Below are 57,671 nucleotides of genomic sequence, written 5' to 3'. Positions count from 1 at the left end.
TTATCTTACAGCTAAAACGATAACACGGACAACGGCAGAGGAGGCATTCACAAGGATGCGTTCCGGCGGGCTTTGCTTGAAGAGTCTGACCATTACGGCAAAGGACAAGGTATGCTTTAAGGATGAAACGATTTGCCAAAAGGATTTTTGCGAGTATGCAAATGGTTATTATGACCGAATCAATGGAGCTATTCTTGATATACTCGAGCATGAAGACGGGATCACTCGTGAAGTCCTTGAAGCCTATGCGCACAAGCATAAGGTCTGTCCGTTTGAATTCTCCATTGATCTCGCCTATGTGGTGGATGCGGTGATCTGCGATTACAATTATATTTTTGATCCTCGGGTCTCGTTAAAGCGACTGATTGAGGATCAAAAGAAGTCTACGGGTGTACTAATCGATGAAGCGCACAATCTGGTTGACCGCGGCCGGGAAATGTTTTCCGCTTCCATACAGAAAAGGACCTTTCTTCAGCTAAAAAAAGACTATAAAGGAACAGGGATTTATGAATCTGTTTCAAATGTGAATGCCTGGTTCATCGCATTGAAAAAGGCAAAAGCAGAGCGGAAGGAGTTTATATTGGAGGAGCTGGACAGCGATTTACAGCTGCTGCTCGTGCAATTCTTAGAAACAGCCGAAGAGGTCTTGAAAAGGGAATCCTCGCCAAATCTCTTGGAGGCTTACTTTGGAGTGAAAAATTTCCTGAAAATTGTTGAGCTTCTTGATGATTCATATATCATATACTGTGAAAAAGAGAAAAATGATCTGCACCTTAAGCTCTTTTGTATGAATCCGGCGAATTCACTTCAAAAAATGGGAAAAGGATATCGAAGCAAAATCTTTTTCTCAGCAACGCTTTCGCCACTTCCCTATTACCAAGATATCCTTGGCGGGAAAGAGGAAGATTATTTCCTTACACTTCCGTCACCCTTTTCAAGCGAGCAGGTGGATGTTTTTATCAAGCCATTATCCACCCGATACAGGGACAGGGAGCGAACAAAGGATGAGATTGTTGCGAACCTAAAGGCATTGCATTCAAGCCGTCCTGGAAATTATTTAATCTTTTTCCCATCCTATCAGTACCTATTCACTGTGTATGAGCAATTCAAACAAGAGGATAATGAGACAAAAACATTGATTCAAACAACAGGAATGACAGAAGAAGAAAGAGAAGCTTTCCTAGAGGCTTTTAAGCCGAATCAAAGCGATACCTTACTAGGATTTGCGGTTCTCGGGGGAATTTTTTCGGAGGGAATTGATTTAATCGGCGACCGTTTAAACGGCGTGGTGGTTGTCGGTGTTGGACTGCCGCAGCTTTGTTTTGAACGTGACTTGATTAAGGACTATTTTAACAAGCAAGGAAAAAATGGCTATAACTATGCCTATGTATACCCAGGCATGAACAAAGTACTCCAGGCAGGCGGACGGTTGATTCGATCGGAAAAGGACCACGGAACCATCGTTCTGATCGATGACCGGTTCCTACAACAACAGTATCAGCAGCTCCTCCCATCAGACTGGAAGCATTCTGCTTCAACGTAAAGTAGGGATTTTGAATAATTATTGAATTGGAGTTAATATCAAGGTAATGATACGATCTGAAGATGAGGTGTAGCCATGAAAAAAGTATGGGTCCTCTTGATTCTGGTTTTTTTGCTTGTTGGGTGTGGGAAAGCAAACAGTAATGATACCAATAATGATGGGAGTGGGATCGTGGCTGGTGAGATAAGAGCTCTTCTAGAGGAAACAAGTCCCTTGGTTTTTCAATATGAAGTGAATAATCAAACAGAAAAGGAAGGTAAACTGGAATTTTCCAGTTCTCAGAGATTTGATTATTCAGTAGAAACAAATAAAGGAGAACAAATCTATCTATTTTCAAGTGTGACCATGTTTTTAGCGGTACTAGGAGAGGAGATCATAAGGCCGGGTGAGGCATTACGCTACGAAATTGATCTTCATGACTTGGATCTAAAACCGGGTAACTATCTTCTTACCGCCTGGCTGACACCAAAGGATGGAAAAGCCTATTCTATAACAAAGCAATTTACGGTAAAATAGCATGAAAAAAATAGACATTTTTTTATTTGAAAGGACATCCTGGGGAGCAGGATGTCCTTTGTCAAGTTTGTAAAATCGTTTTAGTAAACAATTGGTGGAATGAAAAGTGAAAAAAGGATAATGGAAGTCAGGGGATCATTTTTCTCCTGGTTTTTTTTGTAGATGAAGTATGTGTTCGTCCATCAAAAAAATAATGCTGACATTATTCTGATATCTCGTGAATTTTATGAACAAAATGGCAGCAAAGTTTTTAATGCGGTTTAAATGTAGAATCTATGAAAAATCTGAATTTTTTGTAAAATAAAGAAAACGTTTACAGAGCGTTAACAAAGGGGGAAGAGAAATGTTTTCAATGAAAAAAATTTCGGCAGTGGTATGTGCTGGTGCATTGGCATTGAGTTTAGGGGCATGCAGCAGTAAAGAAACTGCCAATACCGGCAAAAAAGAGGAAGGGACAGGCTACCCAACCAAAGCAATTACCGTTGTTGCACCATCAGGCGCAGGTGGCGGTTGGGATTTAACAGCACGATCGTTTTCAAAGGTACTCGCTGAAACGGACCTTGTCAGTCAGCCTTTAACGGTTGAAAATAAACCGGGTGGCGGAGGTGCCGTATTTATGGCAGAGTACGCCACACAGCAAGCAGCAAATAACGATATGCTTTTCGTCAACTCACCGCCGATTATTATTAACAATCTGAAAAAAGAAGGAAACAGCCCGTACGGCTACAAAAATACAACACCATTAGCACAACTGACAAAGGATTTTGGTGCGATTGTGGTAAAGGCAGATTCACCATTTAAAGATTTAAAATCTGTTTTAGAAGAAGTGAAGAAAGATCCGAGCAAGCTTACCTTTGCGGGTGGTTCAGCACCAGGATCTATGGACCATTTGATTTCGATTCTTCCGGCTTATAAATACGGCGTCGATCCAACCAAGATAAAATATGTTTCCTACGATGGCGGTGGAGAAGCCATCACTGCATTACTTGGCGGAAATGCGGATGTCATTGGTACAGATGCCTCCAGTGTAAAAGAATTTTTAAAAGCCGGTAAGGTACGTGTATTGGCCATTACAGCTGAAGAGCGTTTAACCGGTGATTTTAAGGATGTTCCAACTGCAATAGAACAAGGGATTGATGCAGAATTTACCATCTGGCGCGGAGTATTTGGACCTGAAAAAATGTCTGAGGAAGCAAAAAACTATTGGGATAAAACCATTAATCAGCTAGTTCAATCACCAGAATGGAAAAAGGAAGTCGAAACACAAGGTTGGGAACTAGAATACAAAAACAGCGAAGAATTCAAAAAGTTTTTAGGCGAGCAAGAAAAACAAGTCCAACAATTATTAACTGCATTGGGCATGCAGAAGTAATAAAGGAAGGAAGGAGTTACTTTCTCCTTCCCTTTATTTTTCTAAGGGGGAAAGTGAATGGACATTAAATTTGATCGTTTTGCATCGGTATTGTTTTTAGCAATGGGTGTGCTGTTCATGATCGGCAGCCGGCATATTGCAAGTTCTTCTTACGGAAGTGTCGTTGGTCCGGATATCTTTCCCTTTATTTTGGGAATCATTTTGGTATTGTTAAGCGTTCGTTTATTTTGGGAGACGTTTTTAACCCGAGGATCAAATGCGAAGAAGGAAAAATTGGAGTATAAACCATTTTTAATCATCTTTGCGACGACATTCATTTATATTTTGACATTAGAAACAATCGGATACGTTATTACCACATTTTTGTTTCTTTTTGTTTGCTATCAGACAATGGAACGCGCTAATCTACTGAAATCAATCATCATTTCCGCCCTATTTTCAGCGGGGGTTTTTTACTTATATGTTGAAGTGTTAAAAGGTACACTTCCAGGCTGGCCAATTTGGTTTTAAATAAGTCTGATAGAAAGAAGGAAGAAATATGACTACACTAGACTATTTATTAAATGGTTTTGGGACTGCACTTATTTGGTATAATATCATCTTTGCATTTGTCGGGGTCTTAATTGGTACTGCTGTCGGGGTTCTTCCGGGGATTGGACCAATGAGCGGTGTTGCCCTGCTTATTCCCGTGACGGCATCGATAACAGGGAGTCTACCTCCGGAGCAAGCCGCCACCAGTGCGATTATCTTGCTGGCCGGCGTCTATTATGGAGCGATGTACGGCGGTTCAACTACCTCCATTCTATTAAATACACCGGGGGAGTCCTCATCCGTTGTGACGACATTAGACGGCTATCAGATGGCCAAAAAAGGCAGAGCAGGAAGCGCACTATCCATTGCAGCAATTGGCTCGTTTGTAGCCGGTATTATTACAATACTTGCCTTAATCGTATTAGCCAAGCCCTTATCAAATGTGGCCCTTAAATTTGGTCCTGCAGAATATTTCTCCCTTATGCTGTTAGGCCTAGGTGCTGTTAGTGGTTTAGCAGGAAAATCAGTAACCAAAGCATTGATTATGACCGTTTGCGGTTTATTGCTAGGAACGATCGGGATTGATAGTGTTTCCGGTATCGCCAGATTTACCTTTAATGTTCCTTGGCTTTTTCAAGGATTGGAGTTTCTGACAATTGCCGTTGGTTTATTTGCCCTTGGAGAAGTTTTCAAAACCATTTTGGAAAAAGAAGAAGAAGATACTGACGTGGCGAGAATTAATAATTTACTGCCATCAAAGGAAGAGTTTAAAGAATCGGCAGGACCAATTGCCCGTGGCTCCATTCTCGGCTTCTTTGTCGGGATTTTGCCTGGTGCCGGGGCTACTCTTGCATCCTTCTTTTCGTATATTCTTGAAAAAAAGATCTCGAAAAATCCGTCAAAATTTGGAACGGGAACTATTGCCGGGGTAGCCGCGCCGGAATCAGCAAACAATGCAGCTTCCGGCGGTGCCATGATTCCGCTATTAACATTAGGGATACCGGGTTCTGGGACAACGGCAATCCTTATGGGAGCCTTGATGATGTATAATGTGCAGCCGGGGCCATTATTATTTGAGGATCATCCCCAGGTGGCATGGGGACTAATTGCCAGTATGTTTATCGGCAACATCATGCTGTTAGTTCTCAACCTGCCGCTCGTTAAAGTTTTTGCGAAAATTATTCAAACACCAAAGCAATTCCTTATTCCTACGATTATTGCTATTTCTATTTTTGGCGTGTACGCGGTTCAGGTTTCGATGTACGATCTTTTGCTTTTACTTGCATGTGGTGTGATTGGATACTTTTTAAGCAAAAACGATTATCCGATTGCTCCTCTTGTACTAGGACTTGTTTTAGGGCCGATGGTCGAGAATAATCTACGCCGAGCCCTTACGATTTCCAATGGCGATTATAGTGTATTTGTTACTCGTCCGATTTCACTGGTATTTCTTCTTATCACCCTTCTATGGTTAATTGTTCCATTGTTATTGAAGAAAAAAGGAAAACAAGTCATTATCAATGTTGAAGGCTGAAAATTTTTAATTTTTAAAATACCCCTTTTTATAAGGGGTATTTTTTACTATTATAGTAGTAGAGGTGACTACATGCGTATACATACAAAATTAATGCTCGGGATTTTTATCCTCATCATTTTGATTGGAGCTTTTTTTGAATTAACCTTTAAAAATATTATTGAATCAAACCTTAAACATGAAATAGGTACGAAGGCCTTATCTGTTGCCCAGACGATTACAAATATGCCCACCATTCAAGATGCTTTCCTAGAGGAGGATCCTGCGTCGATCATTCAGCCAATCGCAGAAAGAATTCGTAAACAGGTGGGAGCAGAGTTTATTGTAGTTGGTAATAGAAGTGAAATTCGTTATTCCCATCCTAATCCTGAGCGCTTAGGTCAGCAAATGGTTGGCGGCGATAATGGAAGGGTTTTCAAAGGTGAAGCAGTTATCTCTGAGTCTACTGGTACACTTGGTCCTTCTCTAAGAGGGAAAGCGCCAATCTTTACTAACGATGGAAAGGTTATTGGTGTTGTCTCTGTTGGTTATCTACAGACAGATATTGAAAAAGAAGTTTCAAGAGTTAGGCGAAAAATCTTTATCATTACTTTCATTGTGTTAGTAGGTGGATTGCTTTCTGCACTATTAATCTCTTTGAATATTAAAAGGGCGATGTTCGGGCTTGAACCCAAGGAGATTGCCTGGATGTACCAAGAAAAACATGCCATTCTTGAGTCAATCCATGAAGGAATTATTGCAATTGATACTGCCGGACGTATGACGGTGGTCAATGATACAGCCCATAAAATTCTTCAAGTTCCAAATGAGATTCTGCTTCGTGGGAAAAGAATTGATGACTTCATTGAAAATACGCAACTTCTTGAGGTAGTTAGAACCGGACAAGCCGAGTATGACCGTGAATGGATGATTTTAGGTGATCTGTATCTGGCGAATCGAATTCCTATTTTTAATAATAAAAAAGAAGTAATTGGGGCAGTAGTGAGTTTCCGAAATAAATCAGAGCTAGCCGACCTACTCCAGGAATTGTCGCATATCAAAGCCTATGCGGAAGGACTGCGTGCGCAAACGCATGAATATTCCAATCGTCTTTATACACTCTTGGGATTGATTCAGTTAGGATCCTATAAGGATGCAATCGATTTTATATCAAAGGAAGTCGATTTTACTCAGGGGTTCATTGAATTTTTAATGAAAGAGATACCTGACCCGATCATTGCGGGATTTATTTTAGGTAAGGTTAGCTTGGCAAGTGAGTTGAAAATTAATTTTACCATTGATAGAGAGAGTAGCTTCAGGGATATCCCTCCAGGAATTAGCAGAGATTCGCTCGTTACGATTATTGGAAATATTATCAATAATGCCTTCGAGGCTGTTAGGGAAAATGAAAAAGAAGAAAAAATCGTAACTTTATTTTTAACTGACCTTGGAAAAGAATTAATTATTGAGATAGAGGATAATGGAAAGGGAATCAAACCTGCTGTAAGCGAAGAGATTTTTAAGGCAGGTTTTTCAACGAAGAACCATAATACAAATGCGGGAATTGGTTTGAACCTTGTAAAAAAATCACTAAGCGACTTAAATGGGTCGATTACATTTTCATCTAATCCGGGTGAAGGGACGATATTTACGGTAGCCATACCGAAATCAGGGAGGATGCTGCATGAAGGTGAATCAAGATATCGAAGTGTTAATCATTGAGGATGATTTAAGAATTGCGGAAATACAAAAACGGTATATTGAACAAATTGAAGGTTTTCAGACGGTTGGAATTGCCGCAAGTTATCGGGAGGCTAAGACTTATATCGAATTATTGCAACCAGATCTTCTCTTGTTGGATGTGTATTTTCCAGATATGAATGGTTTGGAATTATTGAAGGAAGCAAAACAGCAGGCAAAGCAAATGGATGTCATCATGATTACAGCGGCAAAGGAGATTCAAAGTGTTCAAGAAGCGATTAGTATTGGGGTATTTGATTATATTATTAAGCCCGTCGTTTTTGAACGGTTCAAGCAATCACTCCAAAGATATCAAGAGTTCCATATTAGATTAGTAGAATTCAGTAAAGAAAATATTTATGTTACACAGCAGCAGGTGGACAAACTTTTACGAAAAGAAGTTGATAGTGGCGGGACGAATAAATCTTACCTCCCGAAAGGAATCGACCCGTTAACACTTGATAAAGTGATGGATGTCCTAAAGGATGCAGTACCGGAATTAACTGCTGAAATGGTGGCCAAAGAAATTGGTATCAGCAGGACCACAGCAAGACGATATCTGGAGCACCTTGTTTCCGAGGAAAAGATAGATGCAGACCTATCATATGGAACAGTGGGCCGCCCGGAGCGGGTTTACATTGTGAGAACCTAAAATGAAACTATTTTTGAAATAAAAATAAAAGGATACAAAATCGGAAACATCCTAGTTATGTTTCCGATTTAATTACAGGCAGATAGTTCAAAAACAAAAAGTGGAAAAAAATCTTGTTTAACTAACGAACGTTAGTTAAAATGAAGCATATAATAAAACATAAGCTTAATTGAACTAAAAGAGAATATTAGACAAAACTCAACTAAATCAAAAACACACAAGGAGGATTAGGGATGGATCGTTTATCTGCCGAAGGAACGAAAAAGAAGATTCTTGAAGCGTCGATTGAATTATTCTCAAGAAAGGGATACTCCGCCGTGTCGGTACGGGAACTAACCAAGGCCGTTGGGATAAAGGAAAGCTCCCTGTATAATCACTTCCGTTCAAAGGAAGAGATTCTTGAATCCATTTACCAATTATTTAAAGCGGAACACGAACTTGCGCTTCCAAGTATTGACGTCCTGCCTGTAATTGCCAAAAGCACTACAATTGAAAATTTCCTGCTAGATGGGATGGAGAGCTTCAAAAGGTCTGTAGCGGATGAGCTGCATGAAAAAATGTGGCGTATATTAAATATTGAACAGTTTAGGGATCAACGAGCAAGGGATATTATTTTAAATCAAGTGTACAAAGGAACGATTGATTTTCTAGAACACGCGTTTCTAGCTTTTATGGAAGAAAATAAGGTGACACATGGGAATGCCAGATTCCTTGCCATTCAGTATCAATATCCCATTTTTGCGATGATGACGGAATATTTACTATTAAAATATGATGAAAAGGATACCTCTGAGGTCGATACTAAAATGCAGGAGCATCTTCAGTTCTTTCTTCATAACCTTCACATATATTAAATGATGAAGGTTTAGATGTTTTGTTTTTTTAGTGAAAGAGGGATAGGTTATTAATGTCATTCTAACTAACGAACGTTAGTTAATGAGTGGCTAAACTAGTTAAGGATGTAGTCAATTTTACTAATGAAAGGAAATGAGAGATGAATAAAACATTAATTAAACTGGAGGGCTTCATTGTATTGGCATCTGCTTTATATTTTTATTTTTCACAGGGCTACCACTGGGGCATGTTTCTCTTGTTGCTGCTAGTTCCAGATGTGTTCATGATCGGTTATGCTGTGAACAACAAAATAGGTGCCTATCTGTATAACTTTGCCCATACCTATACGACTCCATTGCTGATTTTATTAGCAGGAAATTTCATGTCCGTAAACAGCTTGATAATGATTAGCATGATTTGGATTGCCCATATTGGTATGGATCGCATGCTGGGGTATGGATTGAAATATCCATCTGGTTTTAAAAATACACATATACAAAAAATGTAAAATGCTCTTTAGGAATTCACAAATCATATAAATGGGGGAATAGGAATGCTACACGAAGTTTCGGTTAACACACCTTTTAGTTCAAAAAGGTTGGTCCACAAAGTCTATTTTTCATTGGTACTGAGAACCGTTTTATTTTTAATTGCCGGCTTGCTATTTGTAGGTGTTTTAACTTTAAAGGGGAGTGACACCCCCTTTCAAGAAGCGGAAAAATGGTGGCCGTTTCAGGTAATCCTGGCTAATCTAGTTACTTACTTCATTATGAAAGCACTTTTAAAAAAAGAAGGACGCTCCTACAAAAGCTTGTTTCTGGCACCTGTTGATAAGAATCGAAAAACAGTCAGGGAATATGTGGTGCTTTTTCTAGCTGCAGTAGTTGGAGGGGCTGTTCCATTATATTTGTTTTCATACCTGCTGTTAGGTGCCATCCCACCTCCAGATACGCACTTTCAGGCACTTCCAGTTGTTTTAGCTGCGATTGCGCTTATTCTTTTTCCATTGTCAAATGCTATGGTGGAAACGCCAACTTATATTGGGTATGCATTGCCAAGATTACAGCAGGCTACAGGAAGAATTTATATACCTATCCTGATTGCAGGCTTTTTCCTGGCGCTGCAACACATCTTTCTCCCAATCGTGCTAGATGCTGATTATATGCTGTGGCGTCTGGTTTCGTTTATCCCCTTGGCTGTTATTTTAGGGGTATTTTTTACAAAAACAAAGAGGTTAATGCCGATCGTGGTTATTCATTTTCTCATCGATCTTCAGCTTGTTTCGCAGATGTTTGTCAATTCTATTAAATAAGTCAGGGAAGTTTAATTACGATATAGGTTAATTTGACTCTACTAGAATGGCAAGATTGGTAGTAGATTTGCTGGCTGACAATCTAACGTACTCTTTAATTTACCGCAAGTAACAAAGCATTATGAATTTGTTGACTTTGGTTATAGTAAGATGTATTTTAAAATTGAAGTTAATTAATTGCAGCCATGGATCGGTATCCTTTATAGGTAGGACTAATCTGAATGGCAAACCATAAGTATTACATGTTTGGCTTAGCTATTAAAAAGACAGTGGACACAATACTCCAGGGGACATCATATTACCTATTGTCCTATGGAGTTTTTTTTTATAAATCAAAGTGAAGACTGGGGAAATGATTATGGAACAGACAAATTATAAACAGGTACAGACTGTATTGTTTGTGATTCTAATAGCCAACTTGGTTGTAGCTGTCATGAAAATGATAGTCGGTTCAATCATTAATAGTGCAAGTATGACAGCTGACGGTTTTCATTCTCTATCTGACGGATCGTCCAATATCATTGGGCTTGTTGGCATTAAGCTTGCTGCCAAACCAGTGGATGAGGATCATCCGTACGGTCACAAAAAATTTGAAACACTGGCGAGTTTATTTATTTGCGTGATGTTGTTTGCTGTGGCTGGAAAGGTTATTATCGATGCCATAGATAAAATGAGGAATCCCGTTCTATCAGAGATAACTTTTTCAAGTCTTCTTGTGATGATTCTCACATTGTTGATTAACTTACTTGTCACTACCATTGAATATAAAAGAGGAAAAAAACTGCAAAGTCAAATTCTTATTTCCGATTCCATGCATACGAGAAGCGACATCTATGTTTCTGTCGGTGTTCTAGGGACACTTTTGGGGGTTAAATTGGGATTGCCACCAATCCTTGATCCGATTGTATCATTGGTTGTATCCGGATTCATTATTCATGCAGGATATGAAATTTTTAAAGAAAGCAGAAATATTTTAGTAGACCGTTCGGTAGTCGATGTAGAAAAAGTGACCAATTTGATAATGGAATTTAACCAAGTGAAGGGTGTTCATAAGATCAGGAGCAGGGGCACTCAGAATCATGTTCATATTGATCTGCATCTATTAGTTGACCCTACTATGACGGTGGCGGAATCCCACGATTTGGAGCATCAAATTGAAAATGCAGTCAGGGAATCGATTTATCCTAATGCTGAGGTTATCGCTCATATTGAACCTTATAGAATGAAAGATTATGATCTTATGTAAATAGACACCTAGTATACTGAAAAAACGGTAAGTTTTAGTATTTTAAAATAATCAGATAAGGGAGTATAATGGGGGATGAATTTAACTTAGGAGAAAAAATACATTGGAAAAACAAAATAGTTCGTACAGATGGGTTGTATTTACTTCAGTATTACTCGCTTATTTTCTGATTGTGAGTCAAAGAACTGCGCCGGGAATAATTACCGATCAGATTATGAAGGATTTTCAAATTTCGGCGACGTTTGTTGGGTTAATCACAAGCATACAATTTGTTGCTTATTCTGGTTTGCAAATTCCTGTTGGTCTTTTGTCTGACCGTTTTGGACCTAACTATCTTCTGATTATCGGTACACTGTTAAACGGGCTGGGTACGGTTCTATACAGCGCCGCTTTGAATGAGTATGTTTTATTATTTTCCAGATTATTGGTCGGAGTCGGCGATGCAACGATTTGGGTCAATTTAGTACTGATCCTAAGTCGTTGGTTTAAGGCAGGGGAATTCACTAGATTACTAGGATTAGCGGGAGTGGCTGGAAGTCTAGGCTCGCTTTTATCAACCGTTCCATTTTCCTATATGATTGCCATAACAGGCTGGAGACCTATCTTTTTAACAACAGGTATTATACTATGCCTCATTTCAATCCTTCTTTATTTTGTTCTAGAAAAAAGAGCAAAACAAGTAATGAAACAGACTGTATCTCCGGAAAAACGTCCAATTCAGCTTCATGAAAAGACCTGGACAATCCTCAAACGAATGCTGTCAAGCCGGCAGGCATGGGCTACATTCTTCTGTCACTTTGGTGTTGTTGGTACGTATGTCGGATTTATCGGCTCTTGGGGTGTCCCATATGGAATGCACGTGCTTGAAATCAGCCGGGCAGATGCCAGTCAGCTGATGATGTATGGTTTGATTGGTGCCATTGCAGGTTCTTTTTTAATTAGCTGGTTTACGAGTCGACGGACATCGATCAAGCAGCCGTATTTGTTGATCCAATTTATGATTTTTAGCAGCTGGCTCGTTTTATTTATTGTTGAGAAGCCCCCTTTTATTCTGGTCGTTCTATTATTATTTTTGATCGGGTTTGGACATGGAGGTGGCCCATTAACGTTTGCCATTGTTCGAAAGTCCTTTTCTCTGAAGGAAGTGGGTGTGATAACGGGATTTGCCAACACAGGAGGATTTATCAGTGCTGTTTTGCTGCCATTTCTTTTTGGTAAAATGCTGGACCACTTTCATCTCGCTCCAATCGAAGTGGGCTATCACTACGGATTATTAGTTCCTGTTCTGTTTGCGTTCATCGGACTACTTGGTTGTATGATGATCAAAGAACAACAAAAAGATCAGCACGAAGTAAAAAAGGCAACGGAGATCATATAATCGTGCCAGGGGGACGGGTTCATTGGTTCTGAATCATCATGATTTGGACCAGGGACCCTCATGACCCAGCAGCTGACCCTTAATAATTGACATTCCGGAAGATACCTTTTATCATTTATCTTGAAATCAAGATATTTTTTTATGAGTATAGGTGTAATTTGTCGGAGAAAATAAATGTGAAAATGAGGAGTGAAGGAATGGAAAAGAAGAAAATAGTACAAGTACAGCAGTTGGGTTTTCAATGGCAGGCTGAGAGTCCGTTCCTTGTCACCATGCATCATAGGGATGCCTATCCACCGGGAAACGAGGAGCAAGGACCGAATGTTTCACTTGCAGGAAGAAATCTAGGCGAAGATTTTACGTTAAAAGACGGTTTCAGGATGTATCATGGAGAAAAGGTACCAGGTTTTCCCTATCATCCACATAGAGGATTTGAAACTGTTACCGTCGTTTTAGAAGGGTATGTGGATCACTTTGATTCCACGGGTGCTTCAGGCCGCTACGGTAATGGTGATGTTCAATGGATGACAGCAGGGAAAGGCTGTCTGCACACAGAGATGTTCCCGCTTGTCCATCAGAATCAGGACAATCCGCTTGAGCTGTTTCAAATTTGGTTAAATCTCCCGGCAAAAAATAAATTTGCTGAACCGGAATATAAGATGCTTTGGGCAGAGGACATTCCAGAGGTTGAGTCTGTTTCAGAAAATGGAAAAAAAGCAACGGTCAGGCTGATTGCAGGGAGTATGTTTGGGAAGGAAAGTCCACAGCCAAGTAACGCTTCCTGGGCAAAGGAAAAGAATAATCATGTAGGGATTTATCTCATTAAAATGGAGCCAGAAGCAACCATTACGCTGCCAGCGGTTTCTGAAACCTTGAATCGGAATCTCTATTATTATGAAGGAAACGAAATCAAAATCGAAGAAACAACAATTCCAAGTATGAATCGCGTGAAGCTTATTGGTGATGAGGAAATCACCATCACCAATGGTACGAAAGAGAGTTATCTGTTAGTACTTCAAGGGGAACCGATTCAAGAACCGATTGCACAATATGGTCCATTTGTTATGAACACGCAAGAGGAAATTCGAGAAGCGTTTAGGGACTATCAAAGAACACAATTTGGCGGCTGGCCATGGGGTCGTCCGGATCCTGTGAACGAACGAAACGCCGGAAGATTTGCCCGCTATTCTGATGGGACCATTGAAAAAAGATAAAAAAATGCCAGGTACCATCCATTTTTCGGGTGGTGCCTGGCACTTTTTTTATTATGGTATAATTCTTCCTATAATGAATAGAGCAAATTTCACTACTAGAGGTTAGTAAATGAAGGTATATACACTTAAAAAGCGGTTTTATGGATACAAAAAAGGAACAGAATTTTTTTTGGTTGCCGAATCGGAATTCATTGGTGTGAAGGAGTTTGTTTTGCGAACAAAGGACTTAGCGGATAGGATATCCATCAATGAAACGGAACTTCTTCAGCATTTTAGATTTAAAAAAGAAGTCTTTTAACTCATAGAATCCCCAACATGATGGATGAATAGACATCATAAAATCCATTTTCTTTGGAAAAATAACTAGAACGAAACCATCAGATAAAGGGGTAACTATGGAAAAACAAAACATCTTATTTAATCTCGATGATACGCTGGCCTATTGTAACAGATATTTCAATCAGGTTATCGGCAATTATACGGACATCATGACAGGCTGGTTTCCTTCCTTAACAAAAAAGGAAATCAGGCAGAAGCAGCTGGAGCTGGATATTGAAGCAATCAGCGTTCACGGCTTAGATTCGGAACGCTTTCCTGAGTCCTTTGTTCGTGCGTATCGCTATTTTTGCGATCAGACGGGTAAAGAAAAGAAGCAGGATGAAATGGATTATGTAAAGGAATTAGGCTTCAAGGTATTTGAAATTCCTGTCGAACCGATTCCTTATATGAATGAAACCCTCCAGGAATTAAAGGATGCCGGACATGAATTGTATTTACATACAGGCGGGGATGAAGCGAATCAGCGCCGGAAAATCTCCCAATTGGAGCTGACGATCTTCTTTGAAAATCGTGTCTTCATTACTGAACACAAGGATACAACCGCTTTATCAGACATCTTAAAAACGATTCATGCAGATCCTGATGTTACGTGGATGGTTGGAAATTCGATCAGAACGGATATTGTACCCGCGTTGGAGCTGAATATTAATGCGATTCACATTCCAGCTGAAATAGAATGGAAATATAACGAGGTCGACATCAACGTGGAGCCGAAAAGTGCATTCTATCAAATCGATTCCTTACAGGAAGTACCGGATATCATTAATCAGCATATTCAGTAAAAAAAGGATACGAGCATACAGTTTTCAACTACTCTATCACAAAAAAACTGTCCCAATCGGGTGTCAGGCACTTTGAAAATTGTGCCTGACACCGAAAGGGACAGCTTAACTAAAGGATTGATCAAAGTGCTGCACTGTAAGTTTGATCCATCTCTTCAGCCTGTTTGTTTTGTTTTTTTAATAGGATAGCAAAATAACTAATGGTTAAGGCGATAAAGGCAATCATATAGGTTAAGAGAATCATATTGTTGTGCCACATATATGAAAGGTCACCGCTCGAAATGACTGCTTTAAAGGATTGGACGGAATACGTCATTGGTAACAATAGGTTGACTGATTGCAAAGCATTTGGAATTAACTCAAGCGGGAATGTACCGGCACTTGTTGTTAATTGTAGGATTAGAATCACAATGGCAATAAAACGGCCAGGGTCTCCCAGCGTTGTCACAAGCAATTGAATCAAGCTTAAAAACACAAAGCTTGTAATGAGCGATGTGACAAAGAATAATGGAATACTTGCCACTTCAATTTTTAAAAAGGATAATAGAATGAAGTCAACTAATAGTGCCTGAACGACTCCTACAATTGCTAATACCCCAAATTTGCTCAAGAACCACTTGAATGCATTTTTTGGCTGAACAACAGGTTCCTTTAGCTTAAAGACAATCGAGATCAAAAGCGCTCCGACAAATAAGCCAAGGGAAATAAAGTATGGTGCAAAACCGGTACCATAGTTTGGAACCTTGTTCATTTCTTCCTTTTTCACGGTAACAGGTTCGCCCATCATGTCGTATGTGTCATCGGTTGCTTCAACTGAATTTGCCTGCTCGGCACCTTCAGCGAGTTTAGTAGAAAGCTCCGTTGACCCATCCTCTAGCTTAGCCGTACCTTCCTCTAATTCCTTTGAGCCTTGTGCAAGCTGGCCGGCACCATTTTGTAATTGCGCTGACCCATCTGTTAATTGATTCATGCCCGTACTTAAGTCATGTGCACCCGTATTTAGTTCAACGGAACCATTATATAATTGGCTGATACCCTGCTGTAAAGCAAGCTGTCCACCATTTATTTGTTGAACGCCAGCTACTAATTGGTCAAAAGAGGGACTTGTTTGTGACTTTAATTGACCCTCTAGACCTGCTGTGGAAGATAGTAATTGGTCATGCAGACCTGTTTTAAATTGGGTAAAGCCTTGATCCAGACCATTTGCAATCCCAGCAGAAAGGCTAGGCTGTAATTGCTCTGCCAATTGCTGCTCGAATTGCTGTTGAACCTGATCCTTTGTTGGCTTGCCTTGGGCCATTTGAGCAATAAAGGCAGAAGCCTGCGACTCATCCATAATTTGTCCGTTCACAAGCGCAGCCTTTAATTGAGCCATTTGCTCGGTTTGCGATGCTGTTAATTGGTTGGCAAGCTGCTCTGATAAGCTTTTGGCGATCCCTGATGTTAGTTGAGTGGAAAGGCCTGTGTTAAGCTTTGACTCAAGCTCGTCAATGCCCTTATCAACTTGGGCGATACTTCCATTAAGCTGGCTTGAGACTCCAGCTGCAATTTGCTTTGGCAGCTCTTCCTTCATCGTTTGTAAACCGTCCTGGACTTGTGTGGTACCGGAAACCAAGGCTGGCATTTTTTCGTTGATCTCTTGAAGCCCAGCCTCTACTTGATCTGTACCAGCTGCAAGGTCACTTGATCCAGATGAAGCCTTTTCAACCCCATTTGTGAAATCAATTGATTTGGATGCTAATATCTCTAAATTTTCCCGTAGAGTTTTCGATCCATCATTTAATTGTGTAGCCCCATTCGCCAGCTGGTCTGAGCCATCACTGGCTTGAGAGAGCCCATTGGCTAATTCATCCACTTTCCCAAACATGGTTTCGGCATAGGTTGCAGTCACATTCTTAGAAATTTCAGCTTTGATTTCTTTTACCGCTGTTTCTCCAATTTGGGAAGATAAGAAGTTTGTACTTTCGTTCGGTACATAAATTAATTCTAATTTTTGCGGGCTGCTATCTAATAGGGTAGTAGCATTCGCGGAAAAATCCTCCGGAATTTCCACTAACAAATAATAGTCCCTATTTTCCAGCCCCTTATAGCCGTTTTCCTTTGACACAATATGAAAATCAAATTGGTCATTGGCCCCCAGCTTATCAGTCAGCTGTTTACCAAGCTCCAAATGCTCTCCTTCAAAATCAGCGCCCTTATCCTCACTGACAATCGCTACGGGTAAATCCTCCATATGGTCATATGGATCCCAGAAGGCCCACAGAAACAGTCCGGCATAAAGTACAGGTACAAATGCTACTGCTATGATAGGGATAAGGATTTTTCGATTGGAGAGAATCGCTTTGAGCTCAGCTAAAAAAGATGAATTTCTCACAAAATAACCTCCTGTTAACAATTGACTATTTTATTCATTCAGTCATTTTTGGCCAAATAAGCAGGGTACTCTTTCATGACGAGGACCCATGTTGGTTGAGGTTATTTTTCTAATCCTTTAAAAAAATATAATTGAAAGAGATCCGCAATCTCTTCCTTGTTAAGCGGCTCGTGATATTGTTCCCAATCAAAGATTAAGGAAACATAAAGCTTTAACATGACGAATGCTGTAATTTCTGGATTGCATGGCAGGATTTCACCACGGTCAATCGCTTCTTGAATGATGTCCTTCATATAATGGATGATGGCCTGTTCCATTCGCTGCACAACATCCACAACCGCCTTTGTCCCAATATCCCTTTCCTCCTGAAAAAGCTTGATGGTTAATTGGTGGGATTTTCGAAACTCCAGCAGGCGAAATAATACCCGATTTGCGTTTTCAAAAAAGGTGAGGTTACGATCCATGGCTTCTTCAGCTACAGTCTTCATATCTCGAATCAAGGTGCTGATAATTTCGTCAAATAATTCCTCTTTATTTTTAAAAAAGGTATAAATTGTACCCTTTCCCACATTCGCAAGCTTGGCAACCTGATCCATGGTAGTAGCCTTGTAGCCGAACAGTGAAAAGGAATTGGTAGCAGCCTCAATAATTAATTGTCTTCTATCAATCGCCACGTAAGAGTCACCCCATTTAAATCTGACCGAATGAATAATTTAGTCACTTATTTAGCGTAAAGAAATATAACACAGGATTTTACGGTTTGCAAGTATTTTAAACCATTATAGTAAGTCTATCATTTGTGGGATTTTAAACTATTGGGTTATCTTTCCATATGATATCCACTTGGGCTGGAAACATGTTTTTCAGTCACATGATGTATTCAGGGAGGTAGCCTTATAGTTCCTTTCTTTCTTCACTCTTAATTTAACTGGTAAAAGGTCGTAAGTCCAATTATGATGATAATTATAAGAAGATAGTAGAGGGTGTAACGTGTGAGTGTGAGCTTGCATCCTTTTTTCTCTATACATCCCTGTAAAAAAGGACGGGTAAAAAGCGATGATTTATTTTATTTTACTAGTATTGGCAGGCTGTGATGCCCTTTTCATGTTTTTATATATGCATCCAGCGTTTGGAGGGAATCCAAGTAAAGCAGAAAAGGAGGCTTATCAAGGGTTAGCTAACTTTCGAAATGGGAAGTTTATCAATCCTACGGCAACAAAAATAAGCATGAGTCCTTCTGACTTCTTTTCGATGATAAAGGAATCTTTATCACGGGCAAAAGAAACCAACCCGGCAGACCCAATTCCTGTATCCAAGATTGATTGGAGCTTCATTAACAGTAAAGAGGATAGTTTCACCTGGTTTGGTCATTCTGCTTTTCTTTTAAGCATGGACAATAAAAAGATTCTGATTGACCCCATGCTAGGACCCGTTGCTTCCCCGGTTTCTTTTGTAGGAAGCAAACGCTATAGTCATGATCTGTTGCCCCTTATTGATTCGATGCCGCCGATTGATGCGGTCTTTCTTACACACGATCATTATGATCATTTAGATTATCCATCCATCCGAAGGTTAAAGAATAAGGTGGAGCATTTCTTTGTTCCAAATGGGGTAGGTGTTCACTTAATTCGGTGGGGGGTTCCAAAAGAGAAAATTTCAGAACTCAATTGGTGGGATGAAACGAAGTATAAGGGGTTAACCGTTGCGTTGACTCCGTCCCAACACTTCTCTGGCCGGGGACCGTTTAATCGAGACACGACACTTTGGGGAGGCTGGGTGATTCTCGGTCAGCAAACACGTTTATATACAAGTGGAGATGGCGGGTATGGTGATCATTTTAAAGAGATTGGGAAAAAATATGGCCCCTTTGACCTTACCTTAATCGAAGGCGGTCAATATGACAGAAGGTGGGAATCGGTACATATGATTCCGGAACAAGCTGTCCAAGCGAATCAAGATGTCTTGGGGAAGACTATGATGCTTATGCACTGGGGAGCGTTTACTCTTGCGTATCACAGCTGGACAGATCCGATCGAGCGGGCAATCCAAGCGGCAGAAAAAGAAGGGGTACAGCTGATTGCACCTAAAATCGGCGATACCGTTCGATTAAACGGCGAATTACCAATGCCTCATATCCCGTGGTGGAAGGAACGAAAATGATTGCGTAAAAGTGATGAAACCAAAAAGTAACGATAATCCTACTTGGATTATCGTTACTTTTTGGTGAGGTAATTAGAGCTAGATATATCTAGAGTAATCCTATTTAGTAAATGATAGAATATATCCTTTTCCTCTAATATTTTCAATTTGTACAATATCCTGTGTTTTTTTACGAATCCGGTAAATCAATGCGTTTACTTCGTCTGAGCTGACATCTGGCAGGTCGCTCTCTGTTTGTGCCCGCTCATTCCAAACACATTTCTTCAATTCTTCAATCGGTACGATAGTATTAACCATTGATAAAAGGAGTTCAATACATTTATATTCCTTGTCAGAGAATAGATACGTATTTCCTTGGATAGACAATTCTTGCCTCAATGGATCTAAAGCCAGGTCATTCACCCATTTACACATTTGAACAGTTGGAACCATATCGGCTGTCTGCTCGATTCTTGATAAGGAAAAGCTTAGTTTAATGAGATGATTGGCAATCGAAATTTCTGCATTATCCTTAAGAATCCGTTCCTCATTGGGAGTTAATCGCTGATTATTTACGAATGTCCCATGTTTACTATTTAAGTCCTTAATGAGGTACATGCCGTTTTCTAACGTAATCGAAAAATGTTTCCTTGATACATAGATGTTATTAAATGCGATATCAGGCTCCCAATTACTCCCACTTCTCCCAATGATCATTTGTGAACGATTCAAAGGAATAAAGTCGCCTTTTTCAAAAGGGGAGCCACTTTCCACAATGATATATGCTAATGCCTTCATACGTTTCTCCTAAATATCATCATTCATATTCTATTTAATTAGTAAATTATCATAGATTTATCATTATCTATCCATTGTGTGAATAGCAGCCGATTGATTATAGTGTACATGCTGACATAATCAAAACCTCTCTCATCTTATAATGAATAAGGAGATTTGAAAAGTGAAAAATAATAAAGTAATAAAACGAATAGCCCTTATTTTTATCCTGTTTGTTTTATTTATTTTTTTCAATAATAGTAGTCTATTTACGAAGGAACGTAGTGAATATCCTGTTCTTCTAGCCCATGCTGCGATGTCCCAGACCTATCCAATGGAAGGGCTAACCGGGGATACGTGTACGGCAGAGAGGATTTATGAACCGGAGCATCCCTATATTGGAAATACGATTCCATCTATGGAGGCAGCATATAAGGCGGGGGCAGATGTGGTAGAGTTGGACATTCATCCTACTACTGATGGGGAATTCGCCATTTTTCATGATTGGAACCTCGAATGTCGAACAAATGGTAAAGGCGTCACAAGGGATCATACAATGGAGGAGTTAAAAAAGCTGGATGTGGGGTACGGCTACACAGCGGATAACGGGAAAACCTATCCGTTTCGCGGTAAAGGGATTGGATTAATGCCGACCCTACATGAGGTGCTCACTTATTTCCCGAACAAAAAATTCTTGATTAATATCAAAAGTAATGATGAGGATGAAGGTGCCAAATTAGCGGATTATCTTTCTTCTTTTTCCGATGAGAGAATCAGGCAATTATCTGCCTATGGAGGCGATCAGCCAATTGCCGCCTTAAAACAGCGATTGCCGGAGCTTCGGGTCATGTCGATGGAAACAATGAAGAGCTGTTTGATTCCTTATATCGCAGCTGGTTGGACTGGATACACTCCATCAGCCTGTGAAAATACACAACTACATATCCCTGAAAAAATCGCACCGTGGCTATGGGGATTTCCGACGAAGTTTCTTAACCGAATGGATGCAGCAAATACGAGAGTCGTTCTGGTTGCGGGGAATGCCAAATGGTCGGAGGGTTTTGATGGCGCACAGGACATAGAACGGCTTCCAGCTAATTATAATGGAGTGATTTGGACCAATCGCGTTGACGTAGTTGCTCCGATAATCAGAGGAAAATCATACGGCGGCGAGTAGCGCAATTATTATTGGCCCTTTTTTATGGAAACATTGTGCTGATTTTTCGTGAAGGTATGAGAATTTATAGGCGGAGAATTTCCGTTTAATGTATATAGTTGAGGCTTAAAAGGCAGATATACGCGGAGATATTCCGATTAACTGCTCTAAAAATGACAAAAATCAAAGATTTGGATCATATAAACGGAAAAACCTCTTTTATTTTAAAGGAAATATGGGTATTTCCCAAAATAGCCGGAATTTAACCGTTTATTTTTCAACCGCAGTAAAATTAACATGCAGGTATAACAGAGCCTTTTAAAAAAACTCTCACGATCATTTTGTAACAACTATTATATGAAAAAAAGAGGTGAAAACTCTGCAAGTAACAGAGTGGTGTTGACTCTAGTAAAGCAGAGTGTAGCATGTCAGAAAATGAATCTCGCATGGAACGAAAGAAAAAGACAAATAAGCAACAAACGAAGGCCCAAAATTTTGTTTGGAAAAGATTCCTATATGCTGTTCTGATCATCGGGATTTTGATGCTAATCGTTGGAACAGGAGCCATTTTATGGATTATTAAGGACGCACCTAAGTTTGATGAAACATTATTAAAAGCTCCGTTATCATCGACGTTATATGCAAGTGATGAAACGACTATCATTGCCGAGATTGGTAAAGAGAAACGTGAGGATGTTGACGTGGAAGAAATACCAGACGTATTGAAGAATGCCGTGATTGCTACAGAGGATGCTCGTTTCTATAAGCATCATGGAATTGATGTGAAACGAACATTAGTAGCTATTTTTAAAATTATCACTTCCGGATCCTTTGAGGGCGGCGGGGGCAGCACTATCACGCAGCAGCTCGTGAAAAACTCCTTTTTAACGATTGAACAAACACCAACAAGGAAAATCCAAGAATGGTATTTAGCCCTTCAATTAGAAAGACGATTTTCTAAGGAACAAATTCTAGAAATGTATTTTAATAAAAATTTATACGGCGGGGATGTATATGGTGTGGCCAAGGCCGCGGAGCGTTTCTTTGGATTGGGTCCTGATGAGCTTGACCAATTAACTCTTGAGCAGGCAGCCCTATTAGCAGGAATTCCCCAAAGTCCAAACCGATACATACCAACGGAAGAAGAAAATTTGGAGAATGCTGAAAAAAGAAGAAACATGGTCCTTCATTATATGAATCGGCATGGATACCTTTCAAAATCAGAAATGACGAAAGCGCAAAGCACACCGATTGAAGAGACCCTGAATATTCAAATGCCAAAAACAAATCAATATCAAGCATTTGTTAATACGGTTATCAAAGAGGTACAGGAAAAAACAGATGCCAATATTTTTGAAGATGGACTAGAAATCTATACAACGATTGACCCGGAAATCCAGCAAATCACGGAGGAGGTTCTTTCCACTAATGACGAAATCAGTTTTCCAGAAAATGATAACATGCAGTCAGCTGTTGTCATTACAGATACACAGACAGGTGCAATCAAAGCCATTGGCGGTGGAAGAAATTATCAAAACGGCGGGTATAACTACGCGACGATGATGAAGCGGCAGCCGGGGTCAACGATAAAGCCCATTCTAGATTATGGACCTGCTATTGATCAGCTCAAATGGTCTACTGGACATTTATTAAAGGATGAAGAATATCAGTATGAGAATGGAACTCCTATTCGAAATGCCAATCGTAAATATGCAGGAAATAGGACGATTCGCGATCATCTAGTATGGTCACGGAATATCCCGGCTTTAAAAGCCTTTCAAGCGGCAGGGGTTGATGAGGCCACCAATTTTGCTAGAAGTCTAGGATTTCCTATTACAGATGAGCAAAAAGTCAATGAAGCCAACGCCATTGGTGGCATTGATGCCGCCTCACCAATTGTGATGGCTGGTGCATATGCGGCCTTTGGGAATGGCGGTTACTATATTGCACCACACACAGTGACAAAAATCGTCTATCCAGATGGAATTGAGAAAAATATAGCACCCGAAAAGAAGAAGGTGATGGAGGATTACACGGCTTTCTTAATTACGGATATGCTGCGTACTGCTGTCGATTCAGGTACGGGTACACAGGCAAATATTCCACGTTTGGACCTTGCTGGAAAAACGGGAACAACGAACTTTGATAAACAAACAGAAACAAAATATGGCTTACCAAGTAATGCAGTAAAAGATGCTTGGTTTGTAGGCTACACCCCGCAATATACGGGAGCCGTATGGACGGGGTATGGTAAAACAACATCAGCTGATGATTATTTAAACAGCACGAGTGAGAATTTCTCCAAATTAATCTTTAAAGCGATTCTTTCGAAGGCAGCAACCAGTACAGAAACGTTCAAGCAACCGAAGAGTGTAGCTAAATCTGGGAATGAATACTATGTAGTTGGAGGAGAAAAGCCGCAAGCTCCTAAGCCTGATGGACCAACGAATGTAACGGCCCAGTATGATGCAGCCTCAGACCGAATTTTATTATCGTGGGCATATACTTCTAACAATCGTCAGGACCTAACGTTCGATGTCTCTTATACAGTAGATGGAGGAGATACGATAAAATTAACATCGGCAAATGAGTTACAGGCTGTCTTGCAAAGTCCGGAAAAAGGGAAAGAGTATACCTTCACAATTGTTGCTGTTTCCGGTGACACAAAAAGTAATGCTGCCTCTACTTCCATAACGGTGGAGGAAAAAGCAGAAGGTCCAAACAGTCCAAGTAATGTACAAGCGATATATGATAATGGTTCCAATTCAATTGTGATTAGTTGGAACCCCGGCAATGCTGATATAAAAGATGTCCAATATATTGTTACGTATACCGTGAATGGTACGACACAAACGTTAACAACAACAACAGAATTACAAGCTATATTAAGCAGCCCTCAACCATTGCAAACCTATGAATTTACGGTAACAGCTTCAAATCAGACTGGGAAGAGTGAGCCAATCTCTACTTCTATTACTGTTGATGAAATGGATAATAGTGATGGTGTGGGGAGTGGGATTGATTCGCAATAAGAGGTGATAGGAATCATTGATTAACAAGGAAAAAATAATTTATAGTTAACATTACCTTAAACAAATAAAAAGGCATGGTTTTAATCATTTAAAACCATGCCTTTTTATTTGAAAGGTTTAACGAATTAAGATGCTTTCTGCGCTCGAGTCGTAGACTTCCTCGTCCAAACAAAGGCCAGGAAGAAACAGCCAAGTAATATAAGAGAACCAAATGTGAATGGGATGTTTCGATGCCAGTCAAATAAGGTTCCGGCCAACGCAGGTCCAATCATGTTTCCAAGGCTCATGTAGGAATTATTCATCCCTGCGGCAAAGCCTTGTTCATTGCCAGCTGTTTTTGAAATTAACGTATTAACGGCTGGACGGATTAGAGTGGTCGCCGTTGAGAACAGAGTGGCAACCAGGATTATAAGATAAAAGCCGCTGACATATAACATGCCATAAAGACTGATGGCTGCAACAAGCAGACCAAATAAAATAATTTTCATTTCACCGAAACGTTTAAATAATTTGTTGAGTGCAAACCCTTGGACAATCACACCGGCAAAGCCGCCGACTGTCATGACAATGGCAATGTCATTTGGAGAATAATTAAATTTATAGGTTAAAAACATCGTTAACGTTGATTGGAAGTTAGAAATTCCAAATGAAAATACAAACACAACGATTAATAATACAAAATAGCTGGTTTTAAAGGAGCGTTCCATTTGCTGCAGGATGTTTTCTTGCTTATGAAGCTCCTTTATTTCAGGTTTGATAGCTGGCAGGAATACTAAGGATAATAGTCCGGCAAGGATGGTTACGGAGCCCGCGAAATGGAATGGAAAATGCAGATTGACATTTGATAAGAATCCTCCAATACCAGGTCCAATCATAAAGCCCAATGATATCGCGGCACCAATCCAGCCCATCGCTTTCCCGCGTTCATCTTTGCTTGTAATATCGGCAGCATAGGCCATGACGGGAGGTACGATAAAGGCAGAACCGACACCTGTGAAGAAGCGGCAAAGATAAAGCATCCATAGCTCGTCAGCCAGGCCAAAGGCAATTTGAGAAAGGCCATTTACGAAAAGCCCGAAAATGATTAAATTTTTACGGCCATGACGATCAGATAAATTTCCTGCAACAGGAGAAAAAATGAATTGGGCAAAAGCAATAATAGCAATGATGAAGCCTAAGGCTTGTCCAGCTGCGCCATAGGTTTTCAGGTAAGCAGGCATAACGGGGAGGATTAGACCAATTGCACTAAATGTGATAAACATATCGAACATTAATATATATAGTGCTAGTTTTTTTGAAAACTTCATGCATTTATCGTCTCTTTTCTATTAATTTAGTAACTCGAAATAAAGTATATTATAACGATGTTTAACAGGATACACAATGAAAAGAAACTGATACCAGTAACATGTACAAAATGGATAGTACTGGTACTGAATAGAGGGATCATCGTTAAGTAGATTCAATACAATTTTCGAGGAATTTATATGCCTGGAACAAAAAGAATCCTGCTAAAAAAGAATCAACAGTGTACTTGAACACTTATTTCTTTTTACTTGAATTTTTCAATAGAATAATAGAAACTGCCGCAGTAATAATAATCCCGATCCAATAAATGATATCCATGTCCATACCCTCCACTAAATTGTTAATTACTGGTTATTTTTAGTATACAAATAATGTTCCTTTTACGATGTAACAATAATCACCAGCTTGATAGTGAAGTTTCAATAAGAAAAAAAGTCATCCCGTTGAACCCATTTGGATGACTTTTTCCACTCTTATACAATGAAATGAAAATAGTTATAATAGCAACCTCAAAAATTTTTCAAAGTTAACACCTTCGACAGTAGGGACCTGCTCCATAGAGGAATCATGGATGGCCTCTGTAAGGAATGTCTCTGCACGTTTTACTGCTTGATCGAGATCGTCACCACGCATCAGACTTCCCATAATGACAGATGCAAATAAATCACCAGTACCAGAATAGCTTTCACCATTGTACTCCATTGCACGATAGAAGCTCCTGCTTCCGTCCAAATACATATTTCCGATTAACCGCTTATCGGAATCTGCTGACGGTGGATTTACTCCAGTGATGATTACCTTGGCACCCGTTTCCTGCTGCAGCCTATTCCCGGCATCCTCTAACGCTTGAATATAGTCCTGTTCATCTGAATAGCGATGCAGCCTTTCATAGGACAATCCGGTTAATAAACAGCACTCCGTCACATTCGGTGTAATGACATCTGCAATCTTCACAAGCTCTTTCATTCGCACCAGCAGCTCATCGGTAAAAAGCTTATAGACCTCACCTGTGTCCGCCATGACTGGATCAACCAGCAGGACCGTTTCCTTTTTGCGAAACGTTTCGATAAACTGAAAAATATTATGGATTTGCTCTTCACCTGTAACAAATCCCGTATAGATTCCATCAAAGCTTACTTGGAGCTTGCTCCATTCCTCCATGAAAGAATGCATGTGGGATGTAAAATCCTCACAAAAAAAGCTTGGATACCCGGTCTGTGCAGAGAGTACAGCCGTTGGTAATGGAACGGCCTGCACGCCCATTACCGAAAGAACCGGAATCGCAGCTGTTAATGAACATTTTCCAAAAGATGATAAATCCTGTATGACCGCTACTTTTTTCATCATAACCTCCATAACACCTATCCGCCTTAAACTTTATTCATAGTACCACAAAAATGGGTAAAAGGGACAGGTTCATTGACTTGGAGCCAATGAACCCGTCCCTTTGGCTCTGTTAGTTTGGAGATTTGGTCATAATTCCTTCCTCAGTAAGAATACGATAAGTATGACTACAATGAAAGCTTGGAGTGGAGGATTGTATGATACAAATATCAGGGGTCCCGTTTCAACCTAATGAAAATTGGCAGCTTGGAAGTGTGGAAAAGATCATAATTCAAAGAATGCAGCAGGCTCCGATTTATTATTCTTATCAATCTGTGAATGAATTTTTATTCGAAATCAAGATGCGAAAAAATATTATCAAAGCGGCAAAAGAAATGAATCAAAGTAAGGCTGTTTTTACAACCTTTGCATCTGCCCGCGCCAATCCTAGGTACTGGCAATTAACAAGGGCTGGCGGGTTCCTCTTAAGACCCAATGTGAAGCCGTCTGATGCGATTTTGGACATTTATCGGAATAGCTCACTTTATGGATTCGAATGTGCCACGGCCATACCAATCATTTATTACCATGCGGTTTTGCATAGTATAGGCAGTACTTTGTTTAATGCAGTGTTTCGAAATCTGTATCTTTACAGCTGGCATACGGATACGGACCTTGGAATTGTGACCTTTTATTCTAATCATTTTATTCCAGGGGATGTTCTTTATATTAATAATCCTGACTTTCATCCAAACACACCACAGTTTAGAGGCTTGAATGTTGTTCTTCTCGATGATGGAAGCCTTTTTGGACATGGATTTAACATTCGGACAGATGAAGAAATCATCAAGATTCTAAATGAAAAGAGAAGACCGAATAGTTATCAGCCTGCCTATATGACCAGATTAGTGACAAGACCATCCTTTAAGTATCTAGCCGGATTGACCAGCTATCGGCAGAATCTTCGATCATACAAAGTACAGCGTCCGATTGTCCATCACAACAAAAGCTCCATTGCTTATGTACAATATCTCAAATATCTCAAATACCTCCCTGATAAACACCCATTTTAATGTAGACGGGCTCCAATTTCTCCCTTTCGAGTAAGATATAGTGTAATTCGTTACACGAAGGGAAGTGTCAAAATGTATTCAAACGTAAATGCAGTTCCAAATATGGGCCCAAACATGGCTCCAAATGTGGCTCCAAATATGGCTCCTAATGTAGCTCCAATGGCAATGCCGACTTATACTGAACCGTCTTATGGTTATTGCTATCCTACAACTTGTCATTACAACAACGATTTTGTTTTAATTGTTGTATTGTTTATTTTATTGATCATTGTAGGTGCAAGTTTTTACAAATGCTAACAACAAATCGATAGATAAAACATTTCCTGTAGGTATACACGCTTACAGGAATTTTTTTGTCCAAAAGGGCAGTCTATTAAGTAGATTTTTTGGTAAAAGTGCAACCTTTCATAGGAGTTATTCGTATAGTAGGTATAAGGAGGGATTCAAATGGTAATGAAGATGAATTCTCTACTAGTAGTTTGTAATCTACTTATTGCTTTTGCAATCGGAGTCTTTGCTTATCACACCAATGTTGAATTAAATATGCTTTTGAGCCTTATTTTCGAAGTAATGATTATGATGATGATGTTTACCTTTGCCATATCCACCTATAGGAATAATCGCCACTTAATGGTTAAGAGGATTGAATAATGACGATTCAGTAAGCCTTGAAAAGACCACTTCCTTCTGAATTTATAATAGAGGGTAGTGGTCTTTTTTCTACTAAATTGAAGCACTTATAGTTTTACAATTAGAGAGTTGCCGCTTTTTGTTCACTTTTTTCATCATAGGAACGGAACTCAGCCTCTAGCTGTTCGAGTGACTTTCCTTTCGTTTCTGGCAAGTATTTTTTCACAAATGCGATCGCCCCGATTCCTAATAGAGTAAAGATGAAGAAAGTCGTTGATAGGCCTACTGCATTTAATAGGATGGGGAAAGAAAAGCCAACAAAGAAGTTTGCGATCCATAAGCAAAATACGGTTACACCCATCCCAAGTCCACGTAATTTAAGCGGGAATATTTCTGACAGCATCAGCCAGGTAACCGGCGATACGGCCCCTTGTTGGAAGGCAAGGAAGGTAACCGTCATGGCAAGTACCGCATAAGGAAGAATGGCTGTTCCATCTAATACAAGTGAGAAGATTCCAATTAACGTAAGTGCAGAAGTAGTTCCAGCTAATCCAATAATCAGCATTGGACGACGGCCGATCTTTCCTAAAAGCCAAATTCCAACAAAAGTCGCTAAAACGGATATGACACCATTCGCAATGTTCCCAACAAGGGCTGCATCTGTTGAGAAACCAGATTCTTGAAGAATTTGCGTTCCATAGTACATGATGGAGTTAACCCCTGTAATCTGCTGTACAACTCCTATCCCAATCCCAATGAAAACAATTCGGCGGACCCAAGGGATCGTTAAATCGCGATAGGTTGCTAGTTTAATAGCTGTTTCTTGAGCAATATTTGCTCTAATCTCTTTAAGCTCTGCTTCCGCACGATTTTGTTCACGTATTTCTTTTAGGACACGCATCGCATCGCCCAATTTTCCTTTTGATGCCAGCCACCGAGGACTTTCCGGTACAGTAAGCATTCCAAACCATAGAACAATGGCCGGAAGGGAAGCGATGACTAACATATAACGCCAAACATGGGCAGCTTCATCACCGATTGTAGTACCAAGAATAGCATTAAAAACAAATGCCAGAAGCTGACCGGAAACGATCATCAATTCGTTCTGGGTCACCATCCTTCCACGACTTTCAGCCGGAGACATTTCCGCTAAAAAGGCTGGTACCATAACAGATGCCGCACCGACTGCAAGTCCCAATAAGAAACGGAAGACTACCATTACACCTGCAGATGGTGCAAGAGTACAACCGATTGCAGCTAAGAAGAATAAAAATGCTAGATTAAGAATCATTTTCCGACGACCGAAATGGTCAGCTAATCGTCCGCCAAAGACGGCACCAAATGCGGCCCCGAATAGAAGGGAACTTGTAACGAGTCCTTCTGTAACAGGAGTAAGATTGAGCTCGTCCTGTCTTGCCATATAGGGCAGTGCCCCGTTAATAACGCCTGTATCATAACCGAATAGGAGTCCTCCGAAAGTGGAAATTATTGTTATCTTTTTTAAAGCCTTTTTGTGATCTCGCGGTTTCTCTATAGAATGACTACTCATGCTTACCCTCCCCAGGGATATTTTTATATTTTTTTAAAATATCAAAATAATAAATACATTTCCAGCAGATTGAGCTATTTTTATAAATCTTTTTTTAAAATAGTAAAACTAATTTGAATGGTAACGTTTACAAGAGATGCTAAAAAAAGACTTTTTTTATTTATTTATATGATTTTTGAAAGAGCAAAAAATGGTTCATGATCTATCCTGCGGCATGGGTGTCGCAGGATGGAAGGCATCGTTCCATAATCTCTTCGTAAAGACCTTGCTAAGCTTGGAAGAAAAGGGAAATATTAAGATAAAGAGAGTGCCGGCTGTTTCCAATATTTATTCACATGTGAACGAGTCACCTCCGCGGCGGTACGAACATTTTCCTCCTGATTCAGCTCATAATAGTCTGGCCGGAATACCTCAATGGTGCAGCAATCGCCTTCAAAGCCAATCTTTTTAAGTGTGTCAGCAAAGTGTTGATGATCAAGGCAGCCGCGAGGGTCACCAGGCCACAGGCGTATTTCATCATTATTGTAAGATGCTCCGCAAGGCATATCCTCCATGTCGTTAAGATGCCAAACGAAAATCTTTTTCCCATCGGCTTTTTCAAGCGCTGCCCAGTCAGATGCCATAGCATGGAAATGATATTGATCCAGCGTTACGCCGACAAGAGGAGAATCAATCTCTTCAACGATTGCATAGGCATCCTCAAACCGGTTGATCGTCATTCCCGGAGCACCGCAGAATTCAATGGAAAGCTTGATGCCATGTGACTCCACTTTTTTGAGCATTTCTTTTAGAATAGCAACAGCATCCTCACGAATTTCTCCTCTTGTCTTTTTGAGAACGATATCCCAGCTTGGTACAACCACAATCATTTTACAATCAAGTATCAAGCAGCGGCGGATAATTTCGTCAAGCTCTGCCATCACCGCATCTTTTTCCTCCTGAGTCTCTTTCATGTTGAAGCGGACAAGCGCGTTATACGACAACATGCTAAGGTTATGTGTGTTAAACCATTCCCCAAGTTCTTCAATCGTATATTTGCCCTCAGCAAGATCACGGTCTAGACATTCGGACTGAATATCAATGTAATCAAAACCATATTTCTCACAGTATTCCAAATCCTTTAATACGGAATGGTCCTTGCAGAAACGGTTGCATCCTTCGTTAAAACCAATTTTCATCTTAATTTCCTCCTAAAATTGCATTATAATAATCTATTATGTTAACCGGCAGCCAGAAAGGGAGGTCACCGATGATTCCTTATTTTTCTTTCAAATGTAATGATAAGAGTGCAATTGCCTTGGAACTTTTCTCTACAGTGGAATCGGTTCCCGTACACCGTCACGAATTTCAGGAATTTGTCCTGATTACAAAGGGTTCCTGCATTCATCGATATAAAGATATCTCCATGCCCTTGATTCCGGGGGATGTGTTTCTTATCCCGTCGCATCAGGAACATGCCTATACCATTGAAACTCCTGTAAGTATGTACAACTGTCAGTTTTATCCTGAAAAAATTGCAGATTGGTGGCATGGACAATTTGGTGGGCTGCTAAGCGACCTTACGGGTCCAGAAGACAGCAGCCCCATTTCACCTGCCGATTTGAACCGGCAGAACATCATCCACCTGTCCGTTGAAGACGCTGAACGGGTCCAGACGATGTTGGAAATCATGCGTCAAGAACAAACGGAGCAGGGTTTTGCTTACGAGCAGGTCAAACAGGATTACTTAAATCTGATTCTCATTATTATTTCTCGTGCACGACTGCGCCAGTTTGCTGCTTCTCCCGGGCTTGAGAATCCACGTGCTGAAATGATTGCAGCTGCACAAAGGTTTATTGAGGATAACCTTGCGGAGCCGATAGATTTTTCAGCTTACGCACGTACTCATAATATTAGTCCTGGTTATTTTCGGACGATCTTTAAGTCTTCGACAGGACTTCCTCCGGTCGAATACCTCAACCGCTTGCGCATTGTCCGTGCGATTGAATATTTGAAGGACGAGACGCTTTCTATGAATGACGTATCGGCCGCTGTAGGAATCTACGACGCCAATTATTTCTCGCGGCTGTTTCGAAAAATCATTGGCTTTTCACCGCGTGAATTTCGAAAACAAGCTTATAAAGAGTCATAATAATTATTCCTCGATTTCAGATAGCTTGACAGAGCGTCCTTCATCAAGTGAGCGCTTGGCAGCCTTTGCGATTAAGACAGGCATTAACCCATCGTTACCTGTCACCGGTGTTTCCGTATCATTCAGAATCGCTTTGACGAATGCCTGTGTCTCAGCAACAAACGCATGGTTATAACGTTCCAGGAAGAACCATTGGGGTTTAGCTGAGGTGACACCTTCAGGCGTGCTAATGAAGGCTGTGTTGTCCAAATCATTGGAAACCTGCACACAGCCTCCCGCACAATGTACCTCCGTACGCTGATCGTATCCGTAACCTGCCCGGCGGCTGTTATCTATGACTCCGATTGCACCGTTTGCAAATTTCAGCATGACAATGGCCGTATCCACATCGTCATACTCTTTGAAATTTACGTCGATGAGTACTTCTCCGTAAGCAGTTACTTCAGTGACCTCACTGCCTGACAGATAACGTACCATATCAAAGTCATGGATCATCATGTCCATGAAGAGACCTCCGGATGTCTTCACATATTCCATCGGAGGCTGCTCGGGGTCACGGGAAGTTACCTTCACGATATGTGGTTTACCAAGCTTGCCTGAAGCCACTGTGTCACGCACCATCTTGTGGTTATGGTCAAAACGTCGTACAAACCCGACCTGCAGCTTCACTCCCGCCTTTTCAACGGCATTCAGTGCATCAAGGATGCGTGCTACATCATAATGAATCGGCTTTTCACAGAATATATGCTTGCCTGCCTCTGCAGCCTGAATGATGTAATCGGCATGGGTGTCAGTTGCTGAACAAATGAATACAGCATCAATTGAAGAATCTGAGAAAATCTCCTCAGCATTTTTATAGCACTTTTCAACACCTAGACTTTTTGCCCATTCAGTGATGGTATCGTTAAGAAATGGATCGGCAATGGAAACTAATTCTGCTTCCGGAACTAACCTAACAAGGTTATCCCCGTGTAATTTGCCGATTCTACCTGCACCAATCAATCCAATTCGTATTTTTTTATTCATAAATATTTCTCCTTATGTATGAGTTATGCTTTACGCTTACAAATATAGCACACGACAGATTGTACAAATAGAAGAAAACAATTGGATTTTAGCACAATACGTATATTGTTCTTTGAATCCTCCAGTAAAGAAATCAAGGTAGTCAATAAAACCGAATAAGAGTGCTATAATATATACACATGCCTTTTAAGTAAATGGTTGCTTTTATAAAGCAAAAATAGTATAAATCGTTTGGAATGGTGATTGAGTGAATTACTTTATTAAACAGGATTTATTTGAAGAGGATTTTTTACAAATCCCAAAGAGCTTGTTGTTACATACTAAATATAAGAATTTATCCGCCGATGCAAAGGTGATTTGGTCGATTCTGTATGAAACGCAAATTTTCTTTTATCGTGCAGGCTGGGTTGATCATGACACGGGGAGAGTGTATTGCTACCATCCACAAAGATTCATAGCAGAATTGGATATATGTGAGAGCTTTCTTATTATTGATTATTTAAAAGAACTTCATCAATTTAAATTACTCGAAGCGGAGAAAAGTGAAGTACCAAAATTATGGAAGTATTACTTAATTAAACCAGATTCCAATAACCTTAAGATGTATTGGAAAATAAATGAAAAGCAAGAAGAGTTATCTCAAAAACTGAATCACTATGTGACGACGTATATCGAAAGAACGAAAGAAGAGACTGAGGACGTCATGACTCCTGAGGTCATACGAAAATATAATGGCGATCTCTTAAAGGAATTTATCAAGAAGCATCAGCTTGAGCACGATGAATTAGTTAGTGAGCTCTATAATGAGTGCATTATGAAAAATCCGAAAAATAAGCTGTCGATGGAATATATTAGTGAAGCGTACCAGAACATTGTGAATGCTGGTAATATAGTTGAAGGAGCACGAAAGACAAGGCAGACTGAAGAAGATAAATTTTTGAATCAGAGAAGACAGGCGCTTTCCTATATGAAGAATACGCAAAAAGTTTTTGCTTTTGATAGTAATAGTAATTTTAATGATGATACATTATTGTTATTTTATAAGCATTTTGATTTAGCGATAGAACTTCATAATCGGAACGTGCTGTCACTGCCACTTTTATCCAGCTTGAAAATTAAATACCGCTTATCTTCTGAAACATTTAATGTTTTATTGGACCAAGCCTTTACACTATATGATAATCAGGCAGAGGAGTTAATCCAATTCCATGTTTTCTTTGAAAAAATACTAGAGAACCAATCTATTTTTGAAAGAGAAGCGAAACTAAAGGATGAAATTTCCACTAAATTATTGGGGCTGCCCGAGCATTTACGTGATTTTGTCTATCATGAATTAAAGAAAAACCTCGAACATTTTCCATCACGTTATGAGTTAGTTGTCAATAATTTACGGGTTATTAATACGGTATATCAGGAATTTGACGGAACTATTTCTGATACCATTTTTGAAAAAGCATTCCGGAGATTATTTATGCAAGAGGAAATTTATAGTGTGAACGCCTACTTTAAAAATGCTATTAAGTGGATTTCGGAGGAAGGAAACAAGCCAAAAAAAGAGGGAAAAGTAACGGTTGTTGAAGAAGAAGTAATAGAAAAACCGGTGGATAAAGAGGAATGGCTTTCAAAGGTTGTAAATATACGGGATACAGAGGGTTCGGTTGATAAAATGTCAGCAAAGGAAAAAGAAGAGTATTTCAAGAGAGCAGAAGAGTTAAAAAAACAGCTAGAAGAATTAGACTTCTAAATAAAAGAATTAGAGGTGTGGGATAATTGAAAAGTCTAAAAGACCTATTAAATGATGGGTATGGCCACACAAGATTCAGTCAAAGAATTTTGGAGACAAAGCTATGCCCGCATGGAAACGAAACACTTGAACTAAGAGAAACAACCAAAATCGCCAAGGATGGCACAAAGACGGTCCATACACAATGGACTGAATGTCTATGTGATATCGCCAAAGAAGCACAAAATAAATATCTTGAAATAAAAGTGCAGAAATATGACAAGTATACGACCCAAAACCCAGACTTAGAGCATGCAACGTTGAAGAATTTTGATTATGGACAAGACCAATCCCAATTCGAGGCATTAAAGAAATCCATTGAGTATGTCAGTAACTTCGATCCGAAAAAGGGTATGAAGCTCTATTTTTATGGTGATGTCGGTGTAGGAAAAAGTCACTTGGCCATGGGAATCCATAAGGAAATTAGAAAAAAAGGATTTACTTCGATCTATTTGGAAATGGACAAGATCATGCGCATCATCAAGGATACATGGTCAAAGAAAAGTGATGAAACTGAAAGTGAGTTTTTAAATGTTCTTCAGGATGTAGAGCTGTTAATCATTGATGATTTAGGTGCGGAGTTCAATAATCAATGGGTACAGGAACGCCTGTTTTCTATTCTAAATAGCCGGATGGGGAAATGTACTATTTTTACGAGCAACATCGATCCGCTGGATTTAGATAAAACCTATACATCCAGAATTGTGGACCGGATATTTGATAGGGTGTCATTTGATGAATGCATTAAGATTGAGGTGAGTACCAGCTATCGCCGGAAACAGCTCATGCAGCAGCTGCTTGATGCAAAGAAGAAGCAGGAAGAATAAGTGCAAAAAAGGTGCCAGGCACCATCCATTTTCTGGATGGTGCCTGGCACTTTTACTTGATAACTCCAATCTGAACAATCTCAACATCTGCGGTAATGTTAAATTGAGCACTTTTATATTTCTCTTGCCATTTTTTAAAATCAAAATTACGCGTTCTTGTTTGAGCAATGCGGCCAAAGCCAACGGGGTCGATTTCTTTCCTTTGAAAATCTTCGATCATTGTGGTGCATTCCTCGACAATTTGTTTTTCTAATTGTTTTTCAAGATCTTCTACTTCACTCTTCTTTAGGTTCCCGCCTTGATGCTCGGTAAGAAATCCTTTTATTTTTAAATGCACGCCAAATTTGTAAGGATTCCTATTTAGTATTTTAATCTTATGCTTAGAGCTAATACTTTTGACACTGGCGTCACCATGCTTTTCTTTTACCATGACTGAACCCTGTGTATGTTTATCAACGAGGAGCTTAAAGTAGAACATTTTATTCTCATGGAGAATGTCGACAAGCTTTTCATCTTTAAAAAGAGCGATTCCTATTATACTAACTAAATCATTCTTTGTTTTCTTCAGCATAGGTAAATAAGCATCCTTCCCTTCCTCGTAAAAGTCAGCTAAAAAGAAATGGAGATTTGTTAAAGGTAAATTATGTACTTTCATATTCTGTTCTAATAGCTGTCTTAGGTACTCATGATTCCCGCGATCACCATAATTCCCCTTAAAAATCTCATCTACTTTCCCATCTACTACAGCTAAATTCAGCCTTGCGCCGATGGTCGGATCACGTAGAAAAACATCAAGTACTTGGATGATCCCCTCCCGTGCTAAGTCTTCCCCAAAAAAAGCGACATCCAGGCTTCCACCGACAATCGGTTGGGATGCTGTTTTCTGCATTTCGGATACCAAGTCCCTCGGGATTTTTCCCTTGGCAGTAAAGGTAAAATTACCAATGGACTTGTCAGCCTTAAATACGGGTATCATGATACTTCCATATAATTGTCCATCACTCTTTTCAATACCGAAGCCGGTTGCGATATTTACATCATCAATGACTCTTTTTTGGACGTTTCCAACCAAGAACAAACTACATAAGCATAGAATGATGATGAAGCGAAACTTCTTCACTTTGCTTTCACCTTCTTTTTAATGAGCAGTCCTAAGTAGAGAATAGGAGTATAAAAATAAGCTAATGCAAGGCCAGCTTTTGAATGTAAATCAAAAAGGATATTCATCCGATCCCTTGATTGTAGCAGTGATACGAAAATTACACACACACATGCTATAACAATGACTGCTTTTCGTTGATTGAAATGATACACTCGTTTCGCTACCCGGCTGGCACACCATAAGGCAATCGCGACATTTGGGAGCATGATGAGCGCCCAATTCGCAATTCCTAAATACTCAAATCTTTCAATAAATGGCAGTCGAACAATTTTCCACATCTCTAATGTGGGCCAAATGGATCTTTCGAGCAAACCTTCAGGGAAATAAGCAAAAGTGACGACCGCCAAAGCGGTATAAATAAAGGTAGTTCCTAAAATCCCGATATGAACCCACTTTTTTGACTGCTTCGGGTTCTTTATGAAAGGGTAAAAGAATAATAAAATGCCATAGCCCAGAAAGGAAAAAATCATATTGTACCCACTTTTTACTAATTCCATTGGAGTATGGTCTAATACAGGGAGCAAATTTGAAAAATGTCCATATTTTAAGGGAATTAAAAAGGACAACGCCAAATAGGAGGGAATGACAAGTCCTAAAAAGGAAATTCCTGCAACTGTTCTGAACCCGCCATAAACAATATAAATCCCTAATAGTAAATAGATGGCAGCAAACACAAATGGGTTTAAATCATTAAACATCCATGTGCGAATGATTTCAATTAGACCGCCCAGTGATCCAAGACAATAGATGATATAATAGAAAATGAACAGAGTATTGACACTGTTGCCAATGACTTTTCCAAATAAATAGACATTGGCATATAGGACATCGCCCTCAACCGTTTCGCAAATTCTATACATCATCCATACAAGGAGATGGACGGTAAGTCCTGCACCAATAATGGAAATCCAGGCATCATGTCCAGCATCCTTTACAAGGACTTGTTGGTAACTTAGGACACCCATGCCTGTTTGCATGGCAACAATTGCATAGGCTGCCATATACGGTGAGATTTTCATTCTTTCTTGAACGGATCCCTGCAACATTCCTTTCACCCCTTTCCGAAATCATTCATCAATATCTTTCTTACTTGATGCCTTTTCTTTACTAAACCGGTTAGAATCATCGGTTCTCAAGAATTGTGGACGATTCGCTTGACTTTTAAATGGAAGTCGAAACAGGGCATCCCTAAAGTCACTCAATCTTAATGGAAATATTGGTTCCATAAAAGGAAATCCCAAAGAGGTAAGGCGCAGTAAATGGATAAGTAAAAAACATAACGCGATCGTGATCCCAAGTAATCCCCATTTTTCGGCCATTAAAAGGAATGGGAAACGCAATAACCGGATCGTGTTACTCATCTGATAGACAGGTGTTGTAAAGGACGCCAAGGCTGAAAGCGCGATAAAAATTAATAGAACATTACTTGTAAGTCCAGCTTCAACGGATGCTGTTCCGATGACAATACCGCCCACGATACCGATTGTTTGTCCGACCTTGGTAGGCAGCCGTGCTCCTGCTTCCCTTAGCAGTTCAATGGTTATTTCTAAAAACAATGCTTCCAGAATAGGAGGGAAAGGGACAACCCGTCTTGAGATAATTAATGTACTTAATAAGTCCTTTGGGATTAATTCATAGTGATAACTAGTTAAAGCAACATACATAGGTGTAATCATAATCGAAAATATGACCGCAAATAGACGAATCATCCTGATAAAGGAAGCGAGAATCCAGTTCAGGAAATAATCCTCGAAGGAGTTGAAAAACTCCGTCAATGAGGTTGGGCCGATTAATGCATGCGGCGAACCATCTACTAAAATCACAATTTTTCCTTCAGCCAGGCTGGCCGCGACACGGTCAGGCCTTTCCGTATCAAGCAGCTGTGGAAAAGGAGAATTCCCATTATCTGAGATAATCTGTGTAAAATAGGAGCTGTCAGCAATTTCATCCTTTTCGATATCGCCGATTCGCTGCTTGACGGTGTTAATAATTTCTTCGTTTGTAATCCCATCAATATATAGAACCATTACATTCGTTCTTGATAATTTACCGACAAGGAATTCTTCAGCTATTAGTTCCTTAACCGGTAAACGCCTTCTAATCATGTTCATGTTTTGCTCTATCGACTCGACAAAGGCTACCTTTGGACCCACAACGCTAAATTCAATTTCAGGGGACGTAACGGATCGGCCAACCTGTTTCTGTGAGGAGATGAAGGCAAACTCACTTGTATCTCCATCAATCGTCAGCATGATATAGCCTTCAAGCAGCATTTGTGGGATATCAGCTGTGTTGCTTGATACCATTACATCGGGAATGGGAAGAAGCTTTTTCACATCGTCTATTTTATAAAAGTCATCCCCAAGTAAATAGGGAAGGACATTGTCGTCCAGTACTTTATCGTCAACAAGTGTAGATATAAACGTAAAATAGAATTTTATTCCCGAATTCTGATTGAAATAAAAGGTTTTTTTATAATCATTTGATTTGGTGAGTTCCTTTTCCCAGTCATCAACATTCTGTTTTTCTTGTTTCGTACTTCCGTCACTTATGTGATCTTCTGATTGGTTTTTCTTCCGTTTGCTTATTCCGTTTTTGAAAAAATTAGCCATAGGTCCCACCATTTTGAAATGTTTTTGTTTATTTTCCCCAAAATTGTTAGGACTATCCGATAGAAATGTACAGTGCAATGAAATGTATTTTAATAAAGGTTTGGTGAAGAAGAAACTATGAAAAATGGCCTCTTATTCATTATTGGAAGCTAGGTAAGCAAGGATGTGAGAGAATAAATGTTATAATTATTTTAATTATTATGTACGGAAAGGTGATCCTTTGAGGTAGTACGGATTTGGGAGAATAAGAAAATTAAAGCCGTAAATGAAGATTATTTCGATCAACTAATGATTGCAACTGCCCAAAAACTACATAACAAGCAAGTGAAGCCTGATTTTATGAAATCAGCAAGATTAATTGGTGAAGTGTACGGTCACATAGACAATCATGTTGGGGATGCCTTTTTAGAATACAGACTCCGGCATTTACTATATAACGGAGTTTTTGAGATAAAGGGAATTCCAAAAGGTATGAGGTATTATCGTGTGAAACTAAAAGAATGTGGAAAATGACGAGAAACGCATCGTAATGCGAGGCTTCATGTTTCCAGCTACTTTTTATAAACGAAGTAAATAAACACACCAAAACTTTTGTAGTTGGTGTGTTTTTGTTTGCGAAATTGTTCAAGGGCATTTTATTTTATACATGTATCGTATCAGGAGCGCTTTTGTTTATATGTAATGTTAGGATGGGTGCTTTCTGTAAAATCTCTTGTCATTCAATGAATTTCAAATAAAAAGTTAAAGGTCATATATAATACTATATAGATAGTGTTAAATTCGTTATTTGTAATAGATATTATGTTGTCTTATAATTCAAATATATTAAGAATTTTCTTAATATTTTATCAATATCTAGGATTAATATTAAGAAAATTAACTATCATTTTATATTTAAGGAGGCTGTATATGAAAGGAATACTCGGATCATTGTTCAGTACTGGTTCTATCAGGGAGCCTGAGGGGTGGCTAAGAAAATTTTTGCTATTGCTGATTATTGGAATTACTATATTCCAATTCTATGTAATACTATTCTCGGCTATGGATCCATTCCTACATAATTCCATTTTTATTACTTTTATGTTAGCGATTACGTTTCTAGTATTTTCATTTAATGGAACAAAAAAGGGGAATAAGGTCCCGGTTTACGATATTGCCATTTCATTTGCACTTATCGGAGTTGGTGTATTTATGATCACTTATTCTGATCGTTTTCTTACCCGCTGGCCATTAGCAGATCCGTTAACCATGATGGAAATCATTGTTGGTTCGATCACGTTATTCATAGTATTTGAGGTAACGAGAAGAACATTGGGATTTGGAATGTTAGTGATTGTAAGCGTTTTAGTGCTATATGCATTTTTTGGTCATCTGATCCCAGGTACGTTTGGTCACGAACAGTACAATCTAATGCAATTTGTTGATCAAATGGTTTATACAGTTAATGGTGTTTATGGTTCAATTGCTAGTGTTGCAGCAACATATGTTTTCTTTTTTGTACTGTTTGGAAATTTATTTAATGCATCAGGTGGAGGGAACTTCTTCTATGCATTATCAAAGGCTTTAACTGGACGTGTTGCCGGAGGTCCGGCAAAGGTTGCTGTTATATCCAGCGGTTTGTATGGTTCTATTTCAGGAAGTCCAACGGCTGATGTTGCTACAACAGGTTCTTTTACAATCCCATCTATGAAAAAAGTCGGGTACTCTCCAGTTTATGCGGGTGCGATTGAAGCTACTGCTGCAACGGGAGGAAGTATCTTGCCGCCTGTAATGGGTTCTGCAGCTTTCCTAATGGCTGAAATGACAGGTATTTCTTATTCTACTATCGCGATGGCAGCCTTAATTCCAGGGTTATTATACTACTTAGCTATTTTTTGTCAGGTTCATTTCCAGGCAAAAAAGTTAAAAATGGCTGGTTATGATGATGAGACGGTACCAACGGTTATGGGTGTTATGAAGGAAATGGGTCAATTTATGATTCCGATTCTTGTCTTAGTTATCACACTTGAGCAAGGCTTAACACCTGTAATGGGTGCGATCCTAGCATCTGTAGCTACGATACTTGTTAGTTACTTTAAAAAAGAAACAAGATTAACGCCAAAGAAATTATTCCAAACGATGATTGAAACGACAACAAGAATCTCCCCATTAGTTGCTGTATGTGCCGCTGCAGGTGTAGTCGCTGGTATCATTCAAGTCACTGGTTTGGGAGGGAAATTCTCTAGTCTAATTCATGCAGCGTCCGGCGGAAGTATCTTTATGACCATGCTCGTCACAATGCTTGTGTGTATTATATTCGGAATGGGGATGCCTACTCCAGCTGCGTATGTATTAACAGCTGTTTTAGCTGCACCCATTATGATTGAAGTTGGAATTGACCTGATGCAAGCACATTTGTTTATTCTTTATTATGCATGTTTATCAGCTATCACACCTCCTGTCGCTGTAGCTGCGTATGCTGCTGCTGCCATAGCAGATGCAAATCCAATGAAAATAGGGTTTCTAGCCTGTCGATTAGGATTGGTTGCGTTCATCATTCCATTTATGTTTGTTTACGACCCATCCTTACTGTTAATTGGTTCGACTACTTCTATTGTCATTGCGATCATTACCGCCACAATTGGTGTCATCACGTTAGCAGCAGGATTAGAGGGGTGGTTTGGGGTAATGCTGAAAAAATGGGAACGATTGATCCTTATCGCTAGTGGCATTCTATTAATCTATCCAAATATTTTATCCAGCGTTATTGGATTAATTGGAGTTGGTTTAGTATTAGCTCCTAAAATTCCAGCGTTTGTCAAAGATTTTAAAGGTCAAAAGATACAACTTGAGCAAGCGGCTGAGTAAAAACACGATCTACTTCAGCACGAAACTACAGGCAGTGCTAAAAGATAGTCAACTAATAGGGGGAAAAATTAATGAAGAAACTTGTAAAGGGCTTAGCTATTTTATCAACTTCGATCATGTTGCTTGCAGGCTGCGGCGGAGAAAAAACAGAAAAAAGTACAGCACAGGAAAATGACAATGCTGCGATGAAAGTGACAATTGCCGGCGGTTCTGCAGGCGGCTTGTGGAGTACAATTGGGGAAGGAATTGGAGAAACTATTAAGAGAACAAACCCTGATACGACATTTACGTATCAGCCAGGACAGGATGGAGCAAATATCATGACCGTTATATCTGGACAAGCTGATTTTGGGATAGTCAGTGCTGCGGCAGCAAAATGGGCTTATAACGGGGAAGATCCCTATCCTAAAAAAATGGATAAAGTGAGAACAGTTGCATTCCTGCATCCAATGCCATATCATTTCAGCGTTAGTGAAGATTCAGGGATTAATTCCATTGAACAAATCGTAGATGAAAAACTACCGGCTATATTGGCTGTGAATACAAAAGATTCACCAATGGAAATCTCAAATCGAATTGTTTTTAATGCATATGGTTCTAGTTATGAGGAAATTGAAAAAAATGGAGGGAAAATCCAGTATACCGCGGTTTCAAAAGCGAATGATCAAATTAAAGATAATAAAATGGATGGTTCAGTTTCACCGCTTCCTACACCAGCGGGAAATCTTATGGAATTAAATTCAAGTAAGCCAATTAAAGTACTTCCGTTGTCTGAAACTGCGATCAAACATTTGGAAAAAGAATTACAAGCGAAGCCGTACACAATAAAGGCAGGCACGTATCCATTCGTAAAAGAAGATATTCCAACCGTGTCTATTGATACTATTTTAGTAACAAGTGCAGATGCATCCGAAGAAATGGTATACAATGTTACAAAGGCTATGTATGAAAACCTCGATTATCTATATACAGTACACAAATCATTTGAAGCAATGACAGCAGATACAATTGCTGATGTAACAGGAGCACCATTGCATCCTGGTGCAGAAAAATTTTATAAAGAAGTAGGTATTTTGAAATAAAATTTTTTAATGATTGAATGGAACTTGATTGGATGACAGTCAACATAACCGGTTGTCATCCATTCCTTTCCCTGATTCGAAAAATCCCTTTATTGTTAGAAAGGAGGAGAACAAGTTAAAAGGTAGTGAATAGGAGGAATAAATGTGGGGGAATTGTTAGCAATATTTGCCTTGGTTTTGTTTTCTAGCAATATTATCATTACCAAAATAGCTTCATCTCGGGTAAATATGAATCTAGGATTTCTCATTTCCGTAGGGATGAATATTTTATTTGGTTCCATATTGCTTGTTACTCAGCTATTATTTTTCAGTCAGGGTCATATCGAATGGAATACAAAAGGATTTCTACTATTTTTGCTGGGAGGGGTATTTAGTACTTATTTGGGACGCTGGTTTTTCTTCGAAACCATTGACAAACTTGGGCCGACAAGGGCAAGTGCCTTCCAAACCAGTAATCCGTTATTTACAACCATCATTGCCTGGTTATTTCTAGGTGAAGTATTACATTGGATTGATGTGTCAGCTATTGTTTTAATTCTTTTTGGATTGTTTTTAGTTTCCTATGTTCCGCAAGTTACTGGCAAACGGGAAGCTGCAGCAGGGCAGGAACAGATGGCAACTAAGAATCAACTGAAGCAGGTTGTATCGATCAAGTGGCTTATCCAATCTGGAATATTACTGGCTTTTCTGAGTTCTATGTCCTACGCACTTGGAAACATTGTCAGAGGGGTTGCTATTCAGAGCTGGCAAGAGCCTATTTTAGGCGGTGTCCTTGGGGCGTTTGCAGGTTTTATTTTACATACTGTTACAAATAAGCACACAAGGCATTTTTTCTTAGAGCTTAAGAAGGCGGATTCACTTGGCATTACGTTGTTTGCTATAAGCGGGTGTATTACCATCACTGCACAAATATTAGTTATTGCATCAATGCATTATATACCGATTTCAATTGCCAATCTCATAACACTTTCGACCCCGGTGCTGGTTACACCTGCCAGTTATTTTCTTTTCAAAAATCAGGAAAAGGTTACGGCTGTTACCTTTGCAGGAATTGTTCTTGTATTAAGTGGCATCTCTCTTGTAATTTTATAGTTTGGAAATTCTCGCACATTACGTTATAAGTTATTATATATAACTACCTATCAAAATACTAATTAGAATTATAACAATTTATAATTTATACTATAAATAAGTTAATAATACTAATAAATAGCAACAGAGAATCAATTTAATTTACAGAACATTTGATGTTTTCAAAAAAGTATCCATTAGAAATGAGGAGGATTACGATGTTAACTCAAGAACAAAACAAAGCTTTGACACAGGTTGGTGCTGGTACATCAATGGGAGAATTATTAAGAAGATATTGGCATCCGATTGCGATAAGTTCAGAGGTCGAAAAAGTTGGGACAACGAAAAAGGTAAAACTTCTTGGAGAAGATCTTGTCCTATTCCGAGATAAATCAAATAATTTGGGATTGGTCGGTGACAAATGTGCACATAGAGGAGTTTCACTTGAATACGGTTTTCCGACAGAATGTGGGATTCGCTGTCAATACCATGGCTGGTTATATGATCGCTTAGGTCAATGCACAGAACAGCCAAATGAACCGGAAACGAGTAATTTTAAAAATAAAATTAAAATTGCCGGGTATGAAGTAAAAGAATTGGGTGGATTAGTGTTTGCCTATATGGGACCTGCTCCAGCACCAGAGCTGCCAAAATGGGATTTATTTGTGAAGGATAATGTGATTCGTACAATTGGGTTCGCTGTTATTCCTTGTAACTGGCTTCAAATTATGGAAAACTCTTTAGATCCAACTCACTTAGAATGGCTTCATGGACATTATTTCGAGCACGTTTTTGAACAACAAGGAAGACCGCAAGATGAATGGAAAATCACGAAGCACCACTTGAAAATCGGCTTCGATGAATTTGATTGGGGAATTATAAAAAGACGCGTGCTAGAAGGTCAGACGGAAGAAAATGAAGATTGGGCAATCGGTCATCCAATCGTATTTCCGACGATGCTTCGTGTAGGTGACAGCGGAGCCCATTCGTTCCAGATCCGGGTTCCAATGGATGATGAAAGGACGTTACATTTTTGGTACACATGCTTTGTTCCGAAAGAAGGCGTTGAAGTACCGGAGAATTATCCAATTTCTTCTTACGAGTGCCCGATTACAGATGAAAATGGAAAGTATGTCGTTGATTATATTGACGGACAGGATATGATGGCATGGATTACTCAGGGACCTATAGCTGACCGTACAACGGAAAGATTAGGAACATCTGATAAAGGAATCATTATGTATCGACGAATGCTGCAAAGAGAATTGAAGAAAATGGAAAATGGGGAGGATCCAAAATGTGTCATTCGTGATCCTGAAATCAACAATAATATCGAGCTTCCTCAAGAAGAGAATAAGTTTAGTGAAGGCGGGTTATTATCCGGAGTAGCAAAAGACTGGAATACACGTTATGCCCCTAACCTGGATGAAATAATTGAAATTTGTAAAGGTGGGAAGGTTACTTCTAACCTATAAGAATGAGTGAAGAGGCTGTCCAATGGGGAGTTGTTAGACAAAACAATTCCATAGAGTATGAGATTAATTGGGAATTGTGGCTGTCAAACCCTTTATAGGACTGCCTTTTCTTATCTACTAAAGGAGTGGATCACCATTGGCTGTGAATGACGAATATACGATTAAACCCAAGTTTTGTCCCAATTGCGGAGAATCACTAATGAACCATAAAAGTCTATTAAATGAATACTGGGTGTCAGACGACATTGCTTATTTTTGCTATTGCAGTGAATGTTCTTGGACTGGGGAAATAGTCGAGATTAATCGCGTTATTGCACCAGAGCTGGCAAGCAGTTAAAAAGGAGGGGTATGAATGACAGAATCATTAGCAGAACTAAGAGAAAAGGTAGCACTTTCATGCAGAATTTTAGCAATGGAGGGCCTTGTTGATGAAACATTAGGTCATGTCAGTGCAAGGATTCCTGGTACAAATGAGATGTTAATTCGCTGCAGGGGTGAAGAGGAAAACGGTGTGCGTTACACGACTGTTGATGCGATTAGAAGAGTTGATTTTGATGGGAACGGTGAGGATCTCCAGGGAATCTACCAGGTTCCAAAAGAGTTATCCATACACGGAGAAATCATGAAAGCTAGACCGGACGTGGGTTGTGTGATTCATGCCCATCCTCCAGCTGCGTTAATCAGCGGTATTACAAATCTTCCATTACGGCCAATCTTTGGCGCGTTTAATATTCCTGCTATGCGGATGGCTTTAGAGGGTGTACCTGTTTTTCCAAGATCTTACCTTGTTACAAGGCCCGAATTAGCGGCACCTCTACTGGAAGAAATGGGAGATAAGCCTATATGTTTAATGAAAGGACATGGCATTACAGCAACAGGTGCAACGATTGAGGAAGCGACCATCAATGCCTTGAATTTTAATATATTAGCGAAAATCACATTGGAAGTGGCAAAAACCGGAAGGGAAGCTGAACCTATTTCTGAAGAAGATATTGCAGAACTCCCTGACCTTGGTACAAAGTTTAATGCAAAATGGGTATGGCGTTATTATGTGAAAAAGCTACAAGAAGCTGAAAAATAATTTAGCTTAAAAGGGGGATTGGAGATGCCTGTTCAAGATGGAATAGTCAATATTGGAATTGTAGGACTTGGAATTGCCGGTACATCGATGATTCCCGCGATCCTGGAGCATCCACATGTAAGATTAGCAGGAGTGGCTACTAGGAATAAAGAAAGATTGGCAAAGTTTGCTCAAGATTATCAGGCTGAAACCTATTTTACTATAGACGAATTATGTAAAAGTCAAACAATCGATGCGATTTATATAGCAACACCTACTGAATTTCATAAAGATCATGTAAAAATTGCTGCTGAAGCAAAAAAACATATTATTGTTGAAAAACCATTAGCCGTTACTCTTGAAGAGGCAGAAGAAATGATAAGTGCAGCAGAAGAAAACGGCGTCCAGCTGATTGTCGGTCATTCACATAGTTTCGAGCCTCCCATTCAGAAAATGAGAGAAATTATTGAAAGAGGGGAACTTGGCAGAGTAACGATGATTCACAATTGGTATTACAATGATTGGCTGTACCGTCCGCGAACACCTGAAGAGCTTCAAACAGAGCTTGGCGGCGGTGTAACGTACCGGCAGGGTGCCCACCAATTTGATATCATCAGACTACTAGGCGGAGGTAAAGTAAGAAGTGTCCGTGCTGTAACTGGGATAAATGATCCAGCAAGACCAACGGAAGGGAATCATACGGTCTTTTTAGAATTTGAAAATGGTATTGCCGCAACGGCTGTCTATAATGGCTATGATCATTTCCATACGACAGAATTGACCTTTGATATTGGGGAAGGCGGGCCGCTGCAAAAAGCTACCCAATATGCTGCATCCCGTAGAGCAATCAAAGCAGCCGTGTCGCAAAGTCAGGAGGCTGCAATAAAAGCGGAAGCAGGCTATGGTGGAAAACGGGCGAAGAATTATGATGGAGCGGAAAAACACCATCCTTTCTTCGGCTTAACGATTGTCAGCTGTGAAAAAGGTGTGATCCGTCAGCACCCGGACGGATTGCTTGTATACGGGGAAGATAAGAAATATGTGGTTCCGATTTCGAAAAAAGAAACGGGACGGTTAAATGTGCTGGAAGAGCTGTACCGGGCTGTTGTGAAACAGGAAAAGCCGGTCCATGACGGCCATTGGGCGAGAGCGAATTTAGAGGTATGTATTAAAGCACTGCAATCCTCAAAAGAAAGAAAAGAATTACTTTTACGATATCAAGTGCCTGTTGTTGATAAGGCTGCTGTTAATTAAAAGGAGATGACAGCTTGCATAATAAATGGAAGAAGGAGTGGAGAGATTCCATGAATGGAGCACAAGCGGTTATCGAGACGTTAAAACGGGAAGGGGTAAAGTACATTTTTGGTCTGCCCGGGACAACAATTATGCATTTACTGGATGCGTTATTTGATGAAGAAGAGATTCGTTATATTTCCGTTCGTCATGAACAGATAGCGGCCTTCATGGCAGACGGATTTGCAAGAGCAACAGGAGAAATTGGGGTATGCATGGCTTCAAGAGGTCCGGGAGCTGCCAATTTAACCATTGGAGTACATAATGCATATGCTGAGTCAGTTCCTGTATTGGCTTTGCTTGGACAGGTTTCCGAAAGTGTTTATTATAAAGATGCGTTTGAAGAAATGGATTTGGTTAAGTTTTTTGAACCAATCACGAAATGGTCAATGGAGATTCACCAAACAGAAAGGATTCCGGAATTGTTACAAAGGGGAGTAAAAACCGCCCTTTCTGGAAGACCAAGACCAGTTGCAGTCTCTTTACCGTTAGATGTTCAAATAAAAGAAGTGGCGGATTTTTCGTATCGGCCTATTTATCGGACAGATTCTCGTGTTGTCGATCTTCAAAGAATTCCAGTTGCAGCTAATTTACTAGAAATGGCAAAAAATCCAGTCATTTTAGCAGGTGGAGGAGTTGCCATTTCTAATGCAACAGAAGAGCTGGTACAATTGGCGGAACAACTTTCCACTCCTGTTGTGACTACTTGGAGAAAGCCTAATGTGTTTCCAAATGATCATGAACTCTATTTTGGAAATGTTGGGCCGGGATGCCCGCCTGTTTGCTGGGAAATGCTTGAAAAGGCAGACTTGGTGCTAGCAGTTGGTGTTCATTTTTCTGAATTCTCAACAAAAAGATGGACGACAATATCAGAGAATACCAAATTAATTCATATAGATGTAGATGAGGAGGAATTAGGGAAGATTTACGTCCCAGATGTTGGTCTTTTAGGTGATGCCCGGGAAACGATACGGAACATCATTGATCACCTGGGTCCAGTCAATGAAAAGATCCATAATCGTGAATTGTATCAAGGTCTCTATCCTAAGTATAATCATGAGACAACTTTACCTATCCCATCAAACGTTTCTCCAGTGGAATCTTCAGCTGTTATGACTGTCATTAATGAAATCGTAGAAGAGAAGAATCCTATCATTGTTGAGGATGCTGCAACGTTTGGACCTTGGCTGACTCGCTACGGAAAATTTCAACCTGGAGGTTTTTATGCAGCAGCAGGAGGGTCGATGGGCTGGGGATTCCCCGCAGCCATGGGAATTCAATTAGCAAACCCGGATCGAGTGGTTATCAATGTAACTGGTGATGGTGCATTTTGGATGGTTGCACAGGATCTAGAGACTGCTGTACGAGAAAATATACCTGTGATAAATCTCGTATTAAATAATTTTTGCTATGGGAATACCCGAGACCGGCAAAAGACGGCCCATAATGAAAGATATGTAGGCATTCACTATAACAATATCGATTTTGCCGCATATGCCGAATTATTAGGGGCCTATGGTGAAAGAGTGGAGACGTCTGAACAGCTGTATGGAGCCATAAATCGTGCGATTTCATCAGGAAAGCCGGCTATTATCGACGTGATCCAAGATCCGTTTGAAGGTCTCCCTCCTGGAGCGGTTCCTGCTGTTTCAAAATAGAGTATTTAGTAAAAGAAGTTCATTAACTAATAATCATAAACACCTCATTCTTGAATGCTAATAGGCAGAAGTACAAAGAGTGGGGTGTTTTTTTATGGCTTTAATAATACAAGAATAAAATTTGTTTTCTAAGACTTAATTGTTAATGGAGAACTAATTATTTTTAAGGAGGAAAAAAATGAGCAGTACTATGAATTCTACATATTCTACTGATTGGCATGCATTAAAAGAGAGGCTATTAAATCGCGAGTGGAAAATGTTGATTGGCGGTCAATTAGTCGGTTCCAAGAGCGGTACGACATATGAAACATATAGTCCATCAACTGGGGAACTTCTTGCTGATATTCCGTTTGCCCAAAAGGAAGATGTTGAATTAGCCGTTGAAGCTGCAAAGCAGGCTTTTGAGTCTTGGAAAAAGGTGCCTCCATTAGAGCGGGCAAAGAAATTAAAAGGGTTAATTGAAGAATTTAAAAAGCTTGCTGATGAGTATGCCGTCCTAGATGCCATAGATGGAGGAAACCCTGTTTCAGCGATGGTATCGGATGTTCAATTGGCAGCAGACATGATGGAATATACTGTTGGGTTAGTCACTGAATTAAAAGGAGAAACAATTCCATCAAGTGGTTCTAATTGGCATTTCACTAAAAGAGAACCGTATGGAGTGATTGGGAGGATTATTCCCTATAATCATCCGATTATGTTCGCAGCATCTAAGATTATTGCTCCGTTGATTGCAGGGAATACTGTTGTTTTAAAAGCGCCTGATCAATGCCCGCTTTCTTCATTATTATTTGCGGAACTATGCCAAGAGCTTTTACCAGCAGGCGTCGTCAATATTATAACAGGGGACGGAAGAACGACTGGTGATGAATTGGTACGGAACAAAGATATAAAACGAATTGCGTTAATAGGAAGTGTGGAAACGGGAAAAACGGTTTTAAAGTCGTCGGCAGAGGTTGGCATTAAGCACCTTTCTTTAGAACTGGGCGGAAAAAATGCGATGATTGTTTTCCCAGATGCCGACCTTTCTAAGGCAGTGGAAGGTGCTGTGCGCGGGATGAACTTTATGTGGTGTCAGGGACAATCTTGCGGATCCACTTCCCGTTTATTTTTACATGAAGATATTCATGACGAGTTTGTTTCAAAATTAATTAATAGAATAAAAGAATTAAAAATAGGTCTTCCAATTGAGCCGGAAACAGAAATGGGCTGCCTTGTTTCACAGGCTCAATATGATAAGGTGGTGCGTTACATTGAATTAGGTCAAGCAGAAGGTGCCGAATTGATTTATGGCGGCGGGAAACCAGAAGGAGACAAGTTTAAAGATGGATTCTTTGTCAATCCGACCGTATTTACCCATGTAACAGAGGAAATGAGTATCTTTACTGATGAAATCTTTGGTCCTGTACTATCGATTATCCGTTGGAAGGAAAAGGAGGACGTAATTAGACAGGCAAATATGCTTCCTTATGGACTCACTGCCTCGATATGGACGAATCATTTCCCTACAGCTATTGAAACTGTTGATCGGATTGAGGCTGGATTTGTGTGGGTGAATGGCAGTTCACGACATTTCATCGGTGTCCCATACCAAGGATATAAAAATAGCGGAATTGGTTCTGAAGAAGGACTGGAGGAAATCCTAAGCTATACTCAGGTAAAAACGGTTAATTTTATGGTTGAATGAGTTCAGTAGCATCCTTTTGTATTACCTAATTCAATAGCAGTAAAGTCAAGCTCACCTATTAACTTATGTCCTCGTTAATAGGTGAGCTTGACTTTTTTGATTTTAAACACTAAAGGAGTGGTTCATGTTACGTATGAAGCTGTTCGTGCTGTTTCTAATATGGATTATCTAAAAGAATGGAGGGTAGGTGTTTTATCTATTATCCCCTGCAACAAGTGTCAATTAGTCATGAAAATTGAATCCTTGTTGGAATTTAAATATATAAATATATAAAGAAATATTAATTGGATTTATGGTTCTTATCTAATATATAATAAATTACAGATTTATCACTATATTCATAATATTAACTTTATTAATGTAAATAATCATTCACAGGCTATTTAGGAGGATTGATATGTTACATCTAGCCTAACGATTTTAAGGAGGAATCCTGGCAAGAACAAAATGAAAGCGTTTTTTATGGCAGAAAAAGAATGATTCATGATCAACAGCACAAGAAAGTAAAGGAGTGAATTTTATGAGTATAGAAATCATTGCTATTCTAGTACTACTAGCAATATTCGTCATAGGGGCAATCTTACCAATCAATATTGGAGTTTTAGGACTCGCTGCTGCTTTTATCGTTGGGATACTGATTAGTGATCTTAGCTTGGAGGATGTGTATAGTGTATTTCCAGTGGAACTGTTTATTTTTATCGTGGGAATAACCTATATGTTTGCGATTATTCAAAAGAGTGGTGTCATTGATTTAATTGCAGATATGGGCTTGAAACTAGTAAATGGAAAACTCGTCCTAATACCGTGGCTTATGTTTATATTAAGTTCTGTTCTGGCCAGTGTTGGTACCTATGGAATTGCCGTGGTTACTTTATTAGGACCCATTGCGTTAAAAATTGCGCATAAATGTCAAATTAGCCCGCTCATGATTAGCATCATGATTATTATGGGGATGCAGGCTGGATCGTTCTCTCCATTAAATATTTTTGGTGTTATTGTAAACGGAGGCATGGAGACGAGAGGTCTGGAGCATTCTCCAGCACTTTTGCTGCTAAATTGTTTTATCTATTTTAGTATTGTAGCCTTAATCGCATTCCTACTATTTGGCGGACTTCGCTTAATAAAACGGGATTTAAACGGATTGCCATATGTAGCTTCGTTAGGAGTGCCAGCTAATGTATTACCAGAACAAAAAGAAGGTTTAAATCTATATAAAGTAATTTGCTTGGCGGCTATCGCAGCATTAGGAATTTTATCAATTGGGTTTGATATGAATCTTGGTTTTGCAGCGATTTTAGTGGGGCTTGTACTGGCCTTAATAGCTCCTAGTAAACAGGATGAAGTGCTGAAAGTAATGCCTTGGGGTGTTATTTTTCTAGTAACAGGGATAGTTACCTTTGTTGGAGTGATGGAAAAAATAGGGGTGATGAGATTCGTTACCGATATGATTGCGGACATGGGAAATCCAGTCTTAGCAACACTCGCCGTTTCTTACGTAGGAGGATTTGTTTCCGCTTTTGCATCAACAACTGGTTTCTTGGCTTCTGTTATTCCTATTGCAGAACCAGTTCTAATGGATCCTAATCTTTCATCCGTCAATGTAATATCAGCCATTTCGGCTTCGTCTAGTATCGTTGATTTAAGTCCGCTTTCTTCAGCAGGTGCCATTTTACTTGCCAATGTACAAGGGATAAAAGAAAGAGTATTTTTCAGACAGCTCATGATGACTACTGGCGTATTCATCGCCTTTGGTCCGGGATTAGCATGGCTTTTATTTGTGATAATAGGGATGCCTTGGTGACTATTGGGGTAAACGATTTAGAATGTTCAATAGGTAAACTCGATTGATCTTTTCATAGTCTGACTAGCATCATAAATAATTTTATATAGATATATATCATAAATCTTATTAGATTTATAGTAAGTGATGTTTTATAATATATAAATAAGTTGAAAGATATTTTATTACTTTGACATTAGTATTCAGTACGCAATTAATTAACTGAATATTAAACATATTTAAAATTTTAAAATAAATAGTCTGTAAAAAAGAAGTAGATTTATGTGAATTCAAGAACAAACCTTTGATACAGATTTGTAAAGGTACCAATGGGAGAATAGGATGTTAAACCAAATAAGTGTTTTAAATGATAAAGGAAATGAGATAGGGAGGATATGTCATGTCAATTGAATTAAGTGTTATTGCGCCACATGTACCAAGTATTTGCCACGAGGACCAAGCACCTGACTTTCAACAAGGAATTATAGATGGATTAAAGGAAGTTGCGAAGGAAATTTCGCAAATTGAAACGGATGCTATTGTATTAGTTTCTTGTCACTGGCCTTCCACCTTTGCACATTATGTTGATTGTTATCCTGTACATAAAGGGCTGCTTACCGCTCAAGAGGCTCCGGATTTGATTAAAGATGTTCCATACAATTATCCTGGTGATAGTGAACTGGCTAACCAATTAGTTCAAGCAGGCAAAGATGCCAATCTTTCAGTAGAAGGCGTGGATGACGAACATTTTGTTTGGGATTATGGCACAGTTGTTCCACTGCGTTATTTAGTTCCAAATGAAGATATTCCCGTAATTAATCTATCAGTAACGTTGGCTGCAAATCTAGAAGAAACATATAGATGGGGTCAAGTAATCGGGAAGGTATTACGTGAATCTGATAAAAAGATCGTTTTTGTAGCAAGTGGTGCCCTTGCCCATAATTTAGTCCGTGGAAGACATCATATGCCAACTTTTGCTGAACATGCAATGGATAAACAGTTTGTTGATTTCATTATGGATAAAGATTATCGTGCTGCTTATGATATGCTGCCACAGTTTTCAAGTATGGCAAAAGTTGAATCAGGCGGCAGACATTTAGCGATGTTGTTTGGTCTCCTTGATGAGGATTGGTCTCCAGTCTATTATGCAGCTGCTCAATCATCCGGCAGCTGGAACCCGCTCATTACGTTTTCTAAAACAAAGGTATCCGGTGGGAATGAACATTCAGAAGAAGAATATGTAAAGTAAAATAAAAACAGCTGATTGAGAGAATGATTCTTTCAAACAGCTGTTTTTATTTTTTCAGATTTACTAGTGAAATTTAGATCAACTGAAAGGTTTCAGCTACTGTTTCCAAAATAAAATTTTTAAAGGTATTAATAGTTGGCGTCAAATACACATCTTCTTTCATGATCATATAATTATTTATTTCAGGTTTATAGGTATCTGTTATGGATATTTCGATTAATTCTTCGTTGTTAAGTTCCCGTTCAACTGTCATACGGGGAAGAAAGCCGATTCCTAACTGGGAGATAACTGCCATTTTGATTGATTCAATTTCATCCAGTCGCAGAGAGATATTACATTCGTTTAGTTTGACCCCCAGTTTTTGCAGTTCGATCTCAATGATTTCACCATGGGCAGTTTTTGGCAGAGATCCAATTAATGGGGCTTTTCGTAAAATATCTTGAATCGATCCATTCCATTCAGCCCATTCAGAGCCTGTTGCACATACAAGTACCCAGTGATCTTTCTGGATTAGGTAGGTGACAAGTCCTGGAGGTGGAGTTTGTTCATTGGAAAACATCACAAAACCAACATTTATTTTCTCTTCTAAAACGTATTGGCAAATCTGTTTTGTATTATCATAGTGTGTTGTTACTTCTAGTTTTGGATATTTTTTCATGAAATTTAGAATGAGTGTTGGCAATAAGAATCGGCCGATGGGACGGTTACTACCAATGGCAATTTCACCGGCCTCCCCAGAAATTAATTCTTTTAAGGTAGAACGTAATTGCTTATCCAGGCTGAGCAGCTGGGAAGCATATTGATGAACGAGGACTCCGACTTCCGTTAGTTCAATATTATTCCCTTTCCGTACAAAAAGCTTAGCCCCGAATCTATTTTCTAACGATTTGATTTGCATACTTAAGGCTGGCTGTGTCATATGAAGAATTTGAGCAGCCTGTGTGTAACTTCCATACTCAACAACATAACAAAAGAGCTGGATTTGATGAAGGTTTACAGGTGTGTCCATAATTTAGCCCCACTTTTTATACGTATTAGAATTGATAAAGATATATGGAAACCTATATAACTTTGTAAATTTAGTTATATTTCTATTATATAGGAAGAAAAGAAGATATTTTAATAAATTTAAAATTTTTTGATAACAGGTATTTTAGTGCTTGCCTTAATCATTCAGCCAGTTCCAATCACCGTAGGCTCGGGTGGTATCGACTGGTGAAGAATGGTATTTGCCATACTCTCCTTATATAGGTGAAATATGCATTTTACCTGTAGTGGGTTTGAAATTAATCATTCCGATAGATGTAGAAAAAGACAATTGTGTTTCTATGTAAATATACATGGATACAATTGTCTTTTTGTTATTTTTAATAATTAATTAAGGCGTAGAAAGTATGCCGAATTTATATGAAACAAGATGGGAAGGAAATTTAATTGTTATATTCCTTTAATAGTTTTCATGTCTTGGATTTATATGTAAAGAAAGGTTAGGTAAAATGATTCCAAATTTTACGGGTAAAGGTAATCTATGGAGATATTGGTGGGAATAGGGTAAAAGCGTTGTTATTTTTTTAGAATAAAAGTCTTTCAGTCTTAATCATACAAATTTCATTTATTGCAAATTTCGATAATACAGTAAGGAAACCGTCATTTTTTTTAAATTAAGTAACACGGTATGGTAACAAAGCTTAGATATAGTAAGACAGGCAGGTGATGGTACTGCAGGAAAATTTGGGTAAAGTACATGCTCAAGTAAATAGGAGGTGCAGCGAGAAAAACGGATACTACCAAAAATCCATCCTATAGTAGAACAAAATACGGTTAGGAGAGATGAAGTAATGAATAAAAAACAGATGGAAACGAAGAGAACAAATAAAAAATTGGCAAGGAAAGTAGCTCCATTCGTGATGTCAACATCAATGATGGCTGCAACCTTTTTAGCTGCTGGTGCACCGATTTCTGCAGCAGAGCTTGAAAAAACAGACGTTAACCCAGAAGTAATTGAACAAGTGAAAAATCATGGTCAGGAAGTCTCTTCATTAGCAAAAAGTCTTCCAGGGTCTCCTGAAAAAGGTAAACTGGTTAGCGAGTTAGCCAAAAGTAAATCCGGCACAACGAATGGTGATACAGACGAACCTGTTAATATAGATGAAACTAATAATAATGAGCCGCAAAATGTTGATGATGATACTGTAGAAGGTGACGACGTAGATGCAGAGGAAGGAACAGAGCCGACAGTGGAAACACCGGAAGCACCGGCGACTGATGAGGTCCAAACAGATGACGGAACTGCAGAGGCTGATGAAGCAATAGCAGAGGAAGGAACAGAGCCGACAGTGGAAACACCGGAAGCACCGGCGACTGATGAGGTCCAAGCAGATGATGGAACTGCAGAAGCTGATGAAGCAATAGCAGTAGAAGCAGAGGAAGGAACAGAGCCGACAGTGGAAACACCGGAAGCACCGGCGACTGAAGAGGTCCAAGCAGATGATGGAACTGCAGAAGCTGATGAAGCAATAGCAGAGGAAGGAACAGAGCCGACAGTGGAAACACCGGAAGCACCGGCGACTGAAGAGGTCCAAGCAGATGATGGAA

The 57,671-nt window shown here is 39.4% G+C and carries 48 protein-coding genes and 1 pseudogene (1 of these 49 running past the window's edge); 37 read left to right on the top strand and 12 right to left on the bottom strand.

The window, feature by feature from the left end:
* The 15 genes from ACHUFV_RS17450 to ACHUFV_RS17380 all read left to right on the top strand — a co-directional run.
* A protein-coding gene (locus ACHUFV_RS17450; protein WP_394236352.1) for a helicase C-terminal domain-containing protein crosses the window boundary here: on the top strand, positions 1-1,543 show its 3' portion. The gene continues 728 nt to the left of window position 1, outside the view; the window shows 1,543 of its 2,271 coding nt (coding positions 729-2,271); its start codon lies off the left edge, out of view; its stop codon occupies positions 1,541-1,543.
* Positions 1,544-1,618: 75 nt separating this feature from the next.
* Entirely contained in the window at positions 1,619-2,059 is a 441-nt protein-coding gene (locus tag ACHUFV_RS17445) for a BsuPI-related putative proteinase inhibitor (RefSeq protein ID WP_394236350.1), read from the top strand.
* Positions 2,060-2,411: 352 nt separating this feature from the next.
* On the top strand, positions 2,412-3,431 hold the full coding sequence (locus ACHUFV_RS17440; protein ID WP_394236574.1) for a Bug family tripartite tricarboxylate transporter substrate binding protein: 1,020 nt from the start codon (positions 2,412-2,414) through the stop codon (positions 3,429-3,431).
* 57 nt (positions 3,432-3,488) lie between these two features.
* On the top strand, positions 3,489-3,941 hold the full coding sequence (locus tag ACHUFV_RS17435) for a tripartite tricarboxylate transporter TctB family protein (RefSeq protein ID WP_394236348.1): 453 nt from the start codon (positions 3,489-3,491) through the stop codon (positions 3,939-3,941).
* Positions 3,942-3,969: 28 nt separating this feature from the next.
* A complete protein-coding gene (locus tag ACHUFV_RS17430; protein ID WP_394236347.1) occupies positions 3,970-5,496 on the top strand; it encodes a tripartite tricarboxylate transporter permease in 1,527 nt (508 codons plus the stop codon).
* Positions 5,497-5,568: 72 nt separating this feature from the next.
* Positions 5,569-7,197 (top strand): ATP-binding protein, encoded by a 1,629-nt coding sequence (locus ACHUFV_RS17425; RefSeq protein WP_394236345.1) that lies wholly within the window; start codon positions 5,569-5,571, stop codon positions 7,195-7,197.
* Positions 7,160-7,867 carry a response regulator gene (locus ACHUFV_RS17420; RefSeq protein WP_394236343.1) on the top strand — a complete coding sequence of 236 codons (708 nt, stop codon included), beginning with the start codon at positions 7,160-7,162 and terminating at the stop codon, positions 7,865-7,867. Before ACHUFV_RS17425 ends, ACHUFV_RS17420 begins: the two co-directional genes overlap by 38 nt.
* Before the next feature lie 233 nt (positions 7,868-8,100).
* Entirely contained in the window at positions 8,101-8,721 is a 621-nt protein-coding gene (locus tag ACHUFV_RS17415; RefSeq protein ID WP_394236341.1) for a TetR/AcrR family transcriptional regulator, read from the top strand.
* A gap of 140 nt (positions 8,722-8,861) precedes the next feature.
* Complete coding sequence (locus ACHUFV_RS17410) at positions 8,862-9,209, top strand: DUF4260 domain-containing protein (RefSeq protein WP_394236339.1); 348 nt, start codon at positions 8,862-8,864, stop codon at positions 9,207-9,209.
* 45 nt (positions 9,210-9,254) lie between these two features.
* Positions 9,255-10,013: a CPBP family glutamic-type intramembrane protease gene (locus ACHUFV_RS17405; RefSeq protein WP_394236337.1), complete on the top strand. Its 759-nt coding sequence runs from the start codon at positions 9,255-9,257 to the stop codon at positions 10,011-10,013.
* 358 nt (positions 10,014-10,371) lie between these two features.
* Complete coding sequence (locus ACHUFV_RS17400) at positions 10,372-11,259, top strand: cation diffusion facilitator family transporter (protein WP_394236336.1); 888 nt, start codon at positions 10,372-10,374, stop codon at positions 11,257-11,259.
* A 103-nt stretch (positions 11,260-11,362) separates the two neighbouring features.
* The gene (locus ACHUFV_RS17395; protein WP_394236335.1) at positions 11,363-12,637 is read left to right on the top strand and encodes an MFS transporter; all 1,275 of its coding nucleotides are present in this window, start codon (positions 11,363-11,365) and stop codon (positions 12,635-12,637) included.
* A 197-nt stretch (positions 12,638-12,834) separates the two neighbouring features.
* Positions 12,835-13,851, top strand: a complete 1,017-nt coding sequence (locus ACHUFV_RS17390; RefSeq protein ID WP_394236334.1) for a pirin family protein — start codon at positions 12,835-12,837, stop codon at positions 13,849-13,851.
* 109 nt (positions 13,852-13,960) lie between these two features.
* Positions 13,961-14,149 (top strand): hypothetical protein, encoded by a 189-nt coding sequence (locus ACHUFV_RS17385; RefSeq protein ID WP_394236333.1) that lies wholly within the window; start codon positions 13,961-13,963, stop codon positions 14,147-14,149.
* Positions 14,150-14,246: 97 nt separating this feature from the next.
* Complete coding sequence (locus ACHUFV_RS17380; protein WP_394236332.1) at positions 14,247-14,972, top strand: HAD family hydrolase; 726 nt, start codon at positions 14,247-14,249, stop codon at positions 14,970-14,972.
* Between the two features lie 121 nt (positions 14,973-15,093).
* On the opposite strand, the gene ACHUFV_RS17375 is transcribed toward ACHUFV_RS17380, so the two are convergent.
* The gene (locus ACHUFV_RS17375) at positions 15,094-17,346 is read right to left on the bottom strand and encodes a YhgE/Pip family protein (RefSeq protein ID WP_394236331.1); all 2,253 of its coding nucleotides are present in this window, start codon (positions 17,344-17,346) and stop codon (positions 15,094-15,096) included.
* Between the two features lie 101 nt (positions 17,347-17,447).
* Entirely contained in the window at positions 17,448-18,020 is a 573-nt protein-coding gene (locus tag ACHUFV_RS17370; RefSeq protein ID WP_394236330.1) for a TetR/AcrR family transcriptional regulator, read from the bottom strand.
* A 382-nt stretch (positions 18,021-18,402) separates the two neighbouring features.
* Between ACHUFV_RS17370 and ACHUFV_RS17365 the strand changes: the two genes are divergently transcribed.
* Positions 18,403-19,506, top strand: a complete 1,104-nt coding sequence (locus ACHUFV_RS17365) for an MBL fold metallo-hydrolase (RefSeq protein WP_394236329.1) — start codon at positions 18,403-18,405, stop codon at positions 19,504-19,506.
* Between the two features lie 99 nt (positions 19,507-19,605).
* On the opposite strand, the gene ACHUFV_RS17360 is transcribed toward ACHUFV_RS17365, so the two are convergent.
* Positions 19,606-20,283: an FHA domain-containing protein gene (locus ACHUFV_RS17360; RefSeq protein WP_394236328.1), complete on the bottom strand. Its 678-nt coding sequence runs from the start codon at positions 20,281-20,283 to the stop codon at positions 19,606-19,608.
* Between the two features lie 163 nt (positions 20,284-20,446).
* On the opposite strand from ACHUFV_RS17360, the gene ACHUFV_RS17355 reads away from it, so the two are divergent.
* Positions 20,447-21,439, top strand: a complete 993-nt coding sequence (locus tag ACHUFV_RS17355) for a glycerophosphodiester phosphodiesterase family protein (RefSeq protein WP_394236327.1) — start codon at positions 20,447-20,449, stop codon at positions 21,437-21,439.
* 404 nt (positions 21,440-21,843) lie between these two features.
* Positions 21,844-24,450, top strand: coding sequence for a PBP1A family penicillin-binding protein (locus ACHUFV_RS17350; protein ID WP_394236326.1), 2,607 nt, complete (start codon positions 21,844-21,846; stop codon positions 24,448-24,450).
* A gap of 125 nt (positions 24,451-24,575) precedes the next feature.
* Here ACHUFV_RS17350 and ACHUFV_RS17345 read toward each other — a convergent pair whose 3' ends face one another.
* Together ACHUFV_RS17345 and ACHUFV_RS17340 are read right to left on the bottom strand one after the other, a co-directional pair.
* Positions 24,576-25,757, bottom strand: a complete 1,182-nt coding sequence (locus ACHUFV_RS17345; protein WP_394236325.1) for an MFS transporter — start codon at positions 25,755-25,757, stop codon at positions 24,576-24,578.
* A gap of 496 nt (positions 25,758-26,253) precedes the next feature.
* Positions 26,254-27,102 (bottom strand): pyridoxamine kinase, encoded by an 849-nt coding sequence (locus tag ACHUFV_RS17340; RefSeq protein ID WP_394236323.1) that lies wholly within the window; start codon positions 27,100-27,102, stop codon positions 26,254-26,256.
* A 197-nt stretch (positions 27,103-27,299) separates the two neighbouring features.
* Between ACHUFV_RS17340 and ACHUFV_RS17335 the strand changes: the two genes are divergently transcribed.
* From ACHUFV_RS17335 to ACHUFV_RS17325, 3 genes are all read left to right on the top strand, one after another.
* Positions 27,300-28,154: a protein-glutamine gamma-glutamyltransferase gene (locus ACHUFV_RS17335; protein WP_394236321.1), complete on the top strand. Its 855-nt coding sequence runs from the start codon at positions 27,300-27,302 to the stop codon at positions 28,152-28,154.
* 72 nt (positions 28,155-28,226) lie between these two features.
* The gene (locus tag ACHUFV_RS17330; protein WP_394236319.1) at positions 28,227-28,451 is read left to right on the top strand and encodes a YjcZ family sporulation protein; all 225 of its coding nucleotides are present in this window, start codon (positions 28,227-28,229) and stop codon (positions 28,449-28,451) included.
* Positions 28,452-28,601: 150 nt separating this feature from the next.
* Positions 28,602-28,805 carry a hypothetical protein gene (locus ACHUFV_RS17325; protein ID WP_394236317.1) on the top strand — a complete coding sequence of 68 codons (204 nt, stop codon included), beginning with the start codon at positions 28,602-28,604 and terminating at the stop codon, positions 28,803-28,805.
* A 100-nt stretch (positions 28,806-28,905) separates the two neighbouring features.
* On the opposite strand, the gene ACHUFV_RS17320 is transcribed toward ACHUFV_RS17325, so the two are convergent.
* On the bottom strand, positions 28,906-30,333 hold the full coding sequence (locus ACHUFV_RS17320; protein WP_394236315.1) for a sugar porter family MFS transporter: 1,428 nt from the start codon (positions 30,331-30,333) through the stop codon (positions 28,906-28,908).
* 293 nt (positions 30,334-30,626) lie between these two features.
* On the bottom strand, positions 30,627-31,448 hold the full coding sequence (locus tag ACHUFV_RS17315) for a sugar phosphate isomerase/epimerase family protein (RefSeq protein WP_394236313.1): 822 nt from the start codon (positions 31,446-31,448) through the stop codon (positions 30,627-30,629).
* A gap of 134 nt (positions 31,449-31,582) precedes the next feature.
* On the opposite strand from ACHUFV_RS17315, the gene ACHUFV_RS17310 reads away from it, so the two are divergent.
* Positions 31,583-32,464 carry a helix-turn-helix domain-containing protein gene (locus ACHUFV_RS17310; RefSeq protein ID WP_394236311.1) on the top strand — a complete coding sequence of 294 codons (882 nt, stop codon included), beginning with the start codon at positions 31,583-31,585 and terminating at the stop codon, positions 32,462-32,464.
* Positions 32,465-32,467: 3 nt separating this feature from the next.
* Here the strand turns inward: ACHUFV_RS17310 and iolG are convergent, their stop codons facing one another.
* Entirely contained in the window at positions 32,468-33,490 is a 1,023-nt protein-coding gene (gene iolG, locus ACHUFV_RS17305; RefSeq protein WP_394236309.1) for an inositol 2-dehydrogenase, read from the bottom strand.
* A 247-nt stretch (positions 33,491-33,737) separates the two neighbouring features.
* Here iolG and ACHUFV_RS17300 point away from each other — a divergent pair, with 247 nt between their 5' ends.
* Positions 33,738-35,234, top strand: coding sequence for a replication initiator protein A (locus ACHUFV_RS17300; protein ID WP_394236307.1), 1,497 nt, complete (start codon positions 33,738-33,740; stop codon positions 35,232-35,234).
* A gap of 26 nt (positions 35,235-35,260) precedes the next feature.
* A complete protein-coding gene (locus ACHUFV_RS17295; RefSeq protein ID WP_394236305.1) occupies positions 35,261-36,100 on the top strand; it encodes an ATP-binding protein in 840 nt (279 codons plus the stop codon).
* A 52-nt stretch (positions 36,101-36,152) separates the two neighbouring features.
* Here the strand turns inward: ACHUFV_RS17295 and ACHUFV_RS17290 are convergent, their stop codons facing one another.
* Genes ACHUFV_RS17290 through ACHUFV_RS17280 form a run of 3 tightly spaced genes read right to left on the bottom strand, consistent with a single transcriptional unit; the run spans position 36,153 to position 39,874 of the window.
* Positions 36,153-37,220, bottom strand: a complete 1,068-nt coding sequence (locus ACHUFV_RS17290; RefSeq protein WP_394236304.1) for a Ger(x)C family spore germination protein — start codon at positions 37,218-37,220, stop codon at positions 36,153-36,155.
* Entirely contained in the window at positions 37,217-38,281 is a 1,065-nt protein-coding gene (locus ACHUFV_RS17285) for a GerAB/ArcD/ProY family transporter (RefSeq protein WP_394236302.1), read from the bottom strand. Before ACHUFV_RS17285 ends, ACHUFV_RS17290 begins: the two co-directional genes overlap by 4 nt.
* A gap of 48 nt (positions 38,282-38,329) precedes the next feature.
* On the bottom strand, positions 38,330-39,874 hold the full coding sequence (locus ACHUFV_RS17280) for a spore germination protein (protein ID WP_394236300.1): 1,545 nt from the start codon (positions 39,872-39,874) through the stop codon (positions 38,330-38,332).
* A 234-nt stretch (positions 39,875-40,108) separates the two neighbouring features.
* On the opposite strand from ACHUFV_RS17280, the gene ACHUFV_RS17275 reads away from it, so the two are divergent.
* The 12 genes from ACHUFV_RS17275 to ACHUFV_RS17220 all read left to right on the top strand — a co-directional run bounded on the left by ACHUFV_RS17275 (position 40,109) and on the right by ACHUFV_RS17220 (position 55,076).
* The gene (locus ACHUFV_RS17275) at positions 40,109-40,387 is read left to right on the top strand and encodes a DUF3658 domain-containing protein (RefSeq protein WP_394236572.1); all 279 of its coding nucleotides are present in this window, start codon (positions 40,109-40,111) and stop codon (positions 40,385-40,387) included.
* Between the two features lie 396 nt (positions 40,388-40,783).
* A complete protein-coding gene (locus ACHUFV_RS17270) occupies positions 40,784-42,721 on the top strand; it encodes a TRAP transporter permease (RefSeq protein ID WP_394236299.1) in 1,938 nt (645 codons plus the stop codon).
* Positions 42,722-42,792: 71 nt separating this feature from the next.
* Complete coding sequence (locus ACHUFV_RS17265; RefSeq protein WP_394236297.1) at positions 42,793-43,803, top strand: TAXI family TRAP transporter solute-binding subunit; 1,011 nt, start codon at positions 42,793-42,795, stop codon at positions 43,801-43,803.
* A 144-nt stretch (positions 43,804-43,947) separates the two neighbouring features.
* A complete protein-coding gene (locus ACHUFV_RS17260; RefSeq protein WP_394236295.1) occupies positions 43,948-44,895 on the top strand; it encodes a DMT family transporter in 948 nt (315 codons plus the stop codon).
* 197 nt (positions 44,896-45,092) lie between these two features.
* Positions 45,093-46,349: a Rieske 2Fe-2S domain-containing protein gene (locus ACHUFV_RS17255; protein WP_394236293.1), complete on the top strand. Its 1,257-nt coding sequence runs from the start codon at positions 45,093-45,095 to the stop codon at positions 46,347-46,349.
* Between the two features lie 199 nt (positions 46,350-46,548).
* Complete coding sequence (locus ACHUFV_RS17250; protein WP_394236291.1) at positions 46,549-46,686, top strand: hypothetical protein; 138 nt, start codon at positions 46,549-46,551, stop codon at positions 46,684-46,686.
* A 15-nt stretch (positions 46,687-46,701) separates the two neighbouring features.
* Positions 46,702-47,430, top strand: a complete 729-nt coding sequence (gene phtC, locus ACHUFV_RS17245; RefSeq protein ID WP_394236289.1) for a 3,4-dihydroxyphthalate decarboxylase — start codon at positions 46,702-46,704, stop codon at positions 47,428-47,430.
* Positions 47,431-47,454: 24 nt separating this feature from the next.
* A complete protein-coding gene (locus ACHUFV_RS17240; protein WP_394236288.1) occupies positions 47,455-48,663 on the top strand; it encodes a Gfo/Idh/MocA family protein in 1,209 nt (402 codons plus the stop codon).
* 14 nt (positions 48,664-48,677) lie between these two features.
* Positions 48,678-50,360 carry a thiamine pyrophosphate-binding protein gene (locus tag ACHUFV_RS17235; protein ID WP_394236286.1) on the top strand — a complete coding sequence of 561 codons (1,683 nt, stop codon included), beginning with the start codon at positions 48,678-48,680 and terminating at the stop codon, positions 50,358-50,360.
* A 178-nt stretch (positions 50,361-50,538) separates the two neighbouring features.
* The gene (locus ACHUFV_RS17230) at positions 50,539-52,047 is read left to right on the top strand and encodes an aldehyde dehydrogenase family protein (protein ID WP_394236285.1); all 1,509 of its coding nucleotides are present in this window, start codon (positions 50,539-50,541) and stop codon (positions 52,045-52,047) included.
* 520 nt (positions 52,048-52,567) lie between these two features.
* The gene (locus ACHUFV_RS17225; protein WP_394236283.1) at positions 52,568-53,848 is read left to right on the top strand and encodes an SLC13 family permease; all 1,281 of its coding nucleotides are present in this window, start codon (positions 52,568-52,570) and stop codon (positions 53,846-53,848) included.
* A 379-nt stretch (positions 53,849-54,227) separates the two neighbouring features.
* Positions 54,228-55,076, top strand: a complete 849-nt coding sequence (locus tag ACHUFV_RS17220) for a DODA-type extradiol aromatic ring-opening family dioxygenase (protein ID WP_394236281.1) — start codon at positions 54,228-54,230, stop codon at positions 55,074-55,076.
* 73 nt (positions 55,077-55,149) lie between these two features.
* Here the strand turns inward: ACHUFV_RS17220 and ACHUFV_RS17215 are convergent, their stop codons facing one another.
* A complete protein-coding gene (locus ACHUFV_RS17215; RefSeq protein ID WP_394236279.1) occupies positions 55,150-56,085 on the bottom strand; it encodes a LysR family transcriptional regulator in 936 nt (311 codons plus the stop codon).
* Between the two features lie 829 nt (positions 56,086-56,914).
* On the opposite strand from ACHUFV_RS17215, the pseudogene ACHUFV_RS17210 reads away from it, so the two are divergent.
* Positions 56,915-57,671 (top strand): annotated as a pseudogene (locus ACHUFV_RS17210) (hypothetical protein); the annotation flags it as partial.

Source organism: Niallia oryzisoli (genome assembly GCF_043641075.1).
Taxonomy (GTDB): domain Bacteria; phylum Bacillota; class Bacilli; order Bacillales; family Cytobacillaceae; genus Bacillus_BD; species Bacillus_BD oryzisoli_A.
Note: the sequence above shows the minus strand (reverse complement) of the source record. Positions and strands in the feature narration are given on the sequence as shown.

Bases quoted from the DNA above. Each gene is read 5' to 3' on its own strand.
- ACHUFV_RS17445 (WP_394236350.1), top strand. From the start codon at position 1,619: ATGAAAAAAGTATGGGTCCTCTTGATTCTGGTTTTTTTGCTTGTTGGG.
- ACHUFV_RS17440 (WP_394236574.1), top strand. From the start codon at position 2,412: ATGAAAAAAATTTCGGCAGTGGTATGTGCTGGTGCATTGGCATTGAGT.
- ACHUFV_RS17435 (WP_394236348.1), top strand. From the start codon at position 3,489: ATGGACATTAAATTTGATCGTTTTGCATCGGTATTGTTTTTAGCAATG.
- ACHUFV_RS17430 (WP_394236347.1), top strand. From the start codon at position 3,970: ATGACTACACTAGACTATTTATTAAATGGTTTTGGGACTGCACTTATT.
- ACHUFV_RS17425 (WP_394236345.1), top strand. From the start codon at position 5,569: ATGCGTATACATACAAAATTAATGCTCGGGATTTTTATCCTCATCATT.
- ACHUFV_RS17420 (WP_394236343.1), top strand. From the start codon at position 7,160: ATGAAGGTGAATCAAGATATCGAAGTGTTAATCATTGAGGATGATTTA.
- ACHUFV_RS17415 (WP_394236341.1), top strand. From the start codon at position 8,101: ATGGATCGTTTATCTGCCGAAGGAACGAAAAAGAAGATTCTTGAAGCG.
- ACHUFV_RS17410 (WP_394236339.1), top strand. From the start codon at position 8,862: ATGAATAAAACATTAATTAAACTGGAGGGCTTCATTGTATTGGCATCT.
- ACHUFV_RS17405 (WP_394236337.1), top strand. From the start codon at position 9,255: ATGCTACACGAAGTTTCGGTTAACACACCTTTTAGTTCAAAAAGGTTG.
- ACHUFV_RS17400 (WP_394236336.1), top strand. From the start codon at position 10,372: ATGGAACAGACAAATTATAAACAGGTACAGACTGTATTGTTTGTGATT.
- ACHUFV_RS17390 (WP_394236334.1), top strand. From the start codon at position 12,835: ATGGAAAAGAAGAAAATAGTACAAGTACAGCAGTTGGGTTTTCAATGG.
- ACHUFV_RS17385 (WP_394236333.1), top strand. From the start codon at position 13,961: ATGAAGGTATATACACTTAAAAAGCGGTTTTATGGATACAAAAAAGGA.
- ACHUFV_RS17380 (WP_394236332.1), top strand. From the start codon at position 14,247: ATGGAAAAACAAAACATCTTATTTAATCTCGATGATACGCTGGCCTAT.
- ACHUFV_RS17365 (WP_394236329.1), top strand. From the start codon at position 18,403: ATGATTTATTTTATTTTACTAGTATTGGCAGGCTGTGATGCCCTTTTC.
- ACHUFV_RS17360 (WP_394236328.1), bottom strand. From the start codon at position 20,283: ATGAAGGCATTAGCATATATCATTGTGGAAAGTGGCTCCCCTTTTGAA.
- ACHUFV_RS17350 (WP_394236326.1), top strand. From the start codon at position 21,844: ATGTCAGAAAATGAATCTCGCATGGAACGAAAGAAAAAGACAAATAAG.
- ACHUFV_RS17345 (WP_394236325.1), bottom strand. From the start codon at position 25,757: ATGAAGTTTTCAAAAAAACTAGCACTATATATATTAATGTTCGATATG.
- ACHUFV_RS17340 (WP_394236323.1), bottom strand. From the start codon at position 27,102: ATGAAAAAAGTAGCGGTCATACAGGATTTATCATCTTTTGGAAAATGT.
- ACHUFV_RS17335 (WP_394236321.1), top strand. From the start codon at position 27,300: ATGATACAAATATCAGGGGTCCCGTTTCAACCTAATGAAAATTGGCAG.
- ACHUFV_RS17330 (WP_394236319.1), top strand. From the start codon at position 28,227: ATGTATTCAAACGTAAATGCAGTTCCAAATATGGGCCCAAACATGGCT.
- ACHUFV_RS17325 (WP_394236317.1), top strand. From the start codon at position 28,602: ATGGTAATGAAGATGAATTCTCTACTAGTAGTTTGTAATCTACTTATT.
- ACHUFV_RS17320 (WP_394236315.1), bottom strand. From the start codon at position 30,333: ATGAGTAGTCATTCTATAGAGAAACCGCGAGATCACAAAAAGGCTTTA.
- ACHUFV_RS17310 (WP_394236311.1), top strand. From the start codon at position 31,583: ATGATTCCTTATTTTTCTTTCAAATGTAATGATAAGAGTGCAATTGCC.
- iolG (WP_394236309.1), bottom strand. From the start codon at position 33,490: ATGAATAAAAAAATACGAATTGGATTGATTGGTGCAGGTAGAATCGGC.
- ACHUFV_RS17285 (WP_394236302.1), bottom strand. From the start codon at position 38,281: ATGAAAATCTCACCGTATATGGCAGCCTATGCAATTGTTGCCATGCAA.
- ACHUFV_RS17280 (WP_394236300.1), bottom strand. From the start codon at position 39,874: ATGGCTAATTTTTTCAAAAACGGAATAAGCAAACGGAAGAAAAACCAA.
- ACHUFV_RS17270 (WP_394236299.1), top strand. From the start codon at position 40,784: ATGAAAGGAATACTCGGATCATTGTTCAGTACTGGTTCTATCAGGGAG.
- ACHUFV_RS17265 (WP_394236297.1), top strand. From the start codon at position 42,793: ATGAAGAAACTTGTAAAGGGCTTAGCTATTTTATCAACTTCGATCATG.
- ACHUFV_RS17255 (WP_394236293.1), top strand. From the start codon at position 45,093: ATGTTAACTCAAGAACAAAACAAAGCTTTGACACAGGTTGGTGCTGGT.
- ACHUFV_RS17250 (WP_394236291.1), top strand. From the start codon at position 46,549: ATGAACCATAAAAGTCTATTAAATGAATACTGGGTGTCAGACGACATT.
- phtC (WP_394236289.1), top strand. From the start codon at position 46,702: ATGACAGAATCATTAGCAGAACTAAGAGAAAAGGTAGCACTTTCATGC.
- ACHUFV_RS17240 (WP_394236288.1), top strand. From the start codon at position 47,455: ATGCCTGTTCAAGATGGAATAGTCAATATTGGAATTGTAGGACTTGGA.
- ACHUFV_RS17230 (WP_394236285.1), top strand. From the start codon at position 50,539: ATGAGCAGTACTATGAATTCTACATATTCTACTGATTGGCATGCATTA.
- ACHUFV_RS17225 (WP_394236283.1), top strand. From the start codon at position 52,568: ATGAGTATAGAAATCATTGCTATTCTAGTACTACTAGCAATATTCGTC.
- ACHUFV_RS17220 (WP_394236281.1), top strand. From the start codon at position 54,228: ATGTCAATTGAATTAAGTGTTATTGCGCCACATGTACCAAGTATTTGC.
- ACHUFV_RS17215 (WP_394236279.1), bottom strand. From the start codon at position 56,085: ATGGACACACCTGTAAACCTTCATCAAATCCAGCTCTTTTGTTATGTT.